Origin of the sequence: Lentzea sp. (assembly GCF_036380075.1) — a bacterium.
Taxonomy (GTDB): Bacteria; Actinomycetota; Actinomycetes; order Mycobacteriales; family Pseudonocardiaceae; genus Lentzea.
Map to the genome: position 1 here is coordinate 1 of NZ_DASVFL010000155.1, position 44,183 is coordinate 44,183.

Genomic DNA, 44,183 nt, shown 5'->3' on the forward strand with positions numbered 1-44,183 from the left:
GGCCGGGAGGGGGTTGGCCGTTGATGGAGGCGGCCAGCGGGCGAGCTGCCTTTGAGGGAGGCGGCGGGTGCGGGGAGTCGTCGGGTGGGGACGGCGGCTGGGTGAGACGGCGCAGCGAATGCCGGAGATCAGCGCAGCAGCTCAGGCGAACGGTCGAGGGCGAAGCCGTTGTGAGGTAGGAACGTCTGCCCGGCAACAGCTCGCCGCAGCCAACCCCGCCGGCTCCGACGCCGATCGTGAGAGCGCCGCCGCCACCGACCAGGTCCAGCCGCCGCCACCTACCGCTCCCTGCCCGCCTCCGCTAACTGCCGCCACCGGTGTTGCTGCCGCCGAAGGGCTTCGCGCCCTCACTCACCCTTCCGCCGTTCCTCGACCTGCCACCGCCACCTTGCTGCCACCGCCACCTTGCTGCCGCTCCACCGCTGCCAACCCTGCGTCGATCGTGAGAGCGCCGCCACCTATCGCCGCTGCTGCTGCTGACCACCGTCCGTCTCTCGTTGCTGTCTGCTAGCCGCCGTCTGCCGCGCCGCTCTGCGCAGCAGCCCGCCGATGCCGCTGCCTACCCGTCACCCCGCTAGCTGCCGCCGTTTTTTCCAGCTGCCGCTGGATTTCGCGCCAGCCGCTCACCCCGGCCGTTTCCCGGCCTGCCGCTGCCACCTTGTGTCGCTGCCTTGGCCCTACTGCTGCCGCCCTACCGCCGCCTTAACCCTGCCGCTGCCGTCCTCCGCCCGCCGCTTTCCACCCTGATCGCTCTCCTCCCCAATCCCCGCCCCATCCTCGCCGCCGTCCTGCCGCCCTTTCCGCCCTCTCCGCCCGCACCCCGGTAGAGGTCTGGACCATTTCGTGCTTCAATGACAGCGGGTCGCCGCCTGAACGCGAAAGGTGAGCGATGTCTGCCCGCATCCTGCCCAGGGCACTGACAGCCCTGCTCCTGCTCCTCGGCACCACCCTCGTCCCGCCCACCGCCCAAGCCGCCGACACGTGCGCGCTCAAAGCCCGGCCGCAGGGCAAGGTCCTGCAGGGCTACTGGGAGAACTGGGACGGCGCGTCCAACGGGGTCCACCCGCCGTTCGGCTGGACGCCCATCACCGACGCGCGCATCAAGCAGCACGGCTACAACGTCGTCAACGCGGCGTTCCCCGTCATCCGCTCCGACGGCACCGTGCTGTGGGAGGACGGCATGGACGCCGGCGTCAAGGTCGCGACGCCCGCCGAGATGTGTGCGGCCAAGGCGGCCGGGGCGACCATCCTGTTGTCCATCGGTGGTGCGGCGGCGGGGATCGACCTGAGCTCCAGCGCCGTGGCCGACCGGTTCGTCGCCACCGTCGTGCCGATCCTCAAGCGGTACAACTTCGACGGCATCGACATCGACATCGAGACCGGGCTGGTCGGCAGCGGGAACATCAGCCAGCTGTCGGCGTCGCAGGCCAACCTCGTCCGCATCATCGACAGGGTTCTCGCGGCCATGCCCGCGGGGTTCGGCCTCACGATGGCGCCCGAGACGGCGTACGTGACGGGCGGCAGTGTCGTGTACGGGTCGATCTGGGGCGCGTACCTGCCGATCATCAAGAAGTACGCGGACAACGGGCGGCTGTGGTGGCTGAACATGCAGTACTACAACGGGTCCATGTACGGGTGTGCCGGTGACAGCTACCAGGCGGGCACAGTGCAGGGGTTCGTGGCGCAGACGCAGTGCCTGAACAAGGGACTGGTCGTGCAGGGCACCACGATCAAGGTGCCGTACGACAAGCAGGTTCCCGGCCTGCCCGCGCAGCCCGGTGCCGGTGGCGGGTACCTGAGCCCCTCGCTGGTCGGGCAGGCGTGGAACAGCTTCGGTGGTCAGCTCAAGGGGCTGATGACCTGGTCGGTCAACTGGGACGGGTCGAAGGGCTGGACCTTCGGGGACACCGTGAAGTCGTTGCAGGGAAGGTAGAAGCAGTGCGCGGCCGCCGCACCGTGCGCGGCGGCCGCCGTGCTGGGCGTCAAGCTCGCGGTGCCACCCGCGACTCGTAGGGTGCGGGGCGGTACCGCGGGTCGAAGAAGCAGCCCGTGCCGTACTTCCTGTCGTACGAGGGGCAGGAGGCCGCGATCAGGAACGGGTTGGAGCGCACGCCGAACTTCTCCCACGCCGCCAGCGACTGCATGGCCGCCGCGTACTCGGAGTCGCTGAACGCGCTGTGCGTGGCCTCGGTCGTGAAGGTCTGCACGAGGTTGTACCAGCGGCCGGCCTTCTGGACGGTGTCGCGGTAGGCCGACTCGTGCTCCACGAACGCCGTCGGGTCGCCGATCGCGTGCACGGACAGGACCGGGATGTCGATCTTGCCGGTCAGGTCGCTGTCGTAGGCCAGCTCGGCGCGGGCCGCGGGGTCGGCGGCGAAGCGCTCCACGCCGGCGTTCAGGGCCTTGTCGTCGTGCGAGCCCTGGTAGACGACACCGGTGTTGCTGAACGGGTTCCGGTCGCCCAAGCGGTTGTGCACGATGTCGCGGAACGTGAACGTCGCGAAGTTCAGGTGCGACTGCAGGGTCTCCTCGGGGATCTTGGTGACTGCGAGGATGTCGGTCAGCTTCTGCTGCTGTTCGGGTGTGCGGCTGCCGGCGACGCCGAGGCACTCCTCGACGCGGCCGCGCAGGCCCGCGGTCGTCATCGTGGAACCGGCGCGAAGTCCTTGCCACAGCGGGTACTGCGCCTCGGACGGGCGCGGGTGGTTGCCGCAGTAGTACTGGTAGACCACGCGCAGGTCGACGCGGTAGTCGTAGCCGCGCGAGCCGCCGGCCATGACGCCGCTGGTGAGCAGGGCCGCGTCGTAACCCTTGTACAGCTCGATGGTCTTCGCCGCGACGTTGCCGCCCCACGACTGGCCGTGGAGGAACACCTTGTGCGGCTTGAGCATCGCGCTGACCATCCTGCGCAGGTTGTCCGTGTCCTCGGCCGCCATCCGCGTGCCGTAGCCACCGCGCCGGTACGACGTGCCCGCCCACGCGTAGCCCTCCTTCACCATGACGGCCCAGCGGTTCAGGTCGTCGCGGGTGCGCTCGGGCGTGGGGTCGCCGAGGTCGGGGCCTCCGTGCGAGTGCACGACCAGAGTCTTGTTCCACTTCTTCGGCACGGCGATCGTGTAGTACGCGCCGTTGGCGTCCCGGCCCTCGTAGCAGGTGGTGCCGGCGGGGACGTTCTCCGGGCACGGCGCGGTCGGCGGCAGGGGCACCGGAGACGTGAGACTCGCGGTGAGTGCGAATGCCAGCAGGACGTTCATGGCGGAATCGTCAGTCCGGGTCGTCGAGTGGTCCAGCTCACTCGGGCAAACTTGGGATTTCCCTGACGTTGCCGCCGTGGTCCAGGCGGTGGGCGGACCATGATCGCGGTACGGTCGTGGCGTGCGGTACCCACCCGAACCGTGGCACATGCGCGGATCCGCCGTGATCTCCGTGTTCCGCGTGCCCCGCGGCGTCGTCCCCGCCCAGCACCTGCCCTCCGGTGCGCGGCTGATCTCGTTGGCGGGCAACACCTTCGTGGCCGTCGCGTTCGTGACGTACGCGCCGGGCAGCGTGCTCACCTACGACGAGCTGCTCGTCGCGGCACCGGTCCTGGACCGCGGCTCGGTGGCTGTGACGGTGCCGCAGATCTGGGTCGACAGCGAGGCGTCCCGGGACGGCGGCCGGGAACTGTGGGGCATCCCGAAGAAGCTCGCGCGCTTCGGCCAGGGCTCGTCCATCGCGGCGGTCGCCGTGACCGGCGGCCTGAAGCTCCCCGGCGGCTGGAGGTTCGCCGGTCCCACCGCGCAGCGGCTCGACGGGCGGGACGTGCGGGCCCACGCGGGCATGTCCGGCCGGATCCGCCTGGTCAGGACCGGCTGGTTCATTCCGGCCGGCGGACCGCTCGGCTACCTCACCGGCCGGACGCCGCTGGTGAGCGTCGCGCTGGACGACATGCGGCTGACGTTCGGTCAGGCGCCGTAGCGGACGCTGTTCAGCACGTGCCGGGCCCACGCGTCGTCCGCGGGGTCGTCGTAGAGGCACGTCACGATCAGCAGTTCGCCGAACCGCGCCACGTGCCCGTAGAACTCGTGCCGGATCGTGGTGAGCCACAGCGCGTGCCGCAGCTCGGCGCCGTTCTCGACCAGGTGCTTCTGGTCGGCGGGCACGGACGGCGCGCCCGCGAGCGCCAGCTCGAGCACGCACCGGGCGGACACGCCGGGCGCCTTGCGGGTGTCGAGGAAGACCGTGCGGCCGGGGCCGGCGAACCGCAGGCCGTCCGGCGCCAGGTGCGGCGTGAGGCCGGAGGTCCGTTCGACGCTCCACGGGCCGCGCAGCTCCTGCCGGATCGAGATCGGCAGCTCCACCGGGAACGCGCTGAGCACGTGGTCGCGGTCCCAGGTCCTGCCGAGCAGCGGGTGCACCACGAAGTCGGGTGGCGAACCGGCTTCCACGACCTCGGCGACCACCTCGGCGCCGTCCAGGCCGTCCCACGGCTTGATGTCGTGCGCGAAGGTGCCGGTCAGCCGCAGCGACTCCTCGCCCCACGAGGCGGCGGCGCGCCGGGCGTCCTCGGCCGTGACGCGCATCCACGCGCTGAACCACAGCTCCAGGTCGCCGGTCAGCTCCACGGGCAGCACGCACCGCACGTACGCCGACTCCGCGCCCAGCAGCACGTCGCCGCCCGCCAGGCGTTCGACGCCTCCCGCGAGGGGCGGCAGGCCGAGGTCGAGGTCGATCGCGCCGTCCTCGTCGACCTCCGCGCCGCAGCACGCGCAGGCCGTCACCCGATGTACCGGACGCTGTTGAGCACGTGGTGCGCCCAGGCGCTGTCGGCGGGGTATCGGTAGACGCAGCGCACGGACAGCATCGTGCCACGCCGCACGACGTGCCCGTGGAACACCTGCTCCTCGTGGCCGTAGATGACCTCGCTGAGCCAGAACGCGTGCCGCAGCTCCTCGCCGTCGTGCTCGACCGAGTGCTCCGCGGTCGCCGGGTAGCCGTCGAGCACCGCGCCCAGGAAGTCGCTCGGGCTGCCGCCGGTGAGGTCGCGGTAGACGTCGATCGCCACGGACCGGCCGGGGCTCGTGAACCGGACGGTGCGGCCCTCGATCACGCACCTCATGCCCTCGGTGCGCTCGATCGTCCACACTTCGCCGAACTTCTCCCGCACGGGCACCGGCAACGGGTGCCGGATGCGGCTGAGCACCTCGTCGCGGTCCCATTCCCGTTCCAGCAACGGGTGCGAGGTGAAGTACGGCAGCTCGTCGGCGTTGAGCACCGCGGCCTCGGCGGGCACGTCGAGCACGTCCCACGGCCTGATGACGTTCGCGAACCTGCCGGACAGGCGCAGGTTCGAATATTCGCCGTCGTTGTCCCACACGGCGTGGGCGTACATGGCGTCGACCTTGCTGATGCGCATCCACGCGCCGAACACGAGCTCTGTTCCGCCGGTCAGCTGAACCGGGAGCAGACAACGGATGTAGGTGTCACCGTCCGGTCCGACGAGCAGTCCGCCCGTCGGCGCGCCGAGCCGCTCGCCGGGCACGCCGATCAGCTGCTCCGGACGGTTGAGCCGGTAGTCGATGCGGTCCGCAGACGTGATCTCGGCTCCACAGCATCCGCATTGGACTGTCATGCGCGCATGTTAGAGCTCCCCGTCGTCCAGCAGACGCGAACGCACCAGAAAGCGCACTCCCAGTGGCGCCTCCAGCGAGAAACCGCTCCCACGGCCGGGCACCACGTCGATCGTGAGGTGCGTGTGGCTCCAGTACTCGAACTGCGCCGCGGACATCCAGACTCCGATCTCGAACCCGTCGTCCACCGCGAGGTCGCCGAGGTGCACGTCCGACGAGCCGGTGCGGAACTCCCCGGCGGGGTAGCACATCGGGGCCGAGCCGTCGCAGCAGCCGCCGGACTGGTGGAACATCAGCTCGCCGTGGTCCGCCCTGAGGCGGCGGAGGACCTCCGCCGCCTCAGGGGTCAGTGCCACGCGGGCCATCAGAAGAAGCCCTGGGCGTTCTGGGAGTAGCTGACGAGCAGGTTCTTGGTCTGCTGGTAGTGGTCGAGCATCACGCGGTGGTTCTCGCGGCCGATGCCGGACTGCTTGTAGCCGCCGAACGCCGCGTGCGCCGGGTAGGCGTGGTAGTTGTTCACCCACACGCGACCCGCCTGGATGTCGCGGCCCGCGCGGTAGGCGACCGAGCCGTCGCGCGACCACACGCCCGCGCCGAGGCCGTACAGCGTGTCGTTCGCGGTCTTGAGCGCGTCGTCGTAGTCGTCGAACCGCGCGACGGAGACGACCGGGCCGAAGATCTCCTCCTGGAAGATCCGCATCTTGTTGTCGCCCTCGAAGACCGTCGGGGTGACGTAGTAGCCGCCGGACAGCTCGCCGCCGAGGTCGGCGCGCTCGCCGCCCGTCAGCACCTTCGCGCCCTCCTGCTTGCCGATGTCGATGTACGACAGGATCTTCTCGAGCTGGTCGTTGGACGCCTGCGCGCCGATCATCGTCTCGGTGTCGAGCGGGTGGCCCTGCTTGACCGCCTTGGTGCGCTCCACGGCGTCGCCGAGGAACTGGTCGTAGATCGAGCTCTGGATCAACGCGCGCGACGGGCAGGTGCAGACCTCGCCCTGGTTCAGCGCGAACATCGTGAAGCCCTCGAGGGCCTTGTCGTAGAAGGCGTCCCGCTGCGCGGCCACGTCGGCGAAGAACACGTTCGGCGACTTGCCGCCGAGCTCCAGCGTGACCGGGATGATGTTCTCGCTGGCGTACTGCATGATCAACCGGCCGGTGGTCGTCTCGCCGGTGAACGCGACCTTCGCGACGCGGCGCGACGACGCCAGCGGCTTGCCGGCCTCGACGCCGAAGCCGTTGACGATGTTCACGACGCCCGGCGGCAGCAGGTCGGCGATCAGCTCCATCAGCACGTGGATCGACGCCGGGGTCTGCTCGGCGGGCTTGAGCACGACCGCGTTGCCCGCCGCCAGCGCGGGCGCGAGCTTCCAGACCGCCATCAGGATCGGGAAGTTCCACGGGATGATCTGCGCGACGACGCCGAGCGGCTCGTGGAAGTGGTAGGCGACGAGGTCCTCGTCGATCTGCGAGATGCCGCCCTCCTGGGCGCGGATGGCGCCCGCGAAGTAGCGGAAGTGGTCGACGGCGAGCGGCAGGTCGGCGGCCAGCGTCTCGCGGACCGGCTTGCCGTTCTCCCACGTCTCCGCGACGGCCAGCTTCTCGAGGTTCGCCTCCATCCGGTCGGCGATCCTGTTCAGCACGTTCGCGCGCTCCGCGACCGAGGTCCTGCCCCACGCGCGGGCGGCGCCGTGGGCCGCGTCGAGCGCGCGGTCGACGTCCTCGGAGGTGCCGCGGGCGATCTCGGTGAACTCCTCACCGGTGACCGGGGTCGGGTTGGCGAAGTACTCGCCCTTGGCGGGCGGCACGTACTCGCCGCCGATGAAGTGGTCGTACCGGTCCCGGTACGTCACCACGCTGTCCGGTTGTCCTGGAGCGGCGTACTTCGCCATCGTCGGGCCTCCCGCGTCGTTGCGAACAGGCGGCGACCGTAGATCGGCGAACGTTTCACCCGCGTTGCATCCGATCGGAGCAGTGCCGGGGTTGCCGCCGCGGTGGTACGGCCTGCATCCTGGACCGATGGACCCAGTCGAGCTGGGTGCCGCGCGTCCGGAGATCTTCGAGTCGTGGCGGCGCTCCCTGGCCGCGCGCGTCGACCCGGACCGCCACGAGGCGCCGGTCGTCTACGCGCCCGACGAGGTCGCCGACCTGCGCGGCTCGCACCCGCTGGCCGAGACGATGCCGTTGCTGCGGCACACGCTGTCCCTCGACGACACGATCATGATCGTCACCGACACCCGAGGGCACATCCTCTGGTGCGAGGGCGACAACCGGATCCGCCACCAGGCCGAACGCGTCCACCTCACCGAGGGGTCGCGGTGGAGCGAGGACGCCATCGGCACGAACGCGATGGGCACCGCGCTCGTCACCGGGCGGCCCGTCACCGTCCACTCCCGCGAGCACCTCGTGCGCACCTACCACGGCTGGACGTGCGCGGCGAGCCCGATCACCGACCCCCACACGGGCGTGCTGCTCGGGGTGGTCGACGTCAGCGGGCCGCTCAAGTCCACGCACCCGGCCGTCGCGCAGCTCGTCTCGGCCGCCGCCCAGCTCGCCCAGCACCACCTGCGGCAGTTCGCGCCCCGCCGGCACGTGCTCACGCTCGACTTCCTCGGCGGCCTGCACGCCGAGCTCGACGGCCGGTCGCTCGCGCTGACGCTGCGCAACGCGGAGGTGCTGACGGCGCTCGCGTTGCACCCCAAGGGACTCACCGCCGACCAGCTCGCGCTGCTGCTCTACGGCGAGCGCGGGAACCCGACCACGGTCCGCGCGGAGCTGCACCGGCTGCGGGCGCAGCTCGGCGGCGTCCTGCTGACGCGGCCGTACCGGCTCGACGCCGTGGTGCGCGGTGACTTCCTCGACGTGCGGACGGCGCTGCGGTCCGGTGACGCCGGAAAGGCGACCCGGCGCTACAGCGGCGAGCTGCTGGCCCGTTCGGACGCGCCGGTGGTCCGTGAGGAGCGGCTCGATCTCGCGGCCGCGGTGCGCAGGGGTGTGCTGGAGCGGGGCGACCTCGACGCGCTGATGGCGTTCGCGGACAGCGGGGACGACGCGGAGGTGCTCGAACGGCTGCACGGGGTGCTCCCGGCGGCGGACCCGCGCCACGCCCTCGTCTCCTCGCGCCTGCGGAGGGCACTGGAATAGGCTTTCCCGTCGGGGAGGGCGAAGTGAAGCAGTGCATCAACTGCATGACCCGGTTGCCGCGCAAGGAGGTCACCGAGGTCGCGTGGTGCGGCCTGTGCGAGCCGTGCCTGCGGGTCGTGGCCGGCCAGATGAAGGTCCTGCACGACCGGCCCGGCGGCGCGCCCGTGCAGATCCTGCAGTGCGGCTGGTGCGGCGTCGCGCGGTCGTGCGGAGTCGGGTGGCGGACGCGGTGCCTCGTGTGCCTGGACGACAGGTCGGTGCCGGACCCGGCGGTGCAGCGGATCGCGCACCGGCTGGAGCTCGACGGCACCTGGCGGGAGAGCTCGGAGCTGATCGCCGCGACGACCGTGAAGGTCCGCCTGGCCAAGTACTCCCAGCCGGGGTGGACGGTGCTGGCCACCGACGTCCACGGACTGCCGTGGACGGGCTTCCGGTGGCTGACGAAGTCGCACGGCACGTGGGGCCTCAACGAGGAGACCGGCGAGGTGCAGCGGCTCAAGCGCTCACGCGGCGAGGAGACGCTGCTGTACCTCGTGCGGTACGGCAAGGTGCTCAAGTTCGGCCGGGGCAGCGCCGACCGCGTCGGCGGGCACGTCGCCCAGGGCGCGGTGCCCGTGCTGGTGCTGTCCGCGCCGAGCCAGCAGGTCGTCGTCGCGCGGGACCGCCTCAAGCGCTTGCACCGCACGGAGATGGTGTCGCAACGGACACCGGTCGACCTCTTCGAGGTGCTGCCGGACGGGCTCGACGTCACCGACCGGTATCTCCGGAGTTGATCGGCCGCCGATTGGGTAGCCCAGCGGTGTGGACGACATCGTCGTGATCGGACAGCTGGCCAGGGACCTGGTCCTCGTCGTCGACGAGGTGCCCGGCCCCGGCGGCACGACGCCCGTGCGGGAACGCCGCGAGATGCTCGGCGGCAAGGGCGCGAACATCGCCGTCGGCCTGGCCCAGCTGGGCGCCCCGGTCGCGCTCGTCGGCGTGGTCGGCGACGACGACACCGGCGAGCGGCTGATCGCGCGGGCCGCCGCGGACGGGATCGCGACCGAGGGCGTGGTGCGCAGGCCGGACACCGGGACGGGGTTGATCGTGGACCTCGTCGCCGACGGCTGGCGCTACCTCGAACACCTCCCGGAGGCCGTGCTGCTGCGCGAGGACGACCTGCCCCTGGACGTCATCGCCGGGGCGGCGGCCGTGGTCGTGCAGCTCCAGCAGCCGCCCGAGGTGGCGCTCGCGGCCGCACGGGCGGCGCGCGGCCGGGTGGTGCTCGACGGGGCACCGGAACGGCTGGCCGACGAGCTGCTGGCCCGCGCCGACGTCGTGCGCGCGGACCACCGGGAAGCCGAGCTGCTGTCCGGCCGGACGATCGGAACCGCCGACGACGCCGTGGAGGCGGCCCGCGCGGTGCTGGCCAAGGGGCCGGACCTGGTCGCGTTCGCCGTCGACGACGTGGGCAACGTGTTCGTCTGGGACTCCGGCGAGCTCGTGCTGCCCCTCGGCGACGTCGAGGTCGTGGACACCACCGGGGGCGGCGACTCGTTCGTGGCGGCGCTGACGTTCGCCCTCACGCGCGGGGACGGCGTCGAGGAGGCCGCGCGGCGCGCCGTCGAGGCGTCCGGCGACACCGTCGCACACCTCGGCGGACGGCCGACGCTCACCGCGCGCTGATCAGGCGAGTTATCGTTGTCCACGTCCGGTGAGGGGAGGTCCCGCGTGCGAGTGCTCGCCGTCGTGCTGTTGCTGCTGCTGTCCGCCGCGCCCGCGCAGGCCGCGTCCGGTACCTACGTCCGGCTCGGCCACTTCTCCATGGACCAGGCGCGCGTCGACGCGACCCTGGACGGGGTGAAGCTCGGCACCCTCGACTACGCCGAGCTCTACGAGTACCGGCGCGTCGAACCGGGGGAGCACAACGTCGAGTTCCGCACGGCCGGCTCCGACCCCGGCGGCCCCGTGCTGCGGTCCGTGCTGGTGATCGCGACCGCCGGGAAGGCGTACACGGTCGTCGACATCGCCTCCACGATGAAGGTGCTGGAGGACGACGTCAGCCTGCCGCCGAACGGCCAGGCCAAGCTGCGGGTGATCAACGCCGGCGACGCCGAGATGGACCTCCTGCGGGGCAGCGTGTTCGTCCACCGCAACGTGCAGGCCAACTCCACCACCGGCTACGTCGTCATGCTGCCCGGCTCGGACGCGCTGCAGGTGCTGCCGCGCGGCAAGGAGTCGACGCGGCTGGAGGCCACGCTCGAAGCCGGCGCCGTGTATTCGCTGCTGGTCAGCGCCCGGCGGATCGAGCTGCGCACCGACGCCAAGGCCGCCGAGGTCGTGCCCGGTGGCGGGCAGGAGACCGGGTTCGGCGGCATGGCGGGCGGCTGGGACTGGCTCACCGCGCTGGTCATCGCGCTCATCGTGGGCGCCGCGATGTTCTCGGTGCGCGGCAGGCTCTTCCGGTTCGGCTGATGGCCAAGGGCAAGCTGCTGATGGGCTCGGCCGTGCTCGTCGCGCTCATCTACATCGTCAAGGGGCCCGGCGGGGACGAGGTGCCGGAGCCGGTGACGGTGCGGATCCCGTCGATCGGCGTCGAGACCTCGCTCGAGGAGCTCGCGGTCGACTCCGCGGGAGCCCTGGAGCCGCCCACGCGCGCGGACAGGGCCGGCTGGTACGCCAAGGGCGTCGCGCCGGGCGACACCGGGCCCGCGGTGATCGCCGGGCACGTCGACTCGAAGACCGGGCCCGGCGTGTTCTTCCGGCTGCCCGAGCTCCAGCCCGGCGCCGAGGTGCTGGTCGAGCGGAAGGACGGCAGCACGCTCACGTTCGTCGTGAGCAGCAGCTACTCGACCGAGAAGACCGCGTTCCCGACGGCCGTCGTGTACGCGCCGACGCCGTTGTCGGAGCTGCGGCTGGTGACGTGCGGCGGCGAGTTCGACCGGGTCGCGGGCAGCTACCGCGACAACGTCATCGTGGAGGCGGTGCTGAAAGTCTGACCGTCTCGTCGGCCCACCTGGCCAGCAGCGTGGCGTCGTGCGAGATCGCCAGCACGCCCGCGCCGGTCCGCTCCTGGTAGGCGCGGATCACACCGACCAGCGCCGCGGTCGTCGAGGCGTCCAGCATCGTGGTCATCTCGTCGCAGATCAGGTAGCGCGGCTCCAGGGCGAGCGCGCGGGCGAGGCAGGCGCGTTGCAGCTGGCCGTCGCTGACCTCGTGGGGCCGGCGGCCGAGCAGGTCGCCGGTGAGCATGACCAGGTCGGCCAGCTCCTCGACGCGGTCGCCGCCCGGTTCCGCGATCGCCTGCCGGAGGGTGAACCGCGGGTCCACGGACAGCCGGGGCTGCTGGAACAGCACGCCGATCCTCGTGCGCTGGGCGGCCTGGAACCGGTAGCCGGTGACGGTCTCGCCGTCGATCTCGACGGTGCCGGAGAAGGGCTTGTGCAGCAACGCGAGCACGCGCGCCACAGTGGACTTGCCCGAGCCGCTGGGCCCGGCGAGCCCGACCGTCTGCCCCGGACGGACGGTCAGGCTGACGTCGGTGACCACGGGGTGGCGGTAGCCGGCGGTGATGCCGGTGCCGGTCAGCACGGGCGGTGGCACGCGACGGCGTGCTCGTCGTCGGTCAGCACGGGGCGTTCCTCACAGATCGCGGTGGCCTGGTCGCAGCGCGGGGCGAACGCGCAGCCGTCCGGCAGGTTCGTGAGCAGGGGAGGCTGGCCGGGGATCGGGAGGAAGTCCCGCTCCGGCAGCGCGTTGGCGAGGCCGCGCGCGTAGGGGTGCTTCGCGTCGCCGAGCACCTCGTGGGCGGGGCCGACCTCGACGATCCGCCCCGCGTACATCACCGCGATCCGGTCGGCGATCCTGTGCGCCGCCGCCAGGTCGTGGGTGATCAGCAGAACGGCGTGCCCGTCGTCGACGAGCCGGCGGAACTCGTCGAGCAGCCCGTCCACCAGGTCGCGGTCCAGGCCGGTGGTCGGTTCGTCGGCGATGAGCAGCCACGGGTCGCCGACCAGCGCCAGCGCGTTCGCGACGCGCTGGGCCATGCCGCCGGACAGCTCGTGCGGGTAGCGGTCGAGGTGCTCGGGTGCCAGGCCCGCCCTGGTGGCCGCCCGGGCGGCGTCGCCGTCCAGGACGCGGGCGGCCTCCTCCAGCTGGGACCGCGCGGTGCGGACGGGAGTGAGGTGGCTGGCCGGGCTCTGCGGGATGAGCCCGATCTGGCGGCCGCGGATCGTCGTCGCGAGCTCGTGGTCGGTCGCGTCGAGCAGCTCGACGTCGCCCAGCCGCGCGCTGCCGCTGGTCTCGGCGTTGCCGGGCAGGAACCCGAGCAGGGCGCTGGCCAGCACCGTCTTGCCGCAGCCGCTCTCGCCGACCAGCGCCACGCACTCGCCGGGCCGGATCCGCAACGACACGTCGTTGACCGCCTCGACGGTCGCGCCCTTGAGCGCGAACCGCACCGACACGCGGTCGATCTCCAGGTTCACCACGTCAGCTCCGTGCGCCGCTTGGGGTTGAGCCGGTCCCGCCACACGCCGCTCACGCCGGACACGGCGAGCGTCGTGACGATGAGCAGCAGGCCGGGCGCGAGGGACATCCACCAGCCGCCGATCAGCAGCGACCGCTGGGCGTCGTTGATCATGTTGCCGATGCTGGCGGCGTGCGGGGGCAGGCCCAGGCCGAGGAACGACAGGGCCGTCTCGTGCCACACGGCGTGCGGCACCATCAGCGTCGTCGCGAGCAGCACCTGCGGGGCGACGTTCGGCAGCAGGTGCCGGGTCATCACCTGGAACCGGGACGCGCCGCCGACGATGGCCGCGTCGATGAACGGCCTGGTCTTGAGCGAGAGCACCTCCGAGCGCACGATCCGCGCGGCGGTGAGCCAGTGGGTGAGCGCGATCGAGATGATGACGGCGGTGAGGCTCGGCCGCAGCACCGCGACGATCACGATGCCCAGCAGCAGGTGCGGGACCGACGCGATGGCGTCGACCAAGCGCATCAGCACCCGGTCGAACCAGCCGCCGACCGACCCCGCGAGGGCGCCGACCGCCGTGCCGACGACCGCGGAGATCACGGCCGCGACCACGCCGACCGTGAGGGAGACCCTCAGCGCGTAGACGCACCGCAGCAGCACGTCGCGGCCGAGCTCGTCGGTGCCGAAGAGGTGTGAGGCGTTCGGCGGCTGGTTGGCGATCGCGAGGTCGACGTACTGCTCGTTGAGGTCGACGAGCAGGGGGACGACCAGGACGACGAGCGCGACCAGGCCGAGGACGGTCGCGGACGGCACGAGCCGCCACCTCGGCGACCGGGGCGGGCTCGCCGCGGTGAGGCGGCTGCGCGGCGCGGGGCGCCAGGTCAGGTCAGCCATCGAGTGCCACCCTCGGGTCGGCCAGTGCGTACAGGACGTCGGCCAGCAGGTTGCCGAGCAGCACCACGCCGGTCGCCATCACGGTCAGCGCGCCCAGCAGCGCGAAGTCGACGTTCAACGCCGCCTCGACCGTCGCCCGCGCGATGCCCGGCCACGAGAACACGGTCTCCACCAGCAACGCGCCGGTGATCAGCTCCGGCAGGCGTGCGCCGAGCAGCGTGAGGAACGGCAGCAGCGAGGTCCGCAGGGCGTGCCCGGAGACCACCAGGTGGTCCGGGAGACCGCGGGCGCGCGCACCGGTCACGTGGTCCTGGGTGAACGACTCCAGGAGGTTCTGCCGCACGAACAGCACGAACCACGGCGCCTGCGAGATCGCCAGCACCGCCACCGGCAGCACCATGTGCACCGCCACGCCGCCGGCGGACACCGGTTCGGCCCCGGTCGTCACACCGCCGCCGGGCAGCCACCGCAGCTGCAACGCGAACACGTACAGCACGGCCAGCCCGAGCCAGAACACCGGCGCCGCCTCCAGGGCGTAGCAGCCGCCGGTGATCGCCCGGTCCGTCCACGAGCCCTGCCGCCACGCCGCGACCGTGCCGAGCAGCAGGCCCAGCAGCAGGGCCAGCGTGAAGCCGACCGACACGAGCAGCACCGTCCACCCGAGACGGTCGCCGATCACCGCCGAGACGGGTTGCTGCAACGACAACGAGTCGCCGAGGTCGCCCGTGACGGCGTGCCGCAGCCAGGCCCAGTACTGCGCCACTACGGGTTCGTCGACGCCCCAGTTCGCGCGCAGCTGGGCCACGCGCTCGGGGGAGGCACCGATGATGCGGACGCCGAAGTAGCGTTCGACGGGGTCGAACGGGGACGCCTTGGCCAGCACGAAGAGGGCGAAGCTGACGACGAGCAGGACGGGGACCGCGAAGGCCAGGCGCCGCAGCGCCAGCCGGCCGATGGACCGGATCACGACTTCGGCGTCCAGCGCTCGAGGTTCCACCACACCGCGTGCACCAGGCCGTGGTCGTGCGGCTCGACCTGCGTCTCCTGGCCGTTCCACCTGTCCCGCAGCACGTAGGTGTGGTCGAGGAAGACCAGGAACGCCCAGCCGGGGTCGGCCGCGTAGGCCTTCTGGAAGTCGTCGTAGGCCTGCTTGCGGGCCGCCGGGTCGAGGCTGCGGCGCGCGGTGTCGAGTGCGGAGTCCACAGTGGAGTTGCGGTACAGCGTCATGTTCACGTAGCCGTCCTGGCCCGCGTACTTGCTGTGCAGCAACGTGTACGCGGCGGTGTCCGGGTCGTACGGGTCGCCGCCGCCCCAGATCGCGGCGGCCTCCTTGCGGCGCTGCAGCATGATGTCGAACGTCGTGGCCTCGACCGGTGCGTCGATGCCGAGCTTCGCGATGTCGGACGCCGCGGCGAGCGCGAGCTCCTTGCGCAGCACGTCCGGTGCGGGGTAGAGCACCGGCAGCCGCGCGGGCTGACCGTCCTTGGCGCGCTTGCCGTCCGCGCCCTTGCGCCAGCCGGCCTCGTCGAGCAGCTTCTCGGCCTGCGCGACGTCGTGGGGGAACGCGGAGTCCGCGCTGTACCAGTCCTTCAGGTACGGCGAGATCGGCGTGGACGCGGGCTTGCCCGAGCCCGCCAGCACCGCGTCGATCATGGCCTGGCGGTCGATGCCGAGGTTGATCGCGCGGCGCACCTGCGGGGTGGAGGTGAACGGCAGCTCCGAGGGGATGCCGATGCCGCGGTAGTCGGCCGACGGGTTCTGCACGATCCGGTAGCCGGAGCGGTCGCGGTAGGTCGCCGCGAGCTTGGGCGGCAGCACGGTGCCGTCGAACTCGCCGGCGGCCATGCGGGTCGCGCGGGCGTTGTCGTCGGGCACGAAGACGACGGTCACGGACTTGATCGCCGGCGCGCCGCCCCAGTACTTCTCGTTGGCCTTCAACACCATCCGGTCGCCCTTGCGCCACTCGGCGACCGTGTACGGGCCGGTGCCGACCGGGGCGGTGTTGAACGGCGCGCTGTTGATGTCGGTGCCGGTGAGCTTCGCCTCGGGCACGATCCCCAGCGCCAGCTGCTGCGCGAACGGCGCGTAGGGGTAGGAGAGCGTGAACTCGACGGTCCGCTCGTCGGTGGCCACGACGTCGGCCACCGCGTCGAACCGAGACGCGATCGTGGAGTTCACCTTCTTGTCCAGCACGGACCTGTAGGTGAACACGACGTCCTTGGCGGTGAGCGGGGTGCCGTCGGAGAACGTGACGTCCTCGCGCAGCCTGGCGGTCCACTTCAGGCCGTCCGCGGACGCGCTCGGCAGCTCGGTCGCCAGCGCCGGCTTGAGCGCCAGCGACGCGTCCCGCGTGACGAGACCGTCGAAGATCTTCGCGGCGCCGTCGGGCGCGTAGCCGAGCACCGGGTTGAGGTTCTCGGGCTCGCTGCCCGCCCCGATCACGATGGACGTCGCCGGTCCGCTCGTCTCGCCGTCGGGTGACGAGCACCCGGCCAGCAGGACGACGACCAGCAAGAGGGCGCGCCGCATCCCAGTTCCTCCCCAGAAGTCCGTGTTGCCGCGTGCAGCTAACAGCAAGCAAGTTGCAACAGGCAAGAGGTTGCATCTATGCACTCAAGCCGATCTCATGCCAAGGTCGAGTACATGACCAACGGAGTGCACTCCCACGAGCACAGCCACGGCGACGAGTCCCACACGCATCCGCACGGCGAGCACGAGCACGACCACGTCGAGCACGAGCACACCCACTCGCACGGCGGCGAGGAGCACACGCACACCCACGTGCACGACTCCGACCACGTGGAGCAGCACGAGCACGCGCACTGAAAACGGCACCTGAGCGACGGCGGCCGCGCTAGCCTCGTTCCCCTCGGGGGATGGGGGAAGCGTGGTCGCCAGGGTCGTTCTGGGGTTCTTCGCCGTGCTCGCGGTCATCGGCGGGCTGATGCTCACCGTGATGGCCGTGAACTACTTCCGGGGCAGCGGGTACGTGCCCGAGCTGAACGAGATCGGCGGCTGGGGCGTCGTCGCCGGCCTGGGCGCGCCGGGCGTCTACACCTGGGGCCTCGTGAGGTCGTACCAGGTGAACAGGGTGCTGGCCGGTGTGGTGGTGGCACTGCTCGGGTTCGGCGCCTCGATGACCGCGGCGAAGCTGGTGTCGCTGACGGCCGGCGAAGGCGGCCCGCGCGGCACCCTCGAGGACGGCGCGCTCGGCTTCCTCTGGCTGGTCGCCGGCTCGTACTTCCTCTGGGTGGCGGTGCGGGGCCGCCGGCCCGTCAGTGCGACTCGCGAGTGACCTCGCTGCCGCTGGAGCCCGTCAGGAAGTCCAGGTCCGCGCCCGTGTCGGCGCCGAGCACGTGGTCGATGTAGAGCCGCTCCCAGCCGCGTCCCGGTGCCGCGAACGCCGCCTTCATCGCCTCGCTCGGCGTGCGGTCGAGGAAGTCCGGTGCCTCCACGTCGATCCGGCGGTTCTCCACGTCCAGCACGATCACGTCACCCGTGCGGACCAGTCCGAGCGGTCCGCCCGCCGCCGCTTCCGGCGCCACGTGCAGGACCACCGTGCCGTACGCGGTACCGCTCATGCGCCCGTCGCAGATCCGGACCATGTCGCGCACGCCCTGTTCCAGCAGCTTCTTCGGCAGCGGCATGTTCGACACCTCCGGCATGCCCGGGTACCCGCGCGGACCGCAGCCGCGCAGCACCAGCACGGAGTCCGCGTCCACGTCGAGGTCCGGGTCGTCGACGCGGGCGTGGAAGTCCTCGATGCTGTCGAACACCACGGCCCGTCCCCGGTGCCGCAACAGGTTCGCGGAGGCGGCCGCCGGTTTGATCAGCGCGCCCGACGGCGCCAGGTTGCCGCGCAGCACGGCGATCCCGCCCTCGGCGATGATCGGCTCCTGCCTGCTCCTGATCACCTCCGGGTCCCAGATCGGCGCGTCGTCGAGGTGGTCGACGAGCGGCGCGCCGGTGACGGACAGCGCCTCCGGGTCGAGCAGGTCGCGGACCTCCCGCAGCACGGCCAGCAGACCGCCGGCGCGGTGGAAGTCCTCCATCAGGAACCGGCCGGCCGGCTGGAGGTCGACGAGCAGTGGCACGCCGGAGCCGACGCGGTCGAAGTCGTCGAGGGTGAGGTCGATGCCGAGGCGTCCGGCGATGGCGAGCAGGTGCACCACGGCGTTCGTGGACCCGCCGATGGCGGCCAGCGCGACGATCGCGTTGTGGAAGCTGGCCTTCGTGAGGAACGTGCTGGGGCGCCGGTCCTTCTCGACGAGCTCGACGACGAGGCGCCCGGTGCCGTGCGAGGCCTCCAGCAGCCTGCTGTCCGGCGCGGGCGTGCCCGCGACACCCGGCACGACCGTGCCGAGCGCCTCCGCGACCAGCGCCATCGTCGACGCCGTGCCCATCGTGTTGCAGTGGCCGCGGCTGCGGATCATCGCCGACTCCGAGCGCAGGAACTGCTCGCGCGACAACGTCCCGGCGCGCACCTCCTCGGACAGCCGCCACACGTCCGTGCCGCAGCCCAGCGGCACCCCGCGGAACGTGCCGGTCAGCATCGGGCCGCCGGGCACCACGACCGCGGGGATGTCGACGGACGCCGCGGCCATCAGCAACGCGGGGATCGTCTTGTCGCACCCGCCGAGCAGCACCACGCCGTCGACGGGGTTGGCGCGCAGCATCTCCTCGGTGGCCATCGCGGCCATGTTGCGCCACAGCATCGCGGTGGGCCGGACGTTCGTCTCGCCCAGCGACACCACGGGCAGGTTCAACGGGATGCCGCCCGCCTCGCGCACGCCGTGGGAGACGGAGGCGGCGACCTCGTTCAGATGCGCGTTGCACGGCGTGAGGTCGCTGGCGGAGTTGGCGATGGCGATCTGCGGCCGGGAGAACCCGTCGGACGGGCCGCCGCGGCGCATCCAGGCGCGGTGGATGTAGGCGTTGCGGTCGTCACCGGCGTACCACTGCTCGCTGCGAAGTCCCACTGCGCGCCTCCAAGCGGTCGATCTCGACCATAACGGCTGGAGGCGCGAAAACCGCCGGGTCAGGCGATCTTCGCGTGACCCGGCGTCGCGGCGGAGGTTTCCGTTCCCCCCAACCGGGGTAACCGCGCTCTGCGTCAAGCAGTCGGCGCTGCTACCCCGGTGGGCGGAAGGCGGTCGACGTGATGGCGTTGGAGCTGGACTACGCGCTGAGGGTCACGCGCGAACTGGGTCTGAGCGGTGAGTCGTCCTGCGTGGACCGCGAGAAGCCGTTGCGGGTCTACATAGCGGTCGACGGCGAGCTTCCCGACCACCCCGGACTGGACGTCGCTCTGCTGTGGACGTCCGGGCACGGCTGGGCGGTCGCGGTGGAGTCGCCGGGCGGTGCCGAGCTCACCGTGGTCGCGCACCTCGGGGGAGCGGTGGAGCCGCCCCCGCGGACCGTGGCCCGCTGGGTGCGGCGGTTGCTCGTGGAGACGGGCGCGGCGACCGGCCACGTGGCCTGAGCACCAGAAAGGTCCGGCCCCCACCCGAACGCGGGTGGGGGCCGGACCTGTTCTGACGGACTAGCTGACCGTCACCGGTTCCTTCTTGTCGTCACCCGGACGGTCGCCCTTCGGCGAGAGCTCGTCCAGGGCGGTGCCCTCGACGTCGAGCTCCGGCAGCCAGCGCAGCGACTTCGGCAGCCACCACGCACGCTCGCCCAGCAGGGCCAGCGCGGCCGGCACGAGCACCATGCGGACCACGAACGCGTCCACGAAGATGCCCACGGCCAGCGCGAACGCGATCGACTTCACGGTCGGCTCACCCGCGGGCACGAAGCCCGCGAAGACCGAGAACATGATCAGCGCCGCGGCCACGACGACGGGGGCCGCCTGCCGGAAGCCCGTGGTGATGGCCTCGATCGGCTTGGCGCCGCGGTGGTGCGCCTCGTGCATCCGGGACACCAGGAAGATCTGGTAGTCCATGGCCAGGCCGAACAGGATGCCGATCACCAGGATCGGCGTGAGGCTGATCAGCGGGCCCGTGCCGTCGAGGTTGACCGCGCCGGCGAGCCAGCCCCACTGGAACACCGCGACGGTGGCGCCCAGCGACGAGCCGATGGTGAGCAGGAAGCCCAGCACGCCGACGAGCGGCACCAGCAGCGAGCGGAACACCAGGATCAGCAGGACCAGGGCCAGGCCCACGACCACCGCGAGGTAGATCGGCAGCGCGCGGTCCAGCGACGTGGCCACGTCGACGCTCACGGCCGTGGCGCCGGTGACGTAGGCCTTGCCGCCGTCCAGGTCCGCCAGCTCGGCGCGCAGGTCGGCGACGAGCTGCTCGGTCTCCGTGCTGTCCGGGCCGGACTTCGGGATGACCGTGAGCAGCGCGGACCGGCCGTCCTGGCTCGGCTGGGCCGGCGTCACGAGGGCGACGTCGCCCAGCTTCGCGATCGGCTCGGCGGCCTTGGTGGCGGTCGCCGCGGCGCCGTCGCCCTCGACGAGCACGATGATCGGGCCGTTGAAGCCCTCGCCGAAGCCCTGCGCGAGGATCCGGTCGGCGCGCTCCTGCGTGGAGTTCGCCGGCGGCTTCTGGATCAGCGTGGTGTCCATGGACGCCACCGGGATCGAGACGATGCCGAGCGCCACGACCGAGAGCAGCAGCGCGACCACGCGGTTGCGGGTGACGGCACCGCCCCAGGCGCGGATGACGCCGCGGTCCTTGGGCTCGACCGGGTTCTCCGCGGTGGCGGCGCGCTCCTTGCGGGTCAGCACGCGGCGGCCGAGCATGCTCAGCACCGCGGGCACCAGCGTGATGGCGATCAGCACCGCGACGACGATCGTGGCCGCGGCCGAGACACCCATCTGCGTCAGGAACGGGATGTTCGCGATCGCGAGGCCCACCAGCGCGATGACGACGGTCAGACCGGCGGTGACGACCGCGGACCCCGCCGTGCCGACCGCGGTGGCGACGGCGTGGCCGACGTCCGAGCCGCGGCGCAGCTCCTGGCGGTAGCGGTTGATGATGAACAACGCGTAGTCGATGCCGACCGCGAGACCCAGCATCGACGCGAGGATCGGCGTGGTCGACTGGAGGTCCATGAACCCGGTCGCGATGGTGATGCCGAGCGTGCCGATGCCGACGCCGATGCCGGCGCTCAGCAGGTTCATGCCGGCGGTCACGAGCGAGCCGTAGGTAAGCGCGAGCACGACGAGCGCCAGCACGACACCGATCGCCTCGGTGGGACCGCCGACGTGCGGGGTCTCCTGCATCGCGGTGCCGCCGACCTCGACGGTCAGCCCGGCAGCGCGCGCCTTGTCGACCGCCTTGAGCAGGTCGGCGCGCTGCTCGTCGGTGACCTCACCGGGCTTCACGTCGTAGGTGACGGTGCTGTAGCCGACCTCGAGGTCCTTGTTGACGCTCGGCGCCGCGGGGTCGAGCGGGTTCGTCGCCGACCGCACGCCCTTCAGCCCGGACTCGTCGGTCACCAGGTCGGTGATCGTCTTGACGTGCTGCGGCAGCTTTTGCCCGTCGGGCGCCTCGATGACGACGCGGGCGGTGGCGGTCTCACCGGAGCCGAACTTCTCCTGGATCCGCTCGAGCGCGGTCGTCGACTCCTGACCGGGGATGGACATGGAGTTCGACGTCTCGCCGCCCAGCGTGAAGGCGCCGACACCGGAGCCCACGAGCACGAGCAGCCAGATCAGGACGACCAGGAGGCGGTGCCTGTGCGCACCCTTCCCCAGTCTGTAGAGCAGTTTCGCCATGGTGGTCAGGCCTCCCGGTGCCCGAGTGCGTCGTAACAGGTAGCGAGGATCAAGGGGCGCCACGTCGTCTTGTCGCCGCCCCCCTGGTTGGCCAGGAGGGTCAGCACGGCCATGGCGCTGAGCGCGCCGACGATCCGGACGGCGCGCGGAAGCTCTTCTTCGGGCTCGATCACGAACATCTCGTTGAGCAGCAGCTCGTCCTGCGCCTGCTGCGGGTCCTCACCCGGCGCCGTCATCGATCGGAACAGCAGCGAGACCATCCCCGGCCGGTCGAGCGCGTAGTCGGTGAGCAGCTCGACGGACCGCCGTTCCCGCGCGGGCCCCGCCGGCATCCCGGCGACCAGGTCCAGCACGTGCCGGCAGATGACCCTGCTCTGCTCCCAGGCCGCCTCGAACAGGGCGTCCTTGCTCGGGAAGTGGTGCAGCAGTCCGGCCTTGGACAGGCCGACGGCGTCGGCGAGCGACTTCAGGGACGTCTGCTCGAAGCCGTGCCGCGCGAAGAGGGCGGCGGCGGCGTCGAGGATCCTCTCGTCGACCCCGGCCCTGAGCTGTCGTGGCATGGCCTCGACTTTACGACGTTTACCGACCGGTTCGGTAGGTAAACCGACCGATCCGGTCGGTGGCCTTCGTCACTCCGACGGGGGAGCGGGTGCCGAAATCGGATACCCGTGGTGATGAGGAGAAACCACAATGGGCGGATGATCGCGATGCGCGTCGTGGTGGAGGTGACCGGCAGCTACGTCGAGCTGTCCGGACGGATGGAGCGCGACCGGTGCGCGGGTCGAGCCCGGCTGCTGCTCGACGAGGACTTCCGCGTCAGCGCGCCTCTGTGAGAATGGGCCGATGTTCGTCTTCGACGCGGAACTGTGGCTCTGGGACGCCCGCCGCCTGGACACCTGGACCTTCGTCACCCTCCCCGAGGACGTCTCGGACCAGATCCGCGACGTCGCCACGCCCGGTGCGGGCTTCGGGGCGGTCAAGGTGCGCGCGGGCGTCGGCGCCAGCACCTGGTCCACGTCCGTGTTCCCGGACAAGCAGTCCGGGTGTTACGTGCTGCCGGTGAAAGCCGCGGTGCGCAAGAAGAACGACGTCGAACCGGGCGACGTCATCGAGGTGACGGTCGAGCTGGTCTAGCGCGTCCAGTCGATGTCGGCGTAGATCGCGGCGTGGTCGCTGGCCGCGTGCACCTCGCTGGTCATGGTTTCGTAGACGTCCCAACGGTTCTTGGTCCGCGGCCCGCGCCACACGCCCTTGCGGAACACGCCGCCGCCGACGGCCTTGGCGAACAGCGGTGGGGTGAGCAGGACGTAGTCGATCTTGCCCTTCTCGTTCACGCCCCGGTACGTGCCGAGGCGGTGGTCCCAGTCGAAGTTCTCGTGCTCGCTGATGTCGCGCAGGCCGGTCCGCGCGAACAACGGGCGCAGGGCCTCGCTGTCGGCCGTGTCGTTGAGGTCGCCGACGACGGCGATGTGCTCGTGGCCCTCGTCGCGCAGGCGGTTGACGACGCGGGCGATCCGCACGGCCTGGCGGAAGCGGCGGCGGGCGCCGATCGGGTCGCCGGGAGCGCCGTAGCCCTTGGACTTCAGGTGGTTCACGAGGACGACGACCTCGGGGCCCGCCGGGGTGCGGACGTGGTACTCCGCGCAGTCGCGGGAGAAGACGACACCGGACTTGTCCCGCGCGTACACGTGCGTGCGGATGGTGATGACCTCGTGGCCGTCGCGGGTCAGCAGGCCCACGTTGATGCCGCGTTCGTCGTTGCCGTCGATGAGGTGGACCTCCTCGTACGGGGTCCAGCCGACGTGCTTGAGCATGCTGGCGGAGAACAGGTGCAGCAGCTCGCGCGACTCCGCCTCGACGACACCGAGGACGTGGGCGCCGACGTCGCGCATCACCTGGGCCGTGTGGCGCGTCGCGAGCTCGCTGATGGGTTCGGTGGTGAGCTCGACCCAGCCGACCCACGACTCGCGACCGCTTGCCACGACAGAGGTTTCGCCGGTGCGGTGCCGCGCGAGGAAACGGCCGCGGATGCGGCGCAGCACCGCGTACTTGCTCCTGTCGCCGCGCAACAGCTCCAGCGTCGCGAGGTGTTCCTTGAGCTCTTCCTTGACCTCGGGGGAGTAGGTGTCGCACGCGATCAGCTCGTTGAACCGGGCGTGGGCGGCCAGAACCGGGGCCGCGTGCCTGGTGGCGCCGCGGCCCATCACCTTGGGGCGTTCGAACATGTTCTCCACGTTGAACGACCCGATCCGGGTGGTGCTCACGGATCCAGGGTCGCATGTGGATGCTCGTCGACGCCCTGGTCCGTGCGGGTGGTCTTCGGCGACGGGAAGGCGCTGGTCACCGGGCTTTCCGGTGAACCAGCGGTGAACCGGGAGCTCAGACCCGGCTCAGCTGCCGGCCGCTCTCGATCAGCTCGTCGGCGAACGAGTCGAGCGCCCGCGCGAAGTCGCGCTGGTCCGGTTCCTCCCAGTCCCGCAACTGTTCCAGCAGCCAGCGCCGCCACGCCTGCACCAGCAGCGTGAACACCTCCGCGCCCGGGTCGGTGAACCGGTAGCCGTCGTCGTCGAACGCCAGGTGCCCCGACCGCACCAGCGCCTGCGCGGTCGGTTCGAAGATGCCGCCGGGCACCCCGGTCATCTCGGCGATCTCGGCGAGCGTGGCCACGCCGTCGTCCGTCGACGCCTTGTAGACGCGGCCGAGCAGCCACGCCTGTTCCAGCGGCAGGCCGACGCCGGAACGCCGGAGCACGGCCGCGCCGGGGTCGCCGCCGGACCGGGCGACGACCCCGGACACCAGCTTCCGCAGCTCGTCGTAGGAGTTCGACGGCGGCGCGGCGAAGCTCTCGCCCACGCCGTTGTTGCCGGCCGCCGCGGCCCGCGAGGTGTCGCGCAGCTGCACCTGCGGCAGGAAGAACGCCACCGCCAGCGCGACGAGCCCGATGGGCGCCGCGATGAGGAACATCGTCTGCACGGTCTCGGCGTACCCGGTGACGATCGGCGCCTTGATCGCCTCGGGCAGCGCGTGGACGGCGGCCGGGCTCGCGATGGCGCGCGGGTCGACGCCCGGCGGGACGACCAGGTTCGTCGGCAGCTGGCCGGCGTAGATCGTGCCGAAGATCGCCACGCCGAACGAGCTGCCCATCGTGCGCAGGAAGCTGATGCCGGACGTCGCGACGCCGAGGTCGCTGTAGTTGGTGGTGCTCTGCACGACGATCACCGGCACCTGCATGACCAGTCCGATGCCCGCGCCGAGCACCACCATGAACGCGCCCATCTCCCAGTAGCTGGTCGAGGCGTCCAGGAAGGACAGCAGGAACAGGCCGGTCGACAGCCCGACCGAACCGGCGAGCGGGAAGACCCGGTACCTGCCGGTGCGGCTGATGGCGTTGCCCGTCAGCAGCGCGGTGGCCATGAGCCCGGCGATCAGCGGCAGCATCCACAGCCCGGACGACGTGGCCGACTCGCCGCGCACGTACTGGAGGTAGATCGGCAGGTACGTGATGCCGCCGAGCATCGCGAACCCGACGACGAAGCTCAGGATGCCCGACACCGTGAACACCCTGCTGCGGAACAACCTCATCGGCAGCATCGGCTCGGCCGCGCGCTGCTCGACGAGCACGAACGCCACCAGCAGCACGACCGACCCGGCGGCCATCAGCAGGATGGTCGGCGACGTCCACGGGTACTCGGTGCCGCCCCAGCTCGTGACCAGCGTCAGCCCGGTCGCCGCCAGCGCGATCAGCGCGATGCCCGCGTAGTCGATCCTCGGCCGCGCGTCGGTCCTGATCGTCGGCAGGGCGGCCAGCGCCACGCACACGACGGCGATGCCGAGCGGGATGTTCACGTAGAACGCCCAGCGCCAGCTCAGGTGGTCGACGAACAGCCCGCCGAGCAACGGACCGGCGACCGTCGCGATGCCGAACACCGCGCCCGCGAAGCCCTGGAACTTGCCGCGTTCCTTCAACGGCACGACGTCCGCGATGATCGCCGTCGAGGTGACCATCAGGCCGCCCGCGCCCAGGCCCTGCACCGCGCGGAACGCGATGAGCGTGCCCATCGACTCCGACCAGCCCGCGAAGAACGAGCCGACCAGGAACAGCACGACGCTGACCACGAACGTCCTCTTGCGCCCGTAGAGGTCGCCGAACTTGCCGATCAGCACCGTCATGATCGTCTCGGCGAGCAGGTACGACGTCACCACCCACGACAGGTGCGCGCCGCCGCCCAGGTCGGCCACCATCGTCGGCAGCGCGGTCGACACGATCGTCTGGTCGAGCGCGGCCAGCAGCATGGCGAGCAGGACGGCCGCGACGACCAGGTTCCGGCGGCGGGTGTCGATCATCTCGGGCACGCTGGGGATGATCGCGCAGGTTGGGCGACCTCGCAGGGGAAGGGACACGGGTGGGGACCAGGGCGGCGCTGGTGGTGTTCGGGGACGCGCGGACGGTGCCGCGCGACGGTGTGCCGGACCGGTCGGCGGCGGAGGCGGTGGTCCGCGCGCTGCGGCCGGGCTGCACCGTCGAGCCGGTCGAGGACGGTGTGCTGGCCGACGACCTCTGCCCGCCCGACGGGTTCACGTACGTGGCGGTGTTCCCGGGCGCCACGATCGTGTGCGATCGGGAGCTCGCGACCGTACCGGTGGCCGAGCACGTGCTGGAGTACGCCGACGACCGGCCGTTGGTCGTGTTCGCCCAGGACTCCGGCCTGCTCGCGTTCGCCGAATGGGCGGCCGACGGCACGCTGCTGCGCTCGCACGCCGGGTCGCACGACAAGCGCGAGCTCGCCGGCGCCGTGGCGGCGGAGATGGTCGGCTTCACGGCGGAGAGCGCGCCGGGCGTCCTGCTGCACGGGTTCCGGGTGACCGCGCAGGGCGGGCCCAAACGCGAAACCGCGACGGACACCGCGATCGCGCAGGGGGTGCCGTCGGAGACGGCGTCGGCCCGCCGGACGGTTTAGGGTCGGGGCAGTTCACCCCCCAGGAGGCCGTCTTGATCTTCATCACCGCCAAGTTCCGCGTCCTGCCCGAGCACGCCGAGGCGTGGCCGGAGATCAGCAGGCCCTTCACCGAGGCCACCCGCGCCGAACCCGGCTGCCTGTGGTTCGACTGGTCGCGCAGCCTCGACGACTCGACCGAGTACGTGCTGGTCGAGGCGTTCCGGGACGGTGACGCGGGCGGTGAGCACGTCGGTTCGCAGCACTTCAAGAAGGCCCAGTCGGAGCTGCCGCAGTACCTCGCGGAGACACCGCGCATCGTCAGCCAGTCGGTCGAGCAGGACGACTGGTCGCGGCTCGGCGAGATGGAGGTTCCGCCACGCGGGTGAGCCCGGCCCGCAACGGTTGGCGCGTGCCGCGCCCGCGATGAGGATGACGCCATGGACGCCTTCGTGGAGCTGTCCGCCGAGCTGACCGGGTTCTCGGTGGAGGAGCTGAGGTCGACCGGACTGGTCGAGCAGTACCGCGCGCTCGCCGAGGGCGCGCCGGACGCCGAGATCATCCAGCTCTGGTACACCGGCGAGTGGCGCGGGACGATCCCGAGCTCCCGCGCCTACGCCGAGGGCCTCGCCTGGAAGGCCGCCGGGGTCGCCGCGCCGGGCACCAGGGGCCCGGGCTTCGGCAGCTGGGAGCGCAGACCCGCGAGAACGCGGCCGTGAGGGCCGTCGTCGTCGGCGCGGGGTTCGCCGGCTCGCTGGTCGCGAAGGTGCTGGGGGACAACGGGTTCCGCGTGCTGGTGCTGGAGGCGGGTGCCGAGGCCGACCACGACGACGCGGTCGGCAGGTTCCGCACCGCGGTGGTGAAGACGCCGCTCGTGCCGTTCCGCCGGACCGCCGCCGCGCCGTCGAGCGACTACGTGGTCGACACCGGACCGCACTCGGTCGGCAGCCCGTACCTGCGCATGAACGGCGGCACCGGCACCGCGTGGACCGGCATCACGCCCCGGATGCGGCCCGACGACTTCCGCACCGGCGACCTCGGCCGCGGCCGCAACTGGCCGCTGTCCTACGACGACCTGGAGCCGCACTACCGCGCGGCGGAGTGGGAGATCGGGATCGCGGCCGACGCCGACGAGCAACGGCAGCACGTCCCCGTCGCCGAGGGCTACCGCTACCCGATGCACGCCCTGCCCCGCACGTTCCTCGACGACGCCATCGCGTCCGTTGTGGACGGTCGGCGCATCGACGGCCGCGAGCTGCTCGTCGTCGGCACACCGCAGGCGCGCAACGGTGTCCCGGTCGACGGCTACCGCCCGGACGGCGCCCTCTGCGCCGGGTTCGCGAGCTGCGTGCCGGTCTGCCCGGAAGGCGCCAAGTACACGCCGCACCGGACACAGAAGCGGTGGTCCTCCACGGTGGAACTGCGCACGCGCTGTGTCGTGGACCGCGTGCACGCCGACGAGTCCGGCCGCATCACCAAGGTCAGCTACCAGCGCTACGAGGACGACACGACCGGCGCGCACACCCGGCACGAGGTGGAGGCCGACGTCGTCGTCCTCGCCGCGCACGCGATCGAGAACGCCAAGCTGCTGCTGATGTCCGGGCTCGCGAACAGCAGCGGCCAGGTCGGCCGCAACCTCATGGGCCACCCGGTGCTGCTGACGTGGGCGCTGATGCCGCACCCGGTCGGCCCGTTCCGCGGGCCGGGCTCGACGACCGGCATCGAGACGTTCCGGTCGGGTCCCGAACGCGCCGCGCGGGCGCCGTTCCGCATCGAGATCGGCAACTGGGGCTGGGGCTGGTCGGCGGGCAGCCCCGGTTCGGACACGGCCGAGCTCGTCGCGGCGGGCCTGCGGGGCGAGGCGCTGCGCAGGGCGGTGGGGGAGCGGGTCAGCCGCCAGGTCACCCTGCAGATCGAGGTCGAGCAGGAAGCCGACCCCGCCAACCGCGTCACGCTCGCGCGGGAGCTCGACGTGCTGGGCAACCCGCGGCCGTCCGTCCACTACGCACTCTCGGACTACGTCAAGGACGGTCTGCTGGCGGCGAAACGGGTGTCGGACCGGCTGTTCGAGATGCTCGGCGCCGAGGACTTCACCGCGTACGAACCGGACGACGGGCACTACTTCGAGCACGACGGCGAACCGCTGCGGTACTGGGGCGCCGGGCACAGCGGCGGCACGCACGTGATGGGCACGTCACCGCGCGACTCCGTGGTGGACCAGTGGCAACGCTGCTGGGACCACCCCAACCTGTACGCGGTGGGCTGCGGCAGCATGCCGTCGCTCGGCACGTCCAACCCGTCGCTCACGATGGCCGCGCTCGCCCTGCGCACCGCCGGGCACCTCGTGTCACGCGCGGGCTGAGGGAAGTTCTCTGCAGAATGTCGAAAGCTCCGTGACGTCGATCGACGCAGGGGTGGCGGCGTCCGGACGTCGCCAGTCGACAACGAGGAGAGAGAACATGCGGTTCATGCTCATGCACCGGGTCCCGGAGGACGACCCGTCCGCCTACGAGCCGACCCCGGAGCTCATCGAGCGCATGAACGCGTTCGTCGGGAAGCTGACGGCCGACGGCGTCATGCTCGGCGCCGAGGGCGTGCGGCAGGAAGGCGCGGTCGTGCGCAGGCGCGGCACGGCCATCAGGTCCGTGGACGGGCCGTTCGCCGAGGCCAAGGAGGTCGTCGGCGGGTTCCTGCTGGTCGACGCGAAGGACCTGGCCGAGGCGACGGCGCTCGCGCAGGAGTACATCACGTGCTTCGACGGCGTCGAGGAGATGTCGGTCGAGGTCCGCCGGGTGGCCGAGCTCGAGGACATCGAGCCCTACCTGACCAGGTAGCCGGTCGGGCCGGCCGGTCGACGAGACCGTCGACCGGCCGCAGGCTTTCAGCCCGCGGACCCGCCCGCGGCCAGGCGCATCAGGTCCGAGTCGAAGTCGATGGACAGCTCGGTGCCGCCCGCGCTGCCGAACTCGTGCTGGTAGCGGCCCCACGACTCGTCGCGCACGGTCTTCTCGAACCCGGCGGCCATGAGCGCCACCAGTTCGAGGGCCGCGCGGTCGACGCGCTTGTTGAGGCCGGGGTCCGTCCAGTCCTCGGTGGCCGCGAACAGCGACGTCGGCACCACGACCGTGCGCAGGTAGGCGAACAGGCCGCGCATCTGGTCGTCGACGACGAGCGCGTGCCGCGCGGTGCCGGCGGTCGCGGCGAGCACGACGGGCTTCGCGATCAGCAGGTCGTTGTCGAGGAGCTGGAAGAACGATGTGAACAGGCCGCTCGCGCCCGCCTTGTAGACGGGGGTGCTGGCGACGATGCCGTCCGCGTGCTGCAGCGCGGTGATGGCCTTTTGCAGCTTGGCGCCGACGTGGTTGGACACCAGCGCGTTCGCGATCTCCCCGGCGATCTCGCGCAGCTCGACGGTCTGCACGGCCACCGCCAGCTGCTTCTGCTGCCCGAGGGCGGTGACGCGCTGCGCGACGCGGTCGGCGAGCAGGCGGGTGGACGACGGGTCGCTCGTGCCGGCCGACACCACCACGAGCTGGAACTGTGTGGTCATCTCTCCTCGTTCCCGGCCAGTTTGCCGGTGATCACTGCGAGCTGTTCGAGCTCGTCGGCGGACAGCACGCCCAGCGCGCGGGTGACGCTGCGGGCGTGCGGGCGGCCGATCGCGAGCTGGGTCTCCCGGCCGGCGGGGGTGAGCGACAGGCGCACACCCCTGCGGTCGCCGGGATCGGGGCAGCGGTCGACCAGACCCCGTTCGACCAGGCGGTCGACCATGCGGGACAGGGCGGGCTGGCTCAGCAGCACGTGCCGGTTGAGCTCGCTCATCCTGAGCGGGCCGCCGCACTTGGACAGCTGGTAGAGCACGTCGTACTCCCGCATGGTCAGGTCGCCCCAGACGTCCTCCGCGTTGAACTGCTTCATCAGCACGGCGTAGGCCTTCATCAGGGACTCCCACGCCTCGTTCGCACGGGTCACGGTCTTACTCGGCGTCCTGGTAGGGCGAGCCGCCCGTGACGTTGTCGCCGCGGTTGGCGTTCGGCTTCGGCTGACGCGCGGGCTTGTCGCCGTACTTGTCGCGGATGCGGCCGGCGTGCGTCGGCGGCTTGGCGGTCTCCGGGTCCTGCCGCGACTCCATCTCCTTGCGCAGCACGGGAACCACCTCCTCGCCCAGCAGGTCGAGCTGGTTCAGCACCATCTTGAGCGGCAGCCCGGCGTGGTCCACCAGGAACATCTGGCGCTGGTAGTCGCCGAAGTGCTCGCGGAAGGTCAGCGTCTTGTCGATGACCTCCTGCGGGCTGCCGACCGACAGCGGCGTCTGCTCCATGAAGTCCTCCATCCGCGGCCCGTGGCCGTAGACGGGGGCCTCGTTGAAGTACGGGCGGAACTCGTCGAGCGCGTCCTGCGAGCGCTTGGCGATGTACGCCTGGCCGCCGAGTCCGACGATCGCCTGCTTCTCCGTGCCGTGGCCGTAGTGCGCGTACCGCTGCCGATAGAACTTGATCAGCCGCATGTAGTGCTCCTTCGGCCAGAAGATGTTGTTCGCGAAGAAGCCGTCGCCGTAGTAGGCGGCCTGCTCCGCGATCTCCGGCGTGCGGATCGACCCGTGCCACACGAACGGCGGCACGTCGTCGAGCGGCCGCGGCGTGGAGGTGAAGCCCTGCAACGGGGTGCGGAACTTGCCCTCCCAGTCCACGACGTCCTCGCGCCACAACCGGTGCAGCAGGTTGTAGTTCTCGAGCGCCAGCGGCAGGCTCTGCCGGATGTCCGCGCCGAACCACGGGTAGACCGGGGCGGTGTTGCCGCGGCCCAGCATGAGGTCCATGCGGCCCTTCGACAGGTGCTGGAGCATCGCGTACTCCTCCGCGATGCGCACCGGGTCGTTCGTGGTGATGAGCGTCGTCGCGGTGCTGACGATCAGCTTCCTGGTCCTGGCCGCGATGTGGCTGAGCAGCGTCGTCGGCGCGGACGAGAAGAACGGCGGGTTGTGGTGCTCGCCGATCGCGAACACGTCGAGCCCGACCTCCTCGGCCTTCTCCGCGATCTGCACGATCGCGTCGATCCGCTCGGCCTCGCTCGGGGTCTCGCCGCTCACCGGGTCCCTGGTGATGTCACTCACCGAGAAGATTCCGAACTGCACGGTCCCCGCCTCCTTCGATCCTCGTGATTCATGCGTTTGCATCTACCTTAACGCACAGGGGTGCGAGCTATTCCCGTCGCGCCGGTCACAGCGAGGTGGAGACGAGTGCCGCCGCCGCGCCGGGGTCGAGCGCCCAGCCCCGTTCGTAGGCCGGGGCGAACTCGGCACCGCCGCGGCGGGCGAGGTCCGCGATCCGCGGGTCGGTCCTGTCGTGCGCGCCCCGCAGCCGGGCGGCCGCCCCGAGGAGCACGGCCGGCTCGGGGTCCCGACCGCGTGCGCACGCCAGTTCGGCGGCGGTCACCGCGACCGTCGACAGCACCGGGAGCTCCTGGGAGGCCAACGCCGCCGCGTGCGCTTCCCGCAACGCCGCTCGCGCACCCGGCACGTCGTCTCGTGCCAGGCACAACGCCGCCAACGCCGTGCACGCCGACGTCCTCGTGCGGTGCGAGACGTCGCCGGACGAGATCCGCGCGCCGCCGAGCACGGCGCCCGCCCGGTCCAGGTCGCCGAGCCCGGTCAGGAGGTCCGCCTCCGCGGCGGCGACGAGCACCCGCAGGTCCGCGGACGACGTGTGCGACGCGCGTTCCGCGGCGGACCGGACCAGCCCGGCGGCTGTTGTGGTGTCGCCACGGCGTTGGTGGAGGTCGGCCCAGCGCAGGTCGCCCAGCACCTGGTCGCCGAGGTGGGGCGGGCCGAACCCGGCCGCCAGCGCGTCCGCCTCGCGCAGGTCGGCCGCCGCGCCGTCGAGGTCGTCGTAGCGCCGCAGGTGGGCGCGCATCGGCAGCACGGCCGCCCGGCCCCACCGGTCGCCCGCCCGGTCGAACCGGGTCAGGGCCGCCTCCACGTGCCCGCGGGTCTCGTCGCAGCTGCCCGAGTTCTCGGTGATCTCCGCCAGGAAGAGGTGGGCCAGCCCGGCGAGCCAGCCGTCGCCGCCGGCCAGGTCCGCGAAGACGGCGGGAGCGGACGCGTCCTGCTGCAGGAAGAGCAGGACCGGGCCCAGGACGCGGTGGTGGCCGGGCAGCTCCGGGTGGGCGAGCAGGCGGCCGGCCAGCGCGCGCATCTCCCGGCCGTCGGCCGCGGCCTCCTGCGCCGTCCTCGCCGAGACCGGGTCCGCCCGGTTGAGCAGGTGGGCTGCGCGGGCGCAGTCGCGTTGCGCCGACGGCACTCCGCCGGGCACCGCCAGCACCTCGGCGAGCCAGTGTCCCGCGTCGGCGTGCCGGCCGGACATCTGCCAGTACCAGGCCAGGTGCACCACGAGGGCGACCGCGCCGGTGGAGTCACCGGTCGCGCAGAGGTGGCGCAGGGCCGCGACCGCGTTGTCGTACTCGGCGCCGATGACCTCCAGCGCGGCGTGCTGGCGCGGTCCGCGCAGCTCGGGATCGTGCCGTGCCACCAGGTCGGTGACGTGGGCGGCGGCCAGGTCCCGCACGGCACGGCCGTCGGTCAGGCGAGCGGCGCCGTACTCGCGGATCGTGTCGAGCATCCGGTAGCCGCCCGGCACGAGCTGGAGCAGCGACCGGTCGACCAGGGCGGCGAGCAGGTCGGGAACGTCGGCGGGCGGCACGGTGGTGCCGGCGCGGACGGCGGTGGCCGAGGCGGCGGTGACACCGCCCGGCAGCACGGCGATCCGTTCCGCGACGACGCGTTCGGGCTCGGTCAGCAGGTCCCAGCTCCAGGCGATGACGGCGCTGAGCGTGCGGTGCCGGGGCGACGCGCTGCGGGACCCGGTGCCGAGCAACCGGAACCGGTCGGACAGCCCCGCGGCCAGGTCGGGCAGTGACAGGGTGCGCAACCGGGCGGCGGCGAGCTCCAGCGCCAACGGCAGGCCGTCGAGGCCGCGCACCAGCCGCAGCACGTCCGCCCGCGTGGTGGCGTCGAGGGCGAAGCCCGGTCGCACGGCGGCGGCGCGTTCGGCGAAGAGCCGGACCGAGGGTGCTTCGGTGTCGTCCTCCTCGCCGGGCAACGGGAGTGGGCCCAACGGCACGAGCGCCTCGCCGTCGACCGCGAGCGGCGCGCGGCTGGTGGCGAGCACCCGCAGTCCCGGGCAGCGGGGCAGCAGCGCCGAGACGAGGTGGGCCGCGGCGTCGACCACGTGCTCGCAGTTGTCCAGCAGCAGCAACGCCTCCCGGCCGCCGAGCTCCCCGGCGAGGGTGGCCGGCGCGTCGCCGCCGGGCCGGCCGCGGGGGGCGAGCACGCCACCGCCGCGCAGCCCGATCGCGGCGAGCACGGCGGCGGCCGTCTTCTCCTGCTCGGTGACGGACGCGAGGTCGACGAACCAGGCCCCGTCGCGGTGGTCGGCCTCGTGGCGGCGACCGGCTTCCAGGGCCAGCCGGGTCTTCCCGGCGCCGCCGGGGCCGAGGACGGTGACGAGGCGTCCGGTGGCGAACAGGTCCGCGATCCTCGCCAGGTCGTGCTCCCGTCCGACGAAGCTCGTCAGCGGGGCGGGCAGGCGGGACCGCGCCGGCTGCCGCGGGACCGGGCGCAGCAGCCGCAGGTGGCGTTCCCGCAACGCGGTGCCGGGGTCGGTGCCGAGGTCGTCCGCGAGGCTTGCGCGAGTCCGTTCGTAGACGGCCAGCGCTTCCGCCTGCCGTCCCTGCGCGGCGAGCGCGTCCATGAGCACCGCGGCCGCCCGCTCGTGTCCGGCGGGCACCCCGGCCAGTCCCGCCTCCGCCGCTTCCGGACGTCCCAGCGCCAGTGCGGCGTCGGCCAGGTCGACGACCGCCTCCACCGAGATCCGCGCCAGCCGGGTCGCGACGGCCGGTGCGACCGCGGCGACCACCGGCGGTTCGGCACCGTGCCGGTCGCCCCACAACGCCACGGCTTCCGCGAGCACGGCGTGCGCGGCTTCCACGGCACCGGCCCGCAGCCGTTCCCGTCCGGAGGCGGCGAGCTGCTCGAACCGCAGCGCGTCCACGTCGGCCTCGGCCACGGCGAGCCGGTAGCCGCCGGGAGCCTGCGCGACGGCGCCCGTGTCGGCGAGGGCCCGGCGCAGCCGCGACACGAGGGTCTGCAGGGCGGAGGCGGGCCCGGACGGCGGGTCCTCCGGCCAGATCGCGTCGACCAGCGCACCCGGCTCGACCGCGCGGCCACCGGCGAGCGCGAGCCGCACGAGCAGTCCGCGCAGCCGCGCGCCGGGAACGGCGAGCACGACGTCATCCCGCGCCACCCGGAACTCGCCGAGCAGCGCGACGCGCAGCCGCGCACTCCCGTCCACCGCCCGATCTTCGCGCGTCCGCCCGCACCGGCTCGACCCAGGGCCGTGCCGGGGTCGTGTCAGTGCCGTGTCGGGGCTGTGTGCGTGCGGTGCTCGTCCGGTGTCAGCGCCTCCGTCCAGGCTTCGCCGTACAACCTGAGGAGTGATCTTGACCGACACCGAGCTCGAACCGGCGGTCCGCCGCACCGCCGCGCCGAAGCGCCGCGCGGGCACGACGTTGATGGCGAGCAGCATCGTCTACCTGACCGCGGAGCTCATCGCCGCCGCGGCGTGGTCCGACCCGCCCTACAGCTACACGCACCACTTCATCAGCAACCTCGGCGTGCACGGCCCGACGACCGCGTTCGGCCAGTTCATGTACTCACCGCTGTGGTGGGTGATGAACACGGGGTTCTTCCTGTTCGGCCTGGTCAGCCTGACCGCCGTGCTCCAGCTCGGCGCACTGCCGGGCCGGCGTCGCGCGCCGCTGGTCATCACGGCCGTGGTGCTGGCGGCGGGAGGCGTCCTGCTGGCGTTCTTCCCCGGATCCGGCGACACGACGGACGGCGCGACCGACCTGCACGGCATCGGCGCGTTCATGGCGTTCGCCGGCGGCAACGTGCTGGTGGTCCTGCTCGGCCGGCGACGGGAGGCTCTCGGCCTGTCCCGCCGCCTGGGCAGGGGGCTCGTGGCGGCCGGGGTGCTCGGCTTCGTCTCGCTGGCGGGGTACATGACCGTGCTGTCGATCGGCGCCGGTGTGCTGATCGGTCTCGTCGAGCGCGGTGTCGTCTACCCGTTCCTGATCGGGTTCCTCGTCGTCGGCGCGGCGTTGCGCCGCGGGGTCTAGACGCTGCGCAGCACCGACACGACGACGCCGAGGACCACGGCCCGGTCGCCGTCGATCACGGGGTAGGCGGCGTTGCGCGGCTCCAGGTACACGTGACCGTTGCGGCGCTGGTAGACCTTGACCGTCGCCTCCTCCTCGATCATCGCGGCGACGATCTGCCCGCTGTGCGCCTCGTGCGTCTGCCGGACCACGACCGTGTCGCCGTCGCAGATCGCCGCGTCGATCATCGAGTCGCCCCGCACGCGCAGCGCGAAGACGTTGCCGCCGCGCCCGACGAGCGTGCGGGGCAGGCTCAGCACGTCGTCCACGTGCTCCACGGCCGAGATCGGCGCGCCGGCGGCGATGTCACCGACGACAGGGACGGACACGGAGTCCTCGGAGGACGGTGCCGAGGCCGGCTCGCCGAGGAAGACCCGCACGTCCATCGGCCGCGTCACGGAGGGGCCGCGCTTGAGGAAACCCCTGTCCTCCAACGCCGCCAGGTGCTTCGACACCGACGACGAGGACCGGAGCCCGACCGCCTCGCCGATCTCGCGGGTGCTGGGGGAGTAGCCGTGCTCGACGACCCAGTCGCGGATGGCGACGAGGATCTTCTGCTGGCGTTCCGGCAGCACCGTGGTGTCGAGGTCGAGGTCGTCGTAGGCGGTCACCGGGACGATCTTAGTCGTCACCCGTTCGTGGACGGCCGACGCGCGCCGCGAGCACCTCGCGGTCGGCCTGGTCGCGGGTCTCGTCGCGGGCGGACCACCGGGGTTCGCCGCCGGCCTCGGTGAACGCGGTCAGCGCCTCGACCAGGCCGTGCCGCAGGTCCTCCGGCATGCGCGCCACGATCGTGCCGATCTCGGCGCGGCGGCGGGCCATGACCTCGCCGACGACGCGGCGGCCCTGGTCGCTCGCGACCACGACGACCTCGCGCCGGCTCACGGGGCTGGGCTCGCGTTCGGCCATCCCGGACGCGATCAGGCGGTCGATCATCCGCTTGGCCGTGGACGGGTTGACCTCCAGCAGGTCGGCGAGCGCGGTGAGGCTCATCGGCCCGCGGCTGTCGAGCAGCACCACCATCCGGAACTGCGGCAGCGTCAGCGTCTCCTCGACGGCGGCCAGCGAGCGCGCCGACACCGCCACCAGCAGGCGGGACGCGGTCAGCACCGCGTCGGTCAGGTCGTCGACGTCGCTCATCGGTCCAGTCTGGCAGGATGGCCTCCGGTAACGAAGAGATAACCATTGCAGTGTGCAACGGTCGCGGTGCCGCCTTCCGTCCGTACCTCCCGGCATGCGGATACTCCTCCTCGCTCTGGTCGCATCGCTGCTGGGCGCGACGCCCGCGCTCGCGCAGCAGGACCTGGGGCCCGACTACGTGCAGACCCGGTTCGGCCCGATGGGCCCGGCCGGACGGGACCTGCTGCAGAAGGTGGCGCTCGCCGGTCTGTGGGAGGGGCCCGCCGGGCGGATGGGCCTGGAGAAGTCGGCCAGCCCGCTCGTGCGGGAGGCGGGCCGCCACCTGGTCGAGGGCCACGCCGACCTCGACCGCCGGACCGCCGAGCTCGCCCGCACGCTCGGCGTGCAGCTGCCCACCCAGCCCAACGAGGCCCAGCAGGGCTGGCTGGACGAGATGCAGGCCGCTCCCGCGCGCAGCCAGGAGTTCGACCGCGTGTTCGCGAACCGGCTCCGCGCGGCGCACGGCGTGGTCTACAAGTTCCTCGCCACCGTGCGCACCGGCACCCGCAACACGGCGATCCGCGACTACGCCAAGGTCTGCATGGACACCGTGCTCGACCACATGACGGTGCTGGAGGCGACCGGCGTGGTCGACTTCGACGACACCGAGGCGATCCCGCTGGCCCTGGTCGCGCAACCGTCGTCGTCCGCTCCCACCCCGACGCTGCCGCCCCGCGCGCCGCAGGTCACCACGTCACCGCAACGGCAGGACTCCGGCGGTGTGCCGGACGGCCTGCTCGGGCTCGGCGTGGTCACGGCGGCCGTGGCGGGCATCTGGTTGTGGAGCCGGGGCCGCAGCAGCCGCCGCATGCACCCGTAACAGTTCCTCGGCGCCACGCGAGATCCCGGCATGTCCGTGCCACGGCAGTACCCCGGTGTGATGGTCTCCTCGACCTTCGCGGACCTGCGCGAGCACCGGGCGGCGCTGATGGGCGCGCTCCAGGGGCAGCAGCTGTTCCCCGTGGCGATGGAGTCCGACTCCGCCCTGCCCGACGGCACCGTCCTGGACTCGTCGCTGCGCAAGGTGCGCGAGGCCGCCGCGTACGTCGGCATCGTCAGCCACCGCTACGGCGCCGTGCCGGTGTGCGACGCGAACCCGGAGGGCCTGTCGCTGACGCACCTGGAGTACCGCGAGGCCGTGCGCCTGGGCCGCCCGATCCTGATCTTCATCATGAGCCCTGACCACCCGATCACCGTGGCCGACGTCGAACGGGACCCGTCGAAGCAGGCGAAGCTCGACGCGTTCCGCGAGGAGGCGAAGCTCGCGGACGGCGAACTGCAGCGCGTCTACCGCGTCTTCACGAGCCTGGCCGACTTCACCGCCGGCGCCACGCAGTCCGTCGCCGACTTGCGCCGCCTGCTGGGACCGGGCGCCGCGACCCCCGAGCAGTCGCTCTACGCCCGCCCCCGCTACCTCGGCTCGCACGCGTTCGTCGGCCGGCACGAGCAGCTCACGACCCTGAGCGACTGGGCGGGCGAGGCGGAGTCCCGCACGGTGCTGCTGTTCGAGGCGATCGGCGGCACCGGCAAGAGCATCCTGACCTGGGAGTGGATCAACCACTACGCGCCCGGCGTCCGCGACTGGGCAGGCCGGTTCTGGTACTCGTTCTACGAGGCCGGTGCCGTGATGGCCGACTTCTGCCACCACGCCCTGGCGTACACGACCGGCCGCCCGCTGTCCGCCTTCGCCGGTCGCAGCCAGGCCGAGCTGGGCGAGGAGTTGTTGCGGCAGCTGGAATCCCGGCCGTGGCTGCTGGTGCTGGACGGCCTGGAACGCGTCCTGGTCGCCTACCACCGCTTCGACGCGGCCCAGGTGCTCGACGAGGACGCCGGCTCGTCCGACGAGATCGGCGACCGGCACCCGTGCGCGACCATCCGGCCCGAGGACGAGGAACTGTTGCGCCGCCTGGCCGCCGCTGCCCCGTCGAAGATCCTGATCAGCTCACGGCTGGTGCCGCGGGTGCTGCTGAACCAGTCCTCCCAGGCGATTCCCGGTGTCCTGCACCAGAAGCTGCCCGGCCTGCGCCCGGCCGACGCCGAGGCCTTGATGCGCAGCTGCGGGGTGTCCGGTGACGGCCGTTCGATGCGGACCTACCTTCAACGCCACTGCGACTGCCACCCGTTGCTGACCGGGATCGTCGCCGGCCTGGTCAACGACCACCTGCCGGCACGGGGGAACTTCGACGCCTGGTCGGAAGACCCCGAGGCCGGCGGCAGCCTGGACATCGGCGAGCTGAACCTGGTGCAGAAGCGCAACCACGTCCTGCGCCAAGCGCTGGCAGCGCTACCGGACACGAGCCGTCAGCTGCTGTCGACGCTGGCGATGCTGGCCGAGTCGGTGCAGTACGACACCTTGAGCGCGATCTGCCCGCAACTGCCCGACCTCGGGCAGGCGGTGGCGGATCTCGAACGGCGTGGGTTGTTGCAGTACGACTGGCAGTCCAAGGACTACGACCTGCATCCGGTCGTGCGTGGTGTCGCGGCCGGCGATCTGCGCGTGGAGGATCGGCAGATCCTCGGCCAGCACGTGGTCGACCACTTCTCGGCGGACGCGCACGGGCGCTACGCCCACCTGAGAGGCCTCGACGAGCTGCGTGGTCACATGACGGTGGTCCGCACGCTGTTGCACATGGGAAAGCTGAGTGAAGCGTTCAGGGCGTACACCCGAGGGCTGGATGTCGCCCTCCGCGACCTCGAAGCGGCTCCGGAGGTCCTGTCGCTGCTCCGCCCGTTCTTCGGACGTGACTGGGCCGGCAGCCGGCTTCCGCCGCAGGAGCTCGCCTACCTGTGGACCGACCTCGCCAATGCGCTCAACGTGTTGCAGGACTACAGCAAGGCGCTGGAGTTGACCACGGCCGTGATCGGTGCGTACCTGGAATCAGAGGACCTCCATCAGGTCGCCGCCCGGCTGGCGGACGCCGCGGTGTGCCTGACCAACCAGAACCGCTTGGCCCGCGGCTACTTCGTCGCGGAGCTCAGCCGGAAGGTGGGACGTCCGCAGCTCATGAGTGATCTGCAGGTGTACAGGTCGCTGACGAGGATGGGAAGAACGGTCGAGGCCGATGCCGTGTGGACGCACCTGCGCCGGTACCACATCGGAGAGGGCCGGGCCCAGCTCGCGCACGCGGAGCACCGGTTCGATCTCGGGTTGCTCGTCGACCGGGACTTGGACGAGATCAACGAGGAGGGGCATCGGTTCATCATCAGAGGTGTGCACCGGCTGAGGGGACGCCTGCACCTCGAACGGGAGGAGTGGACGGCTGCCGCCGACGAGTTCGACCTGATCATCGGCATGGCACGCCGGGCCGGGGTGCCGAGCCAGTGGGACGAGGGAGCACTCCTGCTGGCGCGCCTGCACCAGGGGCTGCTGCCGGACCCGGCCGCCGAGATCGAGTCGCTGCCGGCCGGTCATCTCCTGCTGCCCGACCTGTGGATCGCCGCCGGTAAACCGAAACGAGCTGTACAGCCCGCGATCGACGCGTACACGTTCGCGTGGGCCGACGGTGAGCCGTACGTCCACCGGTACCTGCTGAACAAGGCCACCCGCATCCTGAACGACCTCGACGTCCCCGTCCCCACCCTCCCGCCCTACGACCCGGCCGAAGACCCCGAACTCCCCTGCGAGGCCCGAGTGAGGGCATACCTGGACAAGGTGCGCTAACGAAACGGCATGTCCTGCCACCCGTTCGGGCTAGATCACGACAGACTGGGGCACGTGGACGGGGAACGCCGGTGGGCGGACAAGGGTGAGGCCATCGGGCACGGTGTGAGCTGGCTGTCGCGGTGGAGTCTGCGGGTGGCGCTGGCGGCGCTCGGCTTCTGGATGGTGTTCTGGCTGATCGGGACGCTGTGGGTGGTCGTGCTGCCCGTGCTGCTCGGCCTGCTGATCACGACGGTGCTGTGGCCGCCTGCCCGCTGGATGATGTCGAAGGGCATGAACGCGGCGCTGGCGGCGACGATCGTGCTGCTCGTCGGGCTGGGGGTGCTGGGCGGGGTCATCGCGGCCATCTCGACGTCGATCGCGTCGGGTGTGCCGGAGATCGCGCAGAGCGCGCAGAAGGCCATCACCCAGCTCCAGGACTGGGCGAGCGGGCCGCCGTTCAACCTCAAGGGCAGCGACCTCGACCGGTTGATCGCCCAGGGCGTCGACCAGGTCAAGTCCAGCATCGGGTCGATCGCCAACGGGCTGCTGACCGGTGCGGGCGCGGTGACGTCCGGGCTGGTGACCGGGGTGGTGGCGCTGCTGCTGGCGTTCTTCTTCGTCAAGGACGGCACGCGGTTCACGCCGTGGCTGCGCGGGGTCGTCGGCGAACGCGCGGGCGGGCACCTCACCACGGTGCTGGAGCGGATCTGGGCCACGCTCGGCAGCTTCATCCGCAGCCAGGCCGCCGTGTCGCTGATCGACGCCGTGTTCATCGGGCTGGGGCTGCTGATCCTGGGGGTGCCGCTCGCGATCCCGCTGGCGGCGCTGACGTTCCTCGGCGGGTTCATCCCGATCATCGGCGCGTTCATCGCCGGCGCGCTGGCCGTGCTGGTCGCGCTCGTCAGCAACGGCCTGACCACGGCGATCATCATGCTCGTCATCGTCGTCGTGGTGCAGCAGGTCGAGGGCAACGTGCTCCAGCCCATCCTCCAGTCGCGCGGCCTGCGGCTGCACGCGGCGGTCGTCCTGCTCGTGGTCACCGCGGGCACTAGCCTGTACGGCATCGCGGGCGCGTTCTTCTCCGTGCCGGTCGCCGCCGCCGTGGCCGTCGTCCTGCGCTACCTGGGCGAGGTCATCGAGGCGAGGTCCGTAAGGAGTACGTCACAACCTGACGGGGATGATCCGGTGGAGACCGAACGTTCTCCTGAGTGATGACCGAGCAGAGGAGAACCACTGTGACGGAGAAGGCTGTTCTCGCGGGCGGCTGTTTCTGGGGCATGCAGGACCTGTTCCGCCGCCACCCCGGCGTCGTCTCCACGAGGGTCGGCTACACCGGCGACCCCGGCACGCCCAACGCGACCTACCGCCGCCACGGCAACCACGCCGAGGCGATCGAGATCGTGTTCGACCCCGAGAAGCTGAGCTACCGGCAGGTGCTCCAGTTCTTCTTCCAGATCCACGACCCGTCGACCCGCAACCGCCAGGGCAACGACATCGGCGCCAGCTACCGGTCGGCGATCTTCTACACCGACGACGCGCAGAAGAAGGTCGCGGAGGAGACGATCGCCGAGGTCGACGCCTCCGGCAAGTGGCCGGGCAAGGTCGTCACCGAGGTGACCCAGGAGTCCGACTTCTGGGAGGCGGAGCCGGAGCACCAGGACTACCTGGAGCGCTACCCCAACGGCTACACGTGCCACTACGTGAGGCCCGAGTGGCAGCTCGGCGAGAGGTAGAGATCGCCGGGTTGCACGTCTCACCCGTGCACGCCTTCGAGGGCCGTCCATCGGACGGCCCTCGAGCCGATCCGGGGCCCGTCGCCCACGACCACGTGGTGGTCCGCGCGGGGCTGGGGATCGTGGGCGACCGGTACTTCAACCACCCCGCGCACCGCGGCGCGGCGGTCACGGTCATCGCGGCCGAGTCGCTCGCACCCTGGCCGGTGGACCCGCTGGTGGCACGGCGCAACGTCGTGCTGCGCGGGTTCGACGTCGACGCCCTGGAGCGCGGCACCGTGTTCAGCCTCGACAGCGGTGACGGGCCGGTGCGGTTCGAGGTCCACCGCCCGGCCAGCCCGTGCGCCTGGATGGACGCGGTGATCGCTCCCGGCGCGTTCAAGGCGTTGCGGGGCAAGGGCGGCAAGCGGTGCGTGCCGCTCGACGACGGGGTGCTGCGCACCGGGAAGGCGTTGCTGGCCGTGGTGACCGCCTAGACCAGGTCGGTCAGCTCGACCCGGCGCAGGAACTCGGCGCGCACCCGGTCCGCCACCGCGTTCACGACCTCCGCGCCGTCCGACGACGGGTCGACGTGCACGCGGAACGGCGGTTTCTCCGCGGCCACGACGGACACGATCGCGTCGGCCACCGCGCCGGCGTCCGCCCACGACGGTTCCAGCTCGGCCAGCTTGACGCCCACCTGGTCCATCAGACCGGGGTAGAGCTCGTCGTAGGCCGACGCGACCTCGGTGTCGGCGGGGGTGCCGCTGTGCGCGAAGTGGTTGGTGCCGCTGGTGAACGCGCCCGGCACGACGATCGTGGTCTCGATGCCGAACCGCAGCAGCTCCGCGCGGTAGGAGACCGCGACCGCGTCCATCGCCGCCTTGGCCGCGAAGTACGGCGCCAGGTACGGGGGAGTGCCGCCGCGCGTCGAGCTCGACCCCACCCACACGACGTGGCCGGAGCGCTGACCGCGCAGGTGCGGCAGCGCGGCGCGGTTGACCCGCTGCGTGCCCAGGACGTTGATGTCGTAGAGCGACGCGTACTGCTCGGGCGTGAACGCCTCCGCGGGGCCGGTGACCATGTGGCCGGCGTTGTGCACCACCACGTCGAGGCGGCCCTGTTCCGCGATGATCGCGGCGATGGCGGCGTCGGCGGACTCCTGCGACTGCACGTCCAAGTCGACGGTGTGCACGTCGGTCTTCTCGGCCGACCCGAACTCGGCGAGCTCGGCGACGGCGGGTGCGTTGCGACCCGTGGTCTCCCGCATGCCCGCGTAGACGGTGTGGCCCGCGAGAGCGAGCTTCCGCACCGCCAGTGCGCCGAAACCGCTGGACGCGCCCGTGACGACGATGACCTCGCCCATCAGATGATGCCTCCGTTCGCACGAATGGTCTGACCGTTGATCCAGCGCGCGGGGCCCGCGAGGAAGGAGACGACCTCGGCGATGTCGCCGGGCTCTCCGATGCGCTCGAGCGGGGCCTGCTTCGCCAGGGTGTCGATCGTGTCCTGGTCCTTGCCGTCCAGGAACAACGCCGTGGCCGTGGGGCCGGGGGCGACGGTGTTCACGGTGATGTCGCGGCCGCGCAGCTCACGGGCCAGCACCAGGGTCAGCGCCTCGACGCCGCCCTTCGACATCGCGTAGGCGCCGTACTGCGGGAAGCGCAGGCCCACGACCGAGGA

46 protein-coding genes are annotated in these 44,183 nt (G+C 71.7%); 23 read left to right on the plus strand and 23 right to left on the minus strand.

Annotated features, from left to right (window positions below; translation table 11 throughout):
- The first annotated feature begins 889 nt into the window (after nucleotides 1–889).
- Nucleotides 890–1,933 (plus strand): chitinase, encoded by a 1,044-nt coding sequence (locus VF330_RS18210; protein WP_330852811.1) that lies wholly within the window; start codon nucleotides 890–892, stop codon nucleotides 1,931–1,933.
- Nucleotides 1,934–1,982: 49 nt separating this feature from the next.
- Here VF330_RS18210 and VF330_RS18215 read toward each other — a convergent pair whose 3' ends face one another.
- Nucleotides 1,983–3,254 (minus strand): hypothetical protein, encoded by a 1,272-nt coding sequence (locus VF330_RS18215; RefSeq protein WP_330852812.1) that lies wholly within the window; start codon nucleotides 3,252–3,254, stop codon nucleotides 1,983–1,985.
- A gap of 121 nt (nucleotides 3,255–3,375) precedes the next feature.
- On the opposite strand from VF330_RS18215, the gene VF330_RS18220 reads away from it, so the two are divergent.
- Nucleotides 3,376–3,957, plus strand: coding sequence for an acetoacetate decarboxylase family protein (locus VF330_RS18220; protein WP_330852813.1), 582 nt, complete (start codon nucleotides 3,376–3,378; stop codon nucleotides 3,955–3,957).
- On the opposite strand, the gene VF330_RS18225 is transcribed toward VF330_RS18220, so the two are convergent.
- From VF330_RS18225 to VF330_RS18240, 4 genes are read right to left on the minus strand one after another with little or no spacing between them, the layout of a single operon-like run.
- A complete protein-coding gene (locus tag VF330_RS18225) occupies nucleotides 3,945–4,760 on the minus strand; it encodes a hypothetical protein (RefSeq protein ID WP_330852814.1) in 816 nt (271 codons plus the stop codon). The two genes, VF330_RS18220 and VF330_RS18225, sit on opposite strands and share 13 nt — an antisense overlap.
- Nucleotides 4,757–5,611, minus strand: coding sequence for a hypothetical protein (locus VF330_RS18230; protein WP_330852815.1), 855 nt, complete (start codon nucleotides 5,609–5,611; stop codon nucleotides 4,757–4,759). The genes VF330_RS18225 and VF330_RS18230 overlap by 4 nt, the downstream gene beginning before the upstream one ends.
- 9 nt (nucleotides 5,612–5,620) lie before the next feature.
- Complete coding sequence (locus VF330_RS18235) at nucleotides 5,621–5,974, minus strand: DUF779 domain-containing protein (RefSeq protein WP_330852816.1); 354 nt, start codon at nucleotides 5,972–5,974, stop codon at nucleotides 5,621–5,623.
- Complete coding sequence (locus tag VF330_RS18240; protein WP_330852817.1) at nucleotides 5,974–7,497, minus strand: aldehyde dehydrogenase family protein; 1,524 nt, start codon at nucleotides 7,495–7,497, stop codon at nucleotides 5,974–5,976. Before VF330_RS18240 ends, VF330_RS18235 begins: the two co-directional genes overlap by 1 nt.
- 127 nt (nucleotides 7,498–7,624) lie before the next feature.
- On the opposite strand from VF330_RS18240, the gene VF330_RS18245 reads away from it, so the two are divergent.
- Genes VF330_RS18245 through VF330_RS18265 form a run of 5 tightly spaced genes read left to right on the plus strand, consistent with a single transcriptional unit; the run spans nucleotide 7,625 to nucleotide 11,727 of the window.
- Nucleotides 7,625–8,749, plus strand: coding sequence for a GAF domain-containing protein (locus VF330_RS18245; RefSeq protein ID WP_330852818.1), 1,125 nt, complete (start codon nucleotides 7,625–7,627; stop codon nucleotides 8,747–8,749).
- 23 nt (nucleotides 8,750–8,772) lie between these two features.
- Nucleotides 8,773–9,522 (plus strand): hypothetical protein, encoded by a 750-nt coding sequence (locus VF330_RS18250; protein WP_330852819.1) that lies wholly within the window; start codon nucleotides 8,773–8,775, stop codon nucleotides 9,520–9,522.
- Between the two features lie 28 nt (nucleotides 9,523–9,550).
- Nucleotides 9,551–10,414 (plus strand): PfkB family carbohydrate kinase, encoded by an 864-nt coding sequence (locus tag VF330_RS18255; protein ID WP_330852820.1) that lies wholly within the window; start codon nucleotides 9,551–9,553, stop codon nucleotides 10,412–10,414.
- A gap of 45 nt (nucleotides 10,415–10,459) precedes the next feature.
- Nucleotides 10,460–11,203 carry a DUF4397 domain-containing protein gene (locus VF330_RS18260; protein WP_330852821.1) on the plus strand — a complete coding sequence of 248 codons (744 nt, stop codon included), beginning with the start codon at nucleotides 10,460–10,462 and terminating at the stop codon, nucleotides 11,201–11,203.
- Nucleotides 11,203–11,727 (plus strand): class F sortase, encoded by a 525-nt coding sequence (locus VF330_RS18265; RefSeq protein ID WP_330852822.1) that lies wholly within the window; start codon nucleotides 11,203–11,205, stop codon nucleotides 11,725–11,727. The genes VF330_RS18260 and VF330_RS18265 overlap by 1 nt, the downstream gene beginning before the upstream one ends.
- Here VF330_RS18265 and VF330_RS18270 read toward each other — a convergent pair.
- Genes VF330_RS18270 through VF330_RS18290 form a run of 5 tightly spaced genes read right to left on the minus strand, consistent with a single transcriptional unit; the run spans nucleotide 11,699 to nucleotide 16,622 of the window.
- On the minus strand, nucleotides 11,699–12,331 hold the full coding sequence (locus tag VF330_RS18270; protein WP_330852823.1) for an ABC transporter ATP-binding protein: 633 nt from the start codon (nucleotides 12,329–12,331) through the stop codon (nucleotides 11,699–11,701). The genes VF330_RS18265 and VF330_RS18270 overlap by 29 nt on opposite strands.
- Nucleotides 12,313–13,215 carry an ABC transporter ATP-binding protein gene (locus VF330_RS18275; protein WP_330852824.1) on the minus strand — a complete coding sequence of 301 codons (903 nt, stop codon included), beginning with the start codon at nucleotides 13,213–13,215 and terminating at the stop codon, nucleotides 12,313–12,315. Before VF330_RS18275 ends, VF330_RS18270 begins: the two co-directional genes overlap by 19 nt.
- Nucleotides 13,209–14,093 carry an ABC transporter permease gene (locus VF330_RS18280; RefSeq protein ID WP_330852825.1) on the minus strand — a complete coding sequence of 295 codons (885 nt, stop codon included), beginning with the start codon at nucleotides 14,091–14,093 and terminating at the stop codon, nucleotides 13,209–13,211. The genes VF330_RS18275 and VF330_RS18280 overlap by 7 nt, the downstream gene beginning before the upstream one ends.
- A complete protein-coding gene (locus tag VF330_RS18285; protein ID WP_330852826.1) occupies nucleotides 14,086–15,093 on the minus strand; it encodes an ABC transporter permease in 1,008 nt (335 codons plus the stop codon). The genes VF330_RS18280 and VF330_RS18285 overlap by 8 nt, the downstream gene beginning before the upstream one ends.
- Nucleotides 15,057–16,622 (minus strand): ABC transporter substrate-binding protein, encoded by a 1,566-nt coding sequence (locus VF330_RS18290; RefSeq protein WP_330852827.1) that lies wholly within the window; start codon nucleotides 16,620–16,622, stop codon nucleotides 15,057–15,059. The genes VF330_RS18285 and VF330_RS18290 overlap by 37 nt, the downstream gene beginning before the upstream one ends.
- A 114-nt stretch (nucleotides 16,623–16,736) precedes the next feature.
- Here VF330_RS18290 and VF330_RS18295 point away from each other — a divergent pair, with 114 nt between their 5' ends.
- Together VF330_RS18295 and VF330_RS18300 are read left to right on the plus strand one after the other, a co-directional pair.
- Entirely contained in the window at nucleotides 16,737–16,919 is a 183-nt protein-coding gene (locus VF330_RS18295; RefSeq protein ID WP_330852828.1) for a zinc transporter Slc39a7, read from the plus strand.
- A gap of 61 nt (nucleotides 16,920–16,980) precedes the next feature.
- Nucleotides 16,981–17,388: a hypothetical protein gene (locus tag VF330_RS18300; protein ID WP_330852829.1), complete on the plus strand. Its 408-nt coding sequence runs from the start codon at nucleotides 16,981–16,983 to the stop codon at nucleotides 17,386–17,388.
- On the opposite strand, the gene VF330_RS18305 is transcribed toward VF330_RS18300, so the two are convergent.
- A complete protein-coding gene (locus VF330_RS18305; RefSeq protein ID WP_330852830.1) occupies nucleotides 17,369–19,072 on the minus strand; it encodes a dihydroxy-acid dehydratase in 1,704 nt (567 codons plus the stop codon). The genes VF330_RS18300 and VF330_RS18305 overlap by 20 nt on opposite strands.
- 182 nt (nucleotides 19,073–19,254) lie before the next feature.
- Here VF330_RS18305 and VF330_RS18310 point away from each other — a divergent pair, with 182 nt between their 5' ends.
- Nucleotides 19,255–19,575 carry a DUF6292 family protein gene (locus VF330_RS18310; protein ID WP_330852831.1) on the plus strand — a complete coding sequence of 107 codons (321 nt, stop codon included), beginning with the start codon at nucleotides 19,255–19,257 and terminating at the stop codon, nucleotides 19,573–19,575.
- A gap of 60 nt (nucleotides 19,576–19,635) precedes the next feature.
- Here VF330_RS18310 and VF330_RS18315 read toward each other — a convergent pair whose 3' ends face one another.
- On the minus strand, nucleotides 19,636–21,819 hold the full coding sequence (locus tag VF330_RS18315) for an MMPL family transporter (RefSeq protein WP_330852832.1): 2,184 nt from the start codon (nucleotides 21,817–21,819) through the stop codon (nucleotides 19,636–19,638).
- A 5-nt stretch (nucleotides 21,820–21,824) separates the two neighbouring features.
- Nucleotides 21,825–22,379, minus strand: coding sequence for a helix-turn-helix domain-containing protein (locus VF330_RS18320; protein ID WP_330852833.1), 555 nt, complete (start codon nucleotides 22,377–22,379; stop codon nucleotides 21,825–21,827).
- Nucleotides 22,380–22,517: 138 nt separating this feature from the next.
- Here VF330_RS18320 and VF330_RS18325 point away from each other — a divergent pair, with 138 nt between their 5' ends.
- Entirely contained in the window at nucleotides 22,518–22,652 is a 135-nt protein-coding gene (locus VF330_RS18325; RefSeq protein ID WP_330852834.1) for a hypothetical protein, read from the plus strand.
- A 10-nt stretch (nucleotides 22,653–22,662) separates the two neighbouring features.
- Complete coding sequence (locus VF330_RS18330; RefSeq protein ID WP_330852835.1) at nucleotides 22,663–22,953, plus strand: DUF1905 domain-containing protein; 291 nt, start codon at nucleotides 22,663–22,665, stop codon at nucleotides 22,951–22,953.
- Here VF330_RS18330 and VF330_RS18335 read toward each other — a convergent pair.
- Nucleotides 22,950–24,083, minus strand: a complete 1,134-nt coding sequence (locus VF330_RS18335; RefSeq protein ID WP_330852836.1) for an endonuclease/exonuclease/phosphatase family protein — start codon at nucleotides 24,081–24,083, stop codon at nucleotides 22,950–22,952. The genes VF330_RS18330 and VF330_RS18335 overlap by 4 nt on opposite strands.
- A 115-nt stretch (nucleotides 24,084–24,198) precedes the next feature.
- Complete coding sequence (locus VF330_RS18340) at nucleotides 24,199–26,163, minus strand: MDR family MFS transporter (protein ID WP_330852857.1); 1,965 nt, start codon at nucleotides 26,161–26,163, stop codon at nucleotides 24,199–24,201.
- A 59-nt stretch (nucleotides 26,164–26,222) separates the two neighbouring features.
- Between VF330_RS18340 and VF330_RS18345 the strand changes: the two genes are divergently transcribed.
- The 5 genes from VF330_RS18345 to VF330_RS18365 all read left to right on the plus strand — a co-directional run bounded on the left by VF330_RS18345 (nucleotide 26,223) and on the right by VF330_RS18365 (nucleotide 29,587).
- Nucleotides 26,223–26,777: a DUF6928 family protein gene (locus VF330_RS18345; protein WP_330852838.1), complete on the plus strand. Its 555-nt coding sequence runs from the start codon at nucleotides 26,223–26,225 to the stop codon at nucleotides 26,775–26,777.
- A gap of 32 nt (nucleotides 26,778–26,809) precedes the next feature.
- Nucleotides 26,810–27,142, plus strand: a complete 333-nt coding sequence (locus VF330_RS18350; protein WP_330852839.1) for a putative quinol monooxygenase — start codon at nucleotides 26,810–26,812, stop codon at nucleotides 27,140–27,142.
- Between the two features lie 51 nt (nucleotides 27,143–27,193).
- Nucleotides 27,194–27,472 (plus strand): hypothetical protein, encoded by a 279-nt coding sequence (locus VF330_RS18355; RefSeq protein ID WP_330852840.1) that lies wholly within the window; start codon nucleotides 27,194–27,196, stop codon nucleotides 27,470–27,472.
- A complete protein-coding gene (locus VF330_RS18360; RefSeq protein ID WP_330852841.1) occupies nucleotides 27,469–29,115 on the plus strand; it encodes a GMC family oxidoreductase in 1,647 nt (548 codons plus the stop codon). Before VF330_RS18355 ends, VF330_RS18360 begins: the two co-directional genes overlap by 4 nt.
- Nucleotides 29,116–29,212: 97 nt before the next feature.
- A complete protein-coding gene (locus VF330_RS18365) occupies nucleotides 29,213–29,587 on the plus strand; it encodes a YciI family protein (RefSeq protein WP_330852842.1) in 375 nt (124 codons plus the stop codon).
- Between the two features lie 47 nt (nucleotides 29,588–29,634).
- Here the strand turns inward: VF330_RS18365 and VF330_RS18370 are convergent, their stop codons facing one another.
- From VF330_RS18370 to VF330_RS18385, 4 genes are all read right to left on the minus strand, one after another.
- Nucleotides 29,635–30,303, minus strand: a complete 669-nt coding sequence (locus tag VF330_RS18370) for a CE1759 family FMN reductase (RefSeq protein ID WP_330852843.1) — start codon at nucleotides 30,301–30,303, stop codon at nucleotides 29,635–29,637.
- Nucleotides 30,300–30,725 (minus strand): MarR family transcriptional regulator, encoded by a 426-nt coding sequence (locus VF330_RS18375; protein WP_330852844.1) that lies wholly within the window; start codon nucleotides 30,723–30,725, stop codon nucleotides 30,300–30,302. The genes VF330_RS18370 and VF330_RS18375 overlap by 4 nt, the downstream gene beginning before the upstream one ends.
- A gap of 4 nt (nucleotides 30,726–30,729) precedes the next feature.
- The gene (locus VF330_RS18380; RefSeq protein WP_330852845.1) at nucleotides 30,730–31,887 is read right to left on the minus strand and encodes an LLM class flavin-dependent oxidoreductase; all 1,158 of its coding nucleotides are present in this window, start codon (nucleotides 31,885–31,887) and stop codon (nucleotides 30,730–30,732) included.
- An 85-nt stretch (nucleotides 31,888–31,972) separates the two neighbouring features.
- Nucleotides 31,973–35,101 carry a BTAD domain-containing putative transcriptional regulator gene (locus tag VF330_RS18385; RefSeq protein ID WP_330852846.1) on the minus strand — a complete coding sequence of 1,043 codons (3,129 nt, stop codon included), beginning with the start codon at nucleotides 35,099–35,101 and terminating at the stop codon, nucleotides 31,973–31,975.
- 148 nt (nucleotides 35,102–35,249) lie between these two features.
- Between VF330_RS18385 and VF330_RS18390 the strand changes: the two genes are divergently transcribed.
- Complete coding sequence (locus VF330_RS18390; RefSeq protein WP_330852847.1) at nucleotides 35,250–35,927, plus strand: DUF998 domain-containing protein; 678 nt, start codon at nucleotides 35,250–35,252, stop codon at nucleotides 35,925–35,927.
- Here VF330_RS18390 and lexA read toward each other — a convergent pair.
- Nucleotides 35,924–36,577 carry a transcriptional repressor LexA gene (gene lexA, locus VF330_RS18395; protein ID WP_330852848.1) on the minus strand — a complete coding sequence of 218 codons (654 nt, stop codon included), beginning with the start codon at nucleotides 36,575–36,577 and terminating at the stop codon, nucleotides 35,924–35,926. The two genes, VF330_RS18390 and lexA, sit on opposite strands and share 4 nt — an antisense overlap.
- Nucleotides 36,578–36,587: 10 nt before the next feature.
- Nucleotides 36,588–37,106 carry a MarR family winged helix-turn-helix transcriptional regulator gene (locus tag VF330_RS18400; protein WP_330852849.1) on the minus strand — a complete coding sequence of 173 codons (519 nt, stop codon included), beginning with the start codon at nucleotides 37,104–37,106 and terminating at the stop codon, nucleotides 36,588–36,590.
- 94 nt (nucleotides 37,107–37,200) lie between these two features.
- Between VF330_RS18400 and VF330_RS18405 the strand changes: the two genes are divergently transcribed.
- The 5 genes from VF330_RS18405 to VF330_RS18425 are packed head-to-tail and all read left to right on the plus strand — an operon-like array spanning nucleotide 37,201 to nucleotide 42,997.
- A complete protein-coding gene (locus tag VF330_RS18405; RefSeq protein WP_330852850.1) occupies nucleotides 37,201–37,965 on the plus strand; it encodes a DUF4142 domain-containing protein in 765 nt (254 codons plus the stop codon).
- A 30-nt stretch (nucleotides 37,966–37,995) separates the two neighbouring features.
- Nucleotides 37,996–40,806, plus strand: a complete 2,811-nt coding sequence (locus VF330_RS18410; RefSeq protein ID WP_330852851.1) for a DUF4062 domain-containing protein — start codon at nucleotides 37,996–37,998, stop codon at nucleotides 40,804–40,806.
- Nucleotides 40,807–40,860: 54 nt separating this feature from the next.
- A complete protein-coding gene (locus tag VF330_RS18415) occupies nucleotides 40,861–42,000 on the plus strand; it encodes an AI-2E family transporter (protein WP_330852852.1) in 1,140 nt (379 codons plus the stop codon).
- Nucleotides 42,001–42,023: 23 nt separating this feature from the next.
- A complete protein-coding gene (gene msrA, locus VF330_RS18420; RefSeq protein ID WP_330852853.1) occupies nucleotides 42,024–42,521 on the plus strand; it encodes a peptide-methionine (S)-S-oxide reductase MsrA in 498 nt (165 codons plus the stop codon).
- A complete protein-coding gene (locus VF330_RS18425) occupies nucleotides 42,500–42,997 on the plus strand; it encodes an MOSC domain-containing protein (protein ID WP_330852854.1) in 498 nt (165 codons plus the stop codon). Before msrA ends, VF330_RS18425 begins: the two co-directional genes overlap by 22 nt.
- On the opposite strand, the gene VF330_RS18430 is transcribed toward VF330_RS18425, so the two are convergent.
- Together VF330_RS18430 and VF330_RS18435 are read right to left on the minus strand one after the other, a co-directional pair.
- Complete coding sequence (locus tag VF330_RS18430) at nucleotides 42,994–43,866, minus strand: SDR family NAD(P)-dependent oxidoreductase (RefSeq protein WP_330852855.1); 873 nt, start codon at nucleotides 43,864–43,866, stop codon at nucleotides 42,994–42,996. The two genes, VF330_RS18425 and VF330_RS18430, sit on opposite strands and share 4 nt — an antisense overlap.
- Nucleotides 43,866–44,183: SDR family oxidoreductase (locus tag VF330_RS18435; RefSeq protein WP_330852856.1), on the minus strand; the 318-nt coding region annotated here is incomplete at its 5' end. The genes VF330_RS18430 and VF330_RS18435, both read right to left, overlap by 1 nt.

Coding starts and splice junctions, on each gene's coding strand:
- VF330_RS18330 (WP_330852835.1), top strand. CDS start 22,663: ATGTTCGTCTTCGACGCGGAACTGTGGCTCTGGGACGCCCGCCGCCTG.
- VF330_RS18365 (WP_330852842.1), top strand. CDS start 29,213: ATGCGGTTCATGCTCATGCACCGGGTCCCGGAGGACGACCCGTCCGCC.
- VF330_RS18410 (WP_330852851.1), top strand. CDS start 37,996: ATGTCCGTGCCACGGCAGTACCCCGGTGTGATGGTCTCCTCGACCTTC.
- VF330_RS18405 (WP_330852850.1), top strand. CDS start 37,201: ATGCGGATACTCCTCCTCGCTCTGGTCGCATCGCTGCTGGGCGCGACG.
- VF330_RS18280 (WP_330852825.1), bottom strand. CDS start 14,093: ATGGCTGACCTGACCTGGCGCCCCGCGCCGCGCAGCCGCCTCACCGCG.
- VF330_RS18400 (WP_330852849.1), bottom strand. CDS start 37,106: ATGAGCGACGTCGACGACCTGACCGACGCGGTGCTGACCGCGTCCCGC.
- VF330_RS18370 (WP_330852843.1), bottom strand. CDS start 30,303: ATGACCACACAGTTCCAGCTCGTGGTGGTGTCGGCCGGCACGAGCGAC.
- VF330_RS18215 (WP_330852812.1), bottom strand. CDS start 3,254: ATGAACGTCCTGCTGGCATTCGCACTCACCGCGAGTCTCACGTCTCCG.
- VF330_RS18265 (WP_330852822.1), top strand. CDS start 11,203: ATGGCCAAGGGCAAGCTGCTGATGGGCTCGGCCGTGCTCGTCGCGCTC.
- VF330_RS18235 (WP_330852816.1), bottom strand. CDS start 5,974: ATGGCCCGCGTGGCACTGACCCCTGAGGCGGCGGAGGTCCTCCGCCGC.
- VF330_RS18340 (WP_330852857.1), bottom strand. CDS start 26,163: ATGATCGACACCCGCCGCCGGAACCTGGTCGTCGCGGCCGTCCTGCTC.
- VF330_RS18290 (WP_330852827.1), bottom strand. CDS start 16,622: ATGCGGCGCGCCCTCTTGCTGGTCGTCGTCCTGCTGGCCGGGTGCTCG.
- VF330_RS18310 (WP_330852831.1), top strand. CDS start 19,255: ATGGCGTTGGAGCTGGACTACGCGCTGAGGGTCACGCGCGAACTGGGT.
- VF330_RS18295 (WP_330852828.1), top strand. CDS start 16,737: ATGACCAACGGAGTGCACTCCCACGAGCACAGCCACGGCGACGAGTCC.
- VF330_RS18245 (WP_330852818.1), top strand. CDS start 7,625: ATGGACCCAGTCGAGCTGGGTGCCGCGCGTCCGGAGATCTTCGAGTCG.
- VF330_RS18210 (WP_330852811.1), top strand. CDS start 890: ATGTCTGCCCGCATCCTGCCCAGGGCACTGACAGCCCTGCTCCTGCTC.
- VF330_RS18315 (WP_330852832.1), bottom strand. CDS start 21,819: ATGGCGAAACTGCTCTACAGACTGGGGAAGGGTGCGCACAGGCACCGC.
- VF330_RS18325 (WP_330852834.1), top strand. CDS start 22,518: ATGATCGCGATGCGCGTCGTGGTGGAGGTGACCGGCAGCTACGTCGAG.
- VF330_RS18230 (WP_330852815.1), bottom strand. CDS start 5,611: ATGACAGTCCAATGCGGATGCTGTGGAGCCGAGATCACGTCTGCGGAC.
- VF330_RS18430 (WP_330852855.1), bottom strand. CDS start 43,866: ATGGGCGAGGTCATCGTCGTCACGGGCGCGTCCAGCGGTTTCGGCGCA.
- VF330_RS18355 (WP_330852840.1), top strand. CDS start 27,194: ATGGACGCCTTCGTGGAGCTGTCCGCCGAGCTGACCGGGTTCTCGGTG.
- VF330_RS18240 (WP_330852817.1), bottom strand. CDS start 7,497: ATGGCGAAGTACGCCGCTCCAGGACAACCGGACAGCGTGGTGACGTAC.
- VF330_RS18320 (WP_330852833.1), bottom strand. CDS start 22,379: ATGCCACGACAGCTCAGGGCCGGGGTCGACGAGAGGATCCTCGACGCC.